Here is a 44,106-nt window from a genome sequence, read left to right as displayed (position 1 = left end):
AAATAAAATGGATTTCTTCATAGATGCCAAACTCCTTCGATGTATATTAATGATAATGATTATCAATATCATTAAATTTATATTACTTTATTATAAAGTATTTAGCAATACAATTTTCTATTTAATTTTCCAAAACATAAAGACCCAATATCGCTAATCTGTTAGCGTTATTGAGTCTTTATGAAAAATTATTTTTTATTAACTTTATCGATGATTTTATTTAATTCATCAATTTGTTTTACTGTAGTTGTTGAAGAACCTGAAGCGAAGTACCATAATTTTGGATCTAATTCATATACTTCGTTATCTTTAATTGCATTAACATTTTTAATAACGTTATTTCCTAAGACTTGTTTAGCTGTAGATTTACCGCCTACAACTGAACCACGGTCCATCGCTAAAATAACATCTGGATTTTGTTTAGTGATGTATTCATTGTTAACATTTTGACCATGAGAACTATTGCTTACATTTTTATCAGCTGGTTTAAATCCTAGTGTATTAAATACCAACTCACCAAAACGTCCATTTGGACCGTAAGTAGATAATTCACCTTCATTTACTAATAAATACATTACTTTTTTATCAAAATCTTTAGTTTTGTCTTTCATTTCAGAGATTTTCTCATCTAAATCTTCATTAATTTCTTTTGCTTTATCTTCTTTATCGTAGATTTTTCCTAAGTTCTCTGTATTTTTCTTCATATCATTAACTAAATTCTTGTCTTCTGTCCCTACATAGACAATTTTAGCTTTTGGCGCAGCCTTTTTAAATTCATCTAGATTTTTTTGATTAGCTGTTCTTCCTGAAATAAAGATAACTTCAGGTTTTGCCTCTGCAATTTTATCAAAATTAACTTCTTTTAAATTACCAGTATTTAGATATTTATCATCTTTAAATTCATCTAAAAACTTAGGTAACGATTGATTATTTTCACCTTTAGGTAAGCCTTTTACTTTATCAGCTACACCCATTTCTTTTAATACATCTAGCGCGCCATAATCTAATACGACAGCGTTTTTAGGGTTTTTAGGAACTTTAACAGTGTTAGATATCTTTTTCGCATCACTGCCGTCTTCTTCCTTACCACTTGCTTCAAAATTATTTTTAATTGTTACTGTTTCTTTTGAGTCATTACTCTCGCTTTTAGAATTGGAATCACTATTTTTTGATCCATTACTACAAGCAGATAAAACTAAAACTAATGATAATAATAAAAATAAGACAGTTTTTTTCATTTATACGACTCCTTAGTAAAATTTAACCTTTGTGCTGAGTTACATCTAGACTTCTCTCTAATTTACGTCTTCGATCGCATCACCCCTTTAAAGATTGAGGTTAAATTCTACTTATTAAATTGAGTCGAATGTGACTTCATCATAATAAAGACAAATACGTTGTCCTCGTATTTCCTCTATATGTACATCCATTTCATATAATTCTTTTAAAATATCAGATTGTATCACATTATCTTTAACATCTGCTTTAACAATTTCCCCATGTTTAAGCGCGATTATGTCATCTGAGTAACATGAAGCAAAGTTAATATCATGTAAGACAACTATAATGGTCTTATCTAATTCGCGACATAATGAGCGAAGTGTCTGCATGATTTGAACTGAATGTTTCATATCTAAATTATTTAACGGTTCATCAAGCAAGATATAATCCGTATCTTGAGCAATCGTCATAGCGATATAAGCACGTTGACGTTGTCCACCTGATAAGGTCTTGATATTTCTATCTCTAATTTCTTTAAGTTGTAATAGATCTAAAGCATATTCAACTTTTTCATAGTCTTCTTTTTTCATTCGACCTTTTGAATATGGAAAACGACCGAAATTAACTAATTGCTCAACCGTAATATTCATTTCAGTATGATTCGTTTGTTTTAAAATACTCAACTTTTTAGCTAAATCATCACTTTTATAATCTAAGACGGACTTACCTTCAATTGTAATAGTCCCTTTTTCATACTCAAATAAGCGACTTACGACAGATAATAACGTACTTTTTCCAGCACCATTAGGACCAATTAAAGAAGTAAGTCTTCCTTTTTTAATATCAACGTTAATATCTTTTAAAATAGGTTTGTTTAGTATTGATTTGTCTAGATTTTGAATTTGAATCAATTTGCACTTCTCCTTTTAACCAGTAAGTAAATGAAGTAACTACCACCTACTAAGTCCACAATTAAACTGAATTCTGTTGTAGCTTCGAAAAGATTTTCAACTACCCATTGCGCCATGAATAAACTAATCCAACTAAATAAAATCGTCGCTGGCAAAATATATTTATGTTCATATGTTTTCATATATTCATGCGCCAAATTAACTGTTAATAACCCAAGGAATGTTATAGGACCTATTAATGCAGTAGATATAGATACGAGTAAGGCCACCATAATGAGTAAGGTACGTGTCATCTTCTCATAAGAAACCCCTAAATTAATGGCTTGCGCTTTTCCTAATAAAAGTACGTCTAAATATGGGCGAAGTATAATAGTAATAATAATTAAAACAACGAGTAAGATCCCTGAAACTATAACTAAGTTAGAATTCGCTGCATCAAAACTAGCAAACATCGCACTTTGAACTGCTAGGAAAGAGTCTGGATTCATTATAAGCTGAAGGAAACTCGTAATACTTCGGAAAAATGTTCCTAATATAACACCTACTAATAAAATGAAATAAACTGAAAAGTTACCGAGCTTAAATATCCCTTGAAATAGTATTAATGAAAATAAAACCATCGCAATCAAGGTAATTAAAAAGTTCAAATAAACATTAGTAACAATAGTAGCTTGTTCACTGAATAAAACGACGGGTAGTACTTTAACGAATAAATAGACTGAATCAAGCCCCATAATAGAAGGTGTCAACAATCTGTTAGTAGTAATCGCTTGGAAAATGACCACTGATGTACCTATAGCCCCACCGACTAACAAGATTAAGATAAATTTTCTCAAACGACTTTGGAACTGATATTCAAATATATCAAAATCTAAACCTACTAATAAGTAAAAAATTGCCATACAAATTGCTATAACAGTTAATATGACTATTTTTTTGTTAGAACTAATTTGCATAATTTTTCCTACCTTTCATAAGTAAAATTAGGAAAATAATTGTGCCAAATACACCTATCGTTAAACCGATATTAATTTCATAAGGATAAACAATTAATCTTCCAATAATATCAGCTATTAATACAAAAATCGCACCTAACATAAGCGTATGTGGCAATGAGTTTTTCAAATGATCACCTCTATAAATAGAGATAATGTTTGGTACAATCAATCCTAAAAATGGTAAAGTCCCTACTGTTACAACAACTAAAGCTGTTAACGTTGCAGTAATAAATAAAGCGATATTAATGATTTTTTCATAACTTACACCTAAGTTATGGCTAAAGTCTTTCCCCATCCCCGCAATAGTAAAATGATTTGCGAAAATAAAAGCTAAAATAAGTAAAGGCACTGTTAAATATAGAACCTCATAACGACCACTTGTTATAATCGCAAAGTTACCAGTTAGCCAGTTTCCGATACTTTGTAATGCATTGGTTCTCAAAGCTATAAATGTAGTAAAACTTGATACAATGCCGCCAACCATGATACCTAAAAGAGGAACAAAAATGACTTCTTTAACACGAATAAAATTAATTAATCGAACAAATAAAAATGTTTCAATTAAACTTAAAGCAACTGCAAATAACAATTTAATTAAAATGTTTCCATTTGGGAAAAAGATGAGTGAAATTAAAATACCTAATTTCGCCCATTCCATCGTTCCGGCTGTGGTAGGACTTACAAATTTGTTTTGCATCATCTGTTGCATAATTAAACCTGCTAAAGCAAGTGAGCTTCCTGAAAGGAGGATACTAACTGTACGAGGAATTCGACTTGAAACCAAGATATTCCTTTGTTCGTCATTTAAGTGGAAAATATCTGAAAGAGAGAGCTGACTCACTCCTACAAATAAGGAGACAATAGTTAAAACCACTAATAAAATAAGTAAAACATATCCCTTAAATAAAAATTTCATTAGCTATTCTCCTTGCTAAATATGTATGAAAATCTTTTATAATCATTTACTGATAATGATTATCATTACTATCAATATTAAAGATTGGGAGAATTAATTTCAATAGCTTTTTTAATTTTTACTTTTAGCTAGAGGAAAATTTATACATTATATTGAATTCGGTCACTAATATTTTCTTTCATTTAAAAAATTTCGTGCACAAAAAAAGCGATTTCGATATATTAAAATCGAAATCGCTTCATATTATTCTTATTAATTATCAAAAATAAAATCTTCATCTTGTAACGCTTCTACATTTAACGCTAATGTGTAGCCATCACCTTTAACTGAGAAGAAGTCATGGTTTTTAGTAGATGTATCTAAGGCATTTTCAATAATTGGGTTAAATTCTTTTTCTTCAAAATAAGGATCAAAGCCAAGATTAGATAAAGCTTTATTACCATTATATTGAACATAGTTAAGCACATCTTCACTTAAACCGATATCATCATATAGCATGTGTGTATAAGATACTTCATTATTGTATAACTCCTCTAACAGTTTATACATTTCTTTATCGGCTTTTTGTTTTTCATTCTCAGAAAGTTCATTACGTAAACTTTGAGCATCTAATCCAGTGAAAACACCGTGAATAGATTCATCTAATAAAATCTTTCTGATAATCTCACCAGAAGTAGTCATTTTACCTTGTCCAGCAAGATATAAAGGATAATAGAAACCAGAGTAGAATAAGAATGTTTCTAAGAACACACTTGAAACCCTTGCAATATATTGATCATAAATAGAGGCTTCTTTACCCCATAATTTATGATAATTCTCGATAATTTTGTCAGATTTATATTTTAAATGAGGCTCTTCAATTACCCAAGTATCTAATAAATAGTTTGTTTCGCTTGATGGAAGTAATGTTGTAAAGATATGTGAATAACTTTTAGCGTGAATTTGTTCCATCATTGCCATGAATGAATATACAGCTTTTTTACGTAAGTCTGTTGTGTGTAACATGATTAATGGCATACCATCATCTGCTTGGTGTGTATCTAAGCCTGTTAATCCTGCTAATGCACGTTTAAATGTATTTTTCTCATCTTCTGTTAATGTCTTCCAACTTGCAATATCCTTTGATACTTTAAATTCAGTTTCCACCCACATTTGTGAGATATTTTGACGCCAAAACATGTTTGTCATATCTTCTTGAGTATTCCAATTGACGGCCTTCATTTAATAAATCCTCCTCTTTTATATCACATAGCTAAATTACATTTTTAAGAGGAAAAGGTACAAATTTTCTAGAAAATGAGCTACTTATACCTTCTCCTCTTTATCTATATTATCGGTATCTAGTTATTAATCTGTTGATTAAATAGCACAACTTGTACATTCTTCTACACTTAATAATTTATTACGAGTGTAGTATAGAGATTTAAGCCCTTTATGATGTGCGTAAACATATAATCTAGATAATTCACGAGTTGAAATTTCAGAATTAACATATAAGATAGTTGAAATTCCTTGGTCTACGTGTGTTTGAATCGTCGCGATTAAATCGATTAATTTCATTTGGTCAGTATTAAATGCTGATTTGTAGTACCACATTGTTTCTGGTGATAAGAATGGCATTGGATAGAACGTTTCAGCGTTACCATAAGTACGACGTTCAATTTGGTCTACGATTGGCATTACTGAACTTGTAGCATTTTGAACATATGAAATACTTTGTGTTGGTGCAATAGCAAGTCTATATGCATGATATAAACCGTATTGTTGTACTTGTTCTTTTAATGCTTCCCAGTCTGATGCAGTAGGAATTTCTAAACCTTCAAATAAACGTTTTACTTTCTCAAATTTAGGTGTGATGTCTTCTTTAGTATAGAAATCAAAGTATTTACCACTTGCATAATCTGATTTATCGAAATCTTGATATGATTCTCCACGTTCTTTAGCAATTTCCATTGAACGTTCAATAGAATAATAATTCATCATCATAAAGAAGACGTTGGCGAAATCTTTTGCTTCTTCAGATTCATAACCAATTTTATTTTTAGCTAAATAACCATGTAAATTCATAACACCTAAACCAACTGAATGTAATTCACTGTTGGCTTTTCTTACGCCTGGCGCGTTTTGAATATTTGCTTCATCACTAACTACTGTTAATGCATCCATACCAGTGTGTACAGAATCTCTAAATTTACCAGTTTCCATTACATTCACTATATTTAATGAACCTAAGTTACAAGAAATATCACGTTTGATTTCATCTTCAATACCATAATCATTGATTACTGAAGTTTCTTGTAATTGGAAGATTTCTGTACATAAATTACTCATTTTAATTTGACCAATGTTTGAGTTAGCATGCACTTTATTAGCATTGTCTTTAAACATTAAATAAGGGTAACCTGATTGTAATTGCGTTTGAGCAATCATATTTAACATTTCACGTGCATCTTTTTTCTTTTTAACGATATTAGGATTAGCTACCATTTCATCGTAATATTTTTCTAAATCAATATCGTCAAGTGTCACACCGTATTCTTGTTTTACAGTATGTGGTGCGAACATATAGAAGTCTTTACCTTCTTTAGCAAGATCAAAGAATTTAGATGGCACAATTAATCCAGTAGAAATTGTAGATAAACGTAAATCTTCATCCGCATTTACTTTTTTAGTATCTAAGAATTCTTCCACGTCGTAATGGAAGATGTTTAAGTAAACTGCGCCTGCACCAGGACGTTGACCTAATTGGTCAGCATAGCTAAAGCCACCTTCTAAAGCTTTAGCAACTGGTAATACGCCTTTAGCGACACCTTTAATACCTTTAATCGCTTCGCCGCGTGCACGTAATTTAGATAAGTTAATTGCTACACCGCCACCAATTTTACTTAATTGTTTAGCAGTTGAATCAATGAAGTTAATTGAGTTTAAACTATCATCGACTTCTAATAAGAAACATGAAACTAATTCACCACGACGAGCACGACCTGCATTTAAGAAAGTAGGTGTAGCAGGTTGATAACGCTGTTCGATCATCGCTAAAATGAATTGTTTGGCTTGTTGTTTGTTACCTGCAGCTAAATATAAAGCAACAATAGCAACATGTTGATTATAATCTTCTAAGAATTGAGATTTATCATTTGTTTTAAGCGCATAGTCTTTATAGAATTTGCTTGCTGACATATAACTAGCAAACTCGAAATTAATTGACTTAGCAAATTCTGTGATTTCTACTAAATCTTCTTCGCTATATTGTTTAAAGACATTAAAATAAAAATTATTGTCTACTAAATAATGCAAGCGCTCAATCTCACTATCGAAGTATATTGTTTTATCGTGAATTTCTTCTAAATATACTTTTAATGCTTCTTGATCTTTTTCTAAATCAAAGAAACCATTATCTTTACGTTTTGTTACTTCATTATTTAGCTCAATATGATTGTACTTTTTCTCGTCCATAATTTTCATTGAAATGCCCCACCTTATCTTTAAATTCAATAACATCTTTGTTCGTGCCTTGTACTTCAAATTTCATTATCAGAGGTACTTCGTACGATTCTGAAATCGTGTGTCCTGCTTTGGCGAAGTTCTGTCCCCAATTACGATTACCACTGGCTGCAACGGCACGTAAATAGTGATGATTTACTTCTAAAAATGACTGTACTTCTTGAGGTACTTCCCCAAATCCAATTGTTCCGGTAACTAAAATGTAAGGCTCTTCAATACTGTCCTTACAATTCTCTTTAGTTATTTCCATTACATCTGTGAGTTCACTACGTTTAATAAATCGTCGTACATTTCCAGAAAAGGAGAAATAAACTACTTTCATTGGAACGCCCTCTTTCGTCAATCTATATAATGAATTAAAAAGAAGTTCTCTTAAATATATAAGAAAACTTCAGACTGTAGATAAATTCTTTCAGTCTTTCCATTCTATCTCACTAAGTCGATAAGCTCAAAATTTCTTGAATGTATAAGAAAACTTATCTTAAACAACAATAAAAAATATTTTACGAGTTCAACTTTTACTTTAAGTTAATGATTTAGTAGCCAAATCTGACTTTCATTGTTTAATCACTACATATTGTGTTTAAACTCAATCATCTTTATAATGATTTTATTTCGCTCGTACGTATTAATAGTATGATTTTTCAAGAAAAAGCACATAAATCAGTGTGATATTTCTATTAAAATGAATAATTCACATATTGCTTTTATTTCCTCCAAACACAACATGTTGTGTTTGATTTTTAAAATCAATACTATATTCTGTGTTTCATTATACCGAATTGCATTACCAATTAAAAGACAAGATTTAGTGACAAAAGTTCGGGAAAACGTTTAAAAGTGCATTACACCAAACTTAAATTCAGTAAAATTTTTTATTTTCATTTTCTGAGGGGTTTCACTTGCTTTTTTATCGATAACATTAAACATTGAATTATCAATGTTCTTGAGAGCAAATCTTTTATGTATACAACAAATTTTGTGCAATACAACACAAATTCTCAACCATTATTGATAAAAACACGAATGAAACATATAAATTTAGTGCAGAATGATATCTTATTTCTACGGTTAAGAACGTACGTTCGCGTTTTATTATATTATGCGCTTGTATCGTTTGCAAGTGCTTATGCAATTCTAAATGAATTATGCTACTATATATACGTTAATTTTTTAATAAATGAGGCGATAAACCTTGAATCCGAAAGTTAAAGGAATTATTGCTATTTTAATTTCTGCAGTCGGTTTTAGTTTCATGTCAGTATTTTTTAGACTGGCAGGAGACTTACCTGTTTTCCAAAAATCTTTAGCTAGAAATTTTGTAGCAATGTTTATTCCATTATTTTTTATCTTTAAATATAAACAGCCAATGTTCGGTAAGTTAAGTAGTCAACCTCTCTTGATGTTACGTTCTACTTTAGGACTGATTGGCGTTTTATTAAATATCTTTGCTATTGATCACATGGTGTTAAGTGATGCTGATACGTTGATGAAATTGAACCCCTTTTGGACAATATTATTAAGTTTAATTTTTCTAAATGAAAAGGTTCGTAAATATCAAATCATCGCAATGATTGTAGCTATTTTTGGTATGTTATTTATAGTCAAACCAGAATTTTCATCTACAATGCTTACATCATTAGCTGGACTGTTTTCAGGTATTTTCGCAGCATCTGCATACACTTGTGTTCGTGCATTGAGTACGAGAGAAGCACCATATACTATCGTATTTTATTTTTCACTATTTTCAGTAGTTGTATTAATTCCATTTTCAATTGCAACATTCGAACCTATGACAAATCTACAAATGGTTTACCTTTTAGGTGCTGGCCTTTCTGCAGCAGTTGGTCAAATCGGAATTACATTAGCGTATAGTTTCGCTCCTGCAAAGGATATTTCAATTTTCACTTATGCTTCTATTATCTTTACAGCAATATTCGGTTTTATTCTTTTTGGAGAAACACCAGACTTTTACGCTGTTATTGGATATGTCATTATTATCGGTGCTAGCTACTATATGTTTGAAAAGGCACGACGCCAAAAGGTTTTACCAGAGCAACAAACTAATACTAAGGAGTGAGTCAGTTGACTAAAGGACGTCAAAAAGACGAGTTACAAGACATTACATTATTAGGTAATCAAAATAATAAATATGAATTTGACTATACACCAGAAGTGCTTGAAACATTTGATAACAAACATCAAGGACGCGATTATTTCGTAAAATTCAATTGTCCAGAATTCACGTCATTATGTCCTATTACTGGACAACCAGATTTTGCTACAATTTACATCTCATATATTCCAAATGTAAAAATGGTAGAATCTAAATCATTAAAATTATATTTATTTAGTTTCAGAAATCACGGAGATTTCCACGAAGATTGTATGAATATTATTATGAATGATTTAATCGACTTAATGGACCCACATTATATTGAAGTATGGGGCAAATTCACACCACGTGGTGGTATTTCAATCGATCCATATACAAACTATGGTCGCCCTAATTCAAAATATGAAAAAATGGCAGAGCATCGTTTAATGAATCACGATATGTATCCTGAAAAAGTAGATAATCGTTAAAAATTGTATCTTTTCCACTAAATTGTTCGAAAATTTAGTGGAATTTTTTTATTTTCGCAACATTTTTCTTAAATTTACTATTGCCTATTAAAGAATTAAAGCGTATTTTATTAATATCATTTAAAATTCTATAAGAGTAAGACTATTCACATTGAGAAAACTTATTCTTAATATTTTATTTAGTATCAACTAATTGACTGAAAATTCTAAAAATTTTAATTTTTAAGAAATCCCTTTTCTTATACTATAAGTATTATTAGAAATGTTTTAGTCATTAAGGGAAAGAAAGGATTGGGATACTTATGGCAACAAACAATTCCCATGAACAAACTGTTCAAACAATACCTCAGAAAGGATTCTTCGGTCATCCTAGAGGTTTAGGCGTACTTTTCTTTGTAGAATTTTGGGAAAGATTTAGTTACTATGGCATGCGCGCAATGCTCATTTTCTACATGTATTTCGCACTTAAAGATGGCGGGTTAGGCATTGATCAAACGACTGCCATGTCTATTATGTCTGTTTACGGCGCACTTATTTATATGTCATCTATTCCAGGAGCATGGATTGCTGATAGACTTACAGGAACACGTGGTGCAACATTGATTGGCGCCGTGTTAATTATCATTGGACACATTTGTTTAAGCTTACCATTCGCAATGTTTGGCTTATTCTCTTCAATGTTCTTTATCATTATTGGTTCAGGTTTAATGAAACCAAATATTTCAAATATTGTTGGTCGTTTATACCCTGAGAACGACACACGTATGGATGCAGGTTTTGTAATCTTCTATATGTCAGTTAACTTAGGTGCATTAATTTCACCTATCGTACTTCAACATTTTATTGATATTAAAAACTTCCATGCTGGATTCTTAATTGCAGCTATTGGTATGGCATTAGGTTTAGTATGGTACATGCTTTTCAATAGAAAAAATTTAGGCACAGTGGGTATGAAACCAACTAACCCACTATCAGCTGAAGAAAAAAGAAAATATGGTTTAATCGTTGGTATCGTTGTAGCAATCATCGTCATCGTATTGGTAGTTACATACTTTACTCAAACATTAACATTCGATTTAATCAGTAATACAGTACTTGTACTTGGTATCGCATTACCAATCATCTACTTCACAACAATGATTCGCAGTAAAGACGTTACAGATGTAGAACGTTCTCGTGTTAAAGCGTTCATTCCATTATTTATCTTAGGTATGTTATTCTGGGCAATCCAAGAACAAGGATCTAACGTGTTAAATATATATGGTTTAGAACGTTCTGATATGCAAATGAACTTATTTGGATGGAAGACACAATTTGGTGAAGCTTGGTTCCAATCAATTAACCCACTCTTCATCTTATTATTTGCACCAGTCGTTTCAACAATTTGGTTGAAAATGGGTAAAAGACAACCAAGTCTACCAGTTAAATTTGGTATTGGTACATTATTAGCCGGTGCTTCATACATCTTAATGGGAGTTATTGGTATGAGCTATGGCAATACACACTTCTCAGTAAACTGGGTTATTCTTTCATATGTTGTATGTGTAGTCGGCGAATTATGCTTATCACCTACTGGTAATAGTGCAGCCGTTAAATTAGCACCTAAAGCGTTCAACGCTCAAATGATGAGTATTTGGTTATTAACAAATGCATCAGCACAAGCACTTAACGGTACATTAGTTAAATTAATTAAACCTTTAGGTCAAACAAACTACTTTATTTTCTTAGGTGCCGTAGCTATCGTGATTACAATTATTATTTTAGCCTTCACGCCTAAGATTTCTAAAGCGATGAAAGGTATTCATTAATTAAATGTATTAAATTGAACAGTAAATTACTTATTCGTGAGCCTGGGACATTTTTTAATGTAACAGGCTCCTTTTATGTAAATTACTTTTCTTCATTTTCAAAAGATGTAATTATCATATATATAATAAGGGTATTAGTATATAATTGAAGTTTTAAAACGAAAGTAGGCATTCATATGACTCAAAAATTTAATCATGGCGTACTATTCTACCATGAACATAGTGGCCTAAAAGACATTTACGAAGGTTTAGGTGCAGTAACTAAATCTCTAACTAAAATATGTAAACACTTATCTATCCAATTAAGTGAGAACGAAGGCGATATCATTAAATATTGCGAACAGATTAAAACACACGCTTACAGCGATGATGTTGATATCGTATTTATATTAGGTGGAGATGGTACGGTAAATGAACTGGTCAATGGTGTGATGGCTAACGACCTTAATATTCCAATTGGTGTTATCCCTGGCGGCACATTTAATGATTTCACTAAAACATTAAATCTAGACGGTGACCATGAAAAAGCGAGTGAACAATTAGTTGATGCTCATCTTGAAACATATGATGTCATGAAAGTGAATGGCACTTATGTATTGAACTTTGTCGGATTAGGCTTAATCGTGCAAAATGCCGAAAATGTTCAAGAAGGTCGTAAAGATATCTTTGGTAAATTAAGCTATATTGGTTCAACGGTTAAAACATTAATGGACCCTGAACACTTTGACTTTAAGTTAACAGTGGATGGAGAAGAACATACTGGCAACACTTCTATGCTTGTTATTGCCAATGGACCTAATATTGGAGGTGGACGTATTCCACTTACTGACCTTTCTCCTCAAGACGGGAAAGTAAATAGCTTCATTTTCGATAAACAAAGCTTTAGTATTCTAAATGATGTCTTTAAGAAAAGAGATAGTATGAATTGGAATGAAATAACGCAAGGTATCGACCATATCCCTGGCTCTCGTATCACTTTATCAACGGAGCCTGCGATGAAAGTCGATATCGATGGAGAAATTAACTTAGAAACACCTATTGAAATTGATGTATTGCCTCAAGCACTTCAAATTCTTACTTTCTCTGAAGAAGAAAATAAATAAATGATTTAAAAATGAAAAAGCGATTAAGATAAATGACAATGTAATGTTACGCATTGTTTCTTATCTTAATCGCTATTTTTTATTCTTCTCCTAGGAACATTGCTTCAACATCTTTCCAACCATTTACACGTTTAAAACGGTCTTCATTAACATTATGAGAAGCAGTAAAGATAATAGGTTCCCCTTCGAATATTTGTAGTTGTCGAGGGTTATCATCTATTAAATAATCTGTCTTCACTACATTCTTACGGCCACAGAATACAAACTGTTGTGGATCTAAGAATGGGAAGAATTCAAGTAACCACTCATATTTATCATGGAATGAAGTTGGCACATCCATTGCAGCAGTTGCAATATAAACATCATACTTCTCCGTCAATTTCTCAACGACTTCTTGCGCATGTGGCATCACTTGTAAATTTCTAAAGAAACCTGGCGCACGTAAAATATCACGTACTAAACCATCATGTTCAGGAATAACATGTTTCAATTTCTGACCATTTAACGATTCCACAGTAATGCCTAACTCTGTTTCAACATTAACCGCTTCAATAATCGCGCCTAATGTATCCGCCAATACCTCATCCATATCAATTGCTATAGATTTCCTAGACATGTAATCTCTCCCTTATTCATTACCTATATACCGTTAAAGTATAGCAAAAAACTTAAGGACAGAACAGAATTCACAATTTGAGCACTTCCGAGATATTGAACTCTACACATGATGAGCAAAATCTTTTAATACTCAAAGTGTTTCAATACTTCAATCATTTTATCGTTTTGTTCAGGGAAACCTATTGTAATACGTACGCCAGTTGGGAACGGACGCGTAATACATCCGACCTGTAATAACTCTTCATATAACTCCTGAGGTTTATCCGTTTTAACAAAGACAAAGTTAGTTTGACTTGGTAAGAAATGTTCACTTTGTGGAATATCATAGAATTTTTGACGTTCTACTGCGTTTTTAGCTGTCACTTCTTTCAAATACGCTTGATCCTCTAATGCTGCAATCGCTGCATATTCTGAAAGACGTGTCACATTAAATGGTGGACGGATGATGTTCCATTTTTCAATAGCTTCATTAGTCGCAACTACATATCCCACACGTAAGCCTGCTAATCCATAAGCCTTTGAAAATGTTCTAAGTAAAAATGCATTATCAAAACGTTCTTGTAACTTCAATGTGTCAGGATAATCTTCTGCCGTCACAAACTCAAAATAAGCTTCATCAATCAGTACAGGCACATGACTAGGCACACGTTCTAAGAAATGTTCTAACTCCTCATGATTGAAATATGTACCCGTAGGATTATTAGGGTTACATACCCACACTAACGCCGTGTCATCATCGACTTCTTTAAGAATTCCTTCTAAATCAAAGCCACCATTCTTTAACGGCACTTGCACGACTTCAGCCGATTCGACAATCGCATTGTGGTAGTATTGTCCAAATGTCGCTTCACTCGTCACAATTTTATCTCCTGGCGATAGCACTGCACGTGAAATCATTAATATCACTTCATCTAGCCCAGCGCCAAATAGAATTCTTGAAGCATCTACATTTAAATGCTCGCTAATCGCTTTTCGCAACGCAGGCGAGCCTGTTTCCGGATAATAGTATAATTCATCTAACTGTGCTTGAATGGCCTCTTTAACTTTAGGTGATGGCCCATACAAGTTCTCATTAGAGGCCAACTTATAAAGTTCACCCTCAATACCATGTTTTTCTTTAAGCGCTTGCGGTGACAAGCCCGGTTGATATGCTGATAGTTGATTCAATTGTTGTTTCATGTACAACCACTCCTTTGTCTTAAATATAAACATTTATTTAAATTATACACTATTTAATTCAGCCTGTAGACAAGGGTTTTCTGTCAGTTTTCATGGTTCAATTAACTTTATCACAAACTCATATTTCCTCTTTGGAAAATGGAGACCCAACACTTGTTATCCTTTTCAAAAATAAAAAATGATAAAACTACTTTATTTCACGTCACCCATGGCTTTCCTAACCATTGGTGAAATCACAATCAAAATAACGCCTATAATTAGCGTGAATAATCCAGAATATAAGAAGAATTCTTTCTCACTAATCATCTTAAATAACACGACGATTTGACTGTTAAGACTTTGGGCTGTCGCATTACTTAACATCCATAATGCCATCATTTGAGCTGAAAATTTCGCAGGTGCTAATTTCGACGTCACAGATAAACCAACCGGTGAAATACAAAGCTCACCAACAGAAATTAAGAAGAAACTTAGCGCAAGCCAAATTGGATTTATTAAATGCGCATGACTGCTTAGCGGAATAATCATTACTAAATATGAAATCCCCGCAAAGATAGCGCCAGCTGCAAATTTATAAACTGTACTTGGATTACGTTTACCTAATTTCGTCCATATATTCGCAAATACAGGTGCTAATATGATGATAAAAATTGGGTTAATAGATTGGAACCACGCTGCTGGAATATGAAAATCAATTAAACCATGCGTTAACTTACCTAAACTTAATTCTGTTTTTTGGTCAGCAAAGTTAGCTAAAATCGTTGAACCTTGCTCTTGAATCATCCAAAACGCAACAGAAGTAATAAATAATGGTATGTAACTATAAATTCTTGTACGTTCTTCTTTACGTGTTTTATTACTTGATAACATATATACAAAAATGCCAATTGGTAATAAAACACCGATTAATGTAACGATAATACTAAAACTTGATAAACTTAACTGTCCTACTAGTTGCAAGACGAGTAACACTATAGCGAATGCTACGACTGAAATTGCAGTAATAATAGATAATCTTTTGATTTCTTCCTTACGCAATGGGTTCGGTACACTTACCCCTGCAAGACCTAAGTTCTTTTTATTCGTGATTAAATAAATAACCAGACCTATGAACATTCCGATTGCAGCTACCGCAAAGCCGAAGTGGAAACCAAATCGAGTTTGTAAGTAACCTGTCGCAAATGGTGATAAAAAGCTACCTAGGTTGATACCCATGTAGAATATAGTGAACGCTGCATCTAAGCGTTTATCATTATGATCATACAACTCTCCCACTGTTGTAGAGATGTTTGGCTTCAACAATCCAGTACCGATAATTAATAGTAACAAAGCAATCATAACAACCGTTAGATTACCCGGAATCGTTAATAAAATATGACCAAACATGATTAATATACCGCCATAGAATAGCGCATGTCTTGTACCAATAATTCTATCGGCTATCCATCCCCCGATTGTTCCTGACATATAAATTAACGCCCCATAAAGAGAGACAATTTGTAAGGCTGTACCTTGTGGTAAGCCAAAGCCACCTTTACTTACAGAATAGTATAAATAATAAGCTAATATGGCTTTCATGCCATAATAACTAAAGCGCTCCCAAAATTCTGTAAAGAAAAGCGTACTTAGTCCTTTCGGATGCCCAAAAAATCCTTTTTGAGGCACACTATTAACAATTTCTTGTCTTGAATAGTTTTTTGTATTCAATTTTCCCCACCCCTTATAAATACATTTATATATTTTTGTATTTAAACTCTAGTGTAAAGAAGTTAGTCTAAGATTACAATTCAAGTTACACTTTTCTAGATATTTAAAAAGGAATGAAACAGTGAAATCAGTCGTTAAAAACCAATTATTGTTTCATTCCTCAATTAATTATTATTTAACTAAGCCTTCTTTTTGTAAGTATTGCTTAGCTACTTTATAAGGATCTTCGTTCTTCACAGTGACCTTATAATTCATTTCTTGCATTTCTTCATCTGAAATTTTACCTGCTAATTTATTTAGTGGTTTTTTAATTTCTGGATGATCTTTCAAGAATTTTTCTTTAAATAATGGTGCGCCTTGATATGGTGGGAAGACATGTTTATCATCTTTTAACACCACCATATTATATTGTTTTAACTCAGCATCTGTTGAGTACGCATCAATTAAGTTAATATCGCCTTTTTCAACGGCTGTGTAACGCAATTTAGGCTCCATTTTTTTAATATTAGATAAGTTTAAGTCGTATGCTTTGGCCACGGCTTTGTAACCATCGGGACGATCATTAAATTCCATCGTAAAGCCTGGTTTCAGTTGACCTTCAACTTTCTGTAAATCACCAATTGTTTTAATATTATGCTTCTCAGCGAAGTCTTTTTTCACTGCTAAAGCATACGTATTATTATATTTCATCGATTTTAACATAGTCATATCATATTTTTTCTCAAGACTTTGTTTCGCTTGTTTGTAAACTGCATTCTCTTTTTTAGATTTAAGGTCTTCTTTAGTTAATTCACCTAATACAGTTCCGGTAAATTCTAAATATCCATCAATGTCGTCTGATTTCAACGCATTGAATAAGAATGATGTTTTACCCATGCCATCTTTCACATCGACAGTATCGTCAGTTTCATCTTCAATCAGTATTTTATACATATTTGTAATAATAGACGGTTCAGATCCTAATTTACCTGCCAACGTAATATTATCGCCCTTTTTCCCGAAAAGTGGTACGACAATAGCTAGCAAGATGATTAATACGATAATACCAATCGTAATGAGCAATTTCTTATATGATAATTTCTCCATAAAGCGAAGGACTAAATCAAAGATAATCGCAAGTAAGGCTGCAGGAATGGCACCAATTAAAATAAGAGAGGTATTATTTCGATCGATACCTAATAAAATTAAATCCCCTAGACCACCAGCACCGATAAGCGCTGCAAGTGTCGCCGTACCGATGATTAATACCATTGCTGTACGAATGCCGGCCATAATCACAGGCATAGCGATAGGTAATTCTACTTTAGTTAAACGACGCATTGGTTTCATACCAATCCCTTTAGCCGCTTCTATAAGCGATGGATCTACTTCTTGAATACCAGTATATGTATTTCTCAAAATAGGTAATAAAGCGTAGACAACTAATGCAATAATAGCGGGTACTCTACCAATACCAAAGATAGGTATCATTAATCCTAATAAGGCTAGTGATGGAATCGTCTGTAACACGGCAGCGATATTCATAACAATTTCTGATAATCGTTTCGTCTTCGTTAAGGCAATACCAAGTGGCACCGCAATAAGGATAGCTATAAATAGCGCAATAAATGAAATTTGAATATGTTCAATAATCGTTCTAAGCAACTCGCCTTTACGATCGCTTAGTGTCGTGAATAATTCATTCATGCTTTAACCTCCTTATCATTTTCAGATAAATATTTGAAGATATCTTCACGTTTTAACAATGACTGAGTTGAGGTATCAGCATCTTCAACGATGACTGCTTCATGTTGAGCTAATGTGGAATAAATATCACGTAATTTTACGTTGCTATGAACGATTGGATAATCTTGTTGTACGCCGGTTTCAGTTAATGGCGCAGTCATATTTAAATCTTTTAGTGTTAATTCATCTTTATCTTGATTCAAGTGATGACCCATAAATTCTTCAACAAATTGATTTTTAGGATTAGCGCGGAAACCTTCTGGCGTATCAATTTGTTCAACACGACCGTTATTTAATAAGCAAATACGGTCGCCTAATTTCATTGCCTCTTCAATATCATGTGTGACAAAGACAATCGTTTTCTTAATTTGTGTTTGTAATTTAATTAAGTCATCTTGTAATTTCTCGCGACTAATAGGGTCTAATGCACTAAATGGTTCATCCATTAAAATAACAGGTGGATCTGCTGCTAATGCACGTATTACGCCCACCCTTTGACGTTGACCACCTGAAAGTTCATCTGGTTTACGGTCGCGATATTTTTCTGGTTCTAACCCAACCATGTTTAATAATTCATCAACGCGTTGGTTAATGTCACTTTCTTTCCATTTCTTCATTTGTGGTACTTGCGCAATATTTTCTTTTATTGACATATGCGGGAATAAGGCAATTTGTTGCAACACATAGCCTATGTCCCAACGCATTTCATACACAGGATAGTCACTAATAGGTTTATCTTTAAAATAAATATAACCTTCGCTTAGTGGAATAAGTCGATTAATCATTTTTAATGTCGTTGTTTTACCGCATCCTGAAGGACCAATAAGTACAAAGAATTCCCCTTCATTTATTTTAAAGCTCACATTATCTACAGCAATATTTCCCCCGTAACGTTTGGTTACGTCTTTAAATTCAATCATTTCGTCACCTTCATTTATACTGCCTAGACAGACTTTTTGCATTACTTATTCCCTATTAAAACATGTTTAATGCTAAATTCATATTTAATTGTTTTTTAATTTTCAAAAACTAACTTTATATACAAAAAATAAGGTTTGGCACTGTTTCAATGCTCAAACCTTATTTCATTTCTAGATACTTGTTTTATATGATTGAATCGTTTCTAAGAACTTAGGACAATAATGTTTTAGTTTATAACTACCTACGCCATCAATTGCAATCATTTCTTGCTTAGATTCTGGTTTACGTTTCGCAAATTCTTCTAACGTATAATCTGAAAAGATACTTACTGGAGCAATATCCAATTTTTCGCTTAATTGACGTCGTACTTCAACTAATTCTCCGTATAACGCGCGGTCTACGCCTTCAACCGTATTGATATATACTTTTTCTTTCGATTTTTGCTTAAACGGCGTTGTATAAACCTTTTTATCATTATTAAGCAATTGTTTAACACTTTCATCACACGTTAAAATCTCATCGTATTCATTTAAGAATCCTTTAAAACGTAGTTCATCAATTAAGTGACTTAATTCAGATGTTTTATAATCTTTCATTAAACCATGGGTTGTTAATTTGTCGTAGTCATTATATTTGATATAGTCCGTAATTTCTCCACGCAGTACTTGGATAATCACACTATAACTTTCTTGTTGGCGCATACGCGCGACGCAACTAATAATCATTTTAGCTTCTTGTGTCATATCATACGTTTTGTTTTGTTGAATACAACTACTACATTGTCCACATTCTTCTAACTTCTCGTTAGGTTCAAAATAGTGCACAATCGTAGCTTCTAAACATTTCTTCGTTTTAGTGTATTGAATCATTTTAGTAAGCTTTTCGCCCATTTTATCTTTATAATCATCATCGGCTTGAGAAACCGTAATAAAATATTCATGTAGCCCTTTATCACGTTCACTAAATAATAAAATACATTCACTTTCTAAGCCATCTCGTCCTGCACGCCCCGCTTCTTGATAATATGATTCAAGGTCGCCTGGCATATTATAATGAATGACATATCTAACATTAGATTTATCAATACCCATACCAAATGCGTTCGTTGCGATAACTACTTTCACACGGTCATATACGAAGTCATTTTGTGCTTCTTCTCGTTCTTTATTTGTTAGTCCTGCATGATAAATCGCTGAAGTCACTTTTACAGAATCTAGCGCTTCTTGTAATTCTTCTACCTGCTTACGTGTTGAACAGTAAATAATACCCGCTTGGTCTTTATGTTTTTGTACATAATCAATTACAAACTTCTGGCGTTGATAGGTTGGGTTAACTTTGAAGATCAGATTACGACGTTTCGTACTTGTCTTTACTTCGTCATATTTACCAATATTAAGTTTCTCCATAATATCCTGTTGTACTTCTGCAGTAGCTGTCGCTGTTAAAGCGACAATCGTGAAGTTTTGAGGAAGCGTAAACACTTTCTGGATTACACTTTGATAACTAGAACGAAAATCATGCCCCCATTTAGAAATACAGTGTGCTTCATCAAAAGCAATTAAATGAATATTAATTTTACTTAATAAGTTCAAGAAATAACCATTATCGAAACGTTCAGGTGCAACATATAAAAATTGAATATCACCTGTCATTAACTCAGTTTCAATCTCTTTTTGTTGTTTTTTACTTAAACTACTATTTAAATAGGCTGCTTTAATCCCCATCGCCTTTAATTGGTCCACTTGGTCTTTCATTAAAGAAATTAATGGGCTAATAACAATCGTAGTTCCCCCAAGCATTAGACCAGGTACTTGATAACAAATAGATTTACCTCCACCTGTAGGCAGTACACCTAAGACATTATGGTGATCCATTATTTTAGTAATAATTTCTTTTTGTCCCGGTCTAAATGTTTCGTACCCAAAATAATGCGATAACGTTGCTTCCATAAAAATTTTCCCCTTATTGCTCTTTTATTTCTTCAAGTTCACTCCATCTCGTGATGTCCATATCATACGTTTGTTCCAATTGTTCTTTTTCTTCGTTCAATTCTTTAATTTTAGCGTAATCTGCACTTGCTTCTATCATTTCTTCGTCGATTTGTTCTAAACGTTCTTCTGTCTGTTCAATGCGCTCCATCAACATTTCATATTCACGTTTTTCTTTATAAGATAAGCCTGTTTTCTTTCTTACATTCGTTTTAGGTTTAGGCTGTTGCGCTTGTTTTTCAAGTGCTTGCAGCTTATCTTGTTCTTTTTTATACGCTTCGTAATCTTCGAAGCTTCCAATAATTCGTTCCATTTTCCCGTCATGAATATACCAATATTCTTGTGCAACTTTATTAAGGAAATAGCGATCGTGACTTACTGTAATCACTGAACCGCCAAAGGTACTAATGTAGTCTTCGAGAATAGTTAATGTTTCTGTGTCTAAATCATTCGTAGGCTCATCAAGTAATAACACGTTAGGTTGATGTACTAACAATCTTAGTAAGTATAAACGCTTTTGTTCTCCACCAGATAATTTATAAATCTTTTTACCGTGTGTCGAACTAGGGAATAGAAATCGTTCTAATAATTGCGTTACAGAAATAGAAGTGCCATCCTTCTCCTTAGCAACTTCACTTTCTTCTCTTAAATAATCAATCATTCTGATATCTCTATCTAGCGTTTCTTCAGTTTGTTTAAAATAAGCGACTTTAACCGTTTGACCTATTTTCAACGTACCTGTATAGTCGACATCTTCTCCACTTAAAATATTCAATAATGTCGTTTTACCGGCACCGTTAGGACCTACGATTCCAATTCGTTGTCCACTTTGAATAATTTCAGTGATATCTTCAAATAGCGTTTTATCATTAATTTGCTTCGTTAAGTGCTCAAGTTCATACACTTGTTTACCTAATCTCGAATAGGCAAGATTTAATTGGCCTTTATCTTGAGTATGATGCGCTTGGACTTCTGACTCTAAATCATTAAAACGATTGATACGGGCTTGTTGTTTTGTCGTTCTTGCTTTAGCGCCTGCTCTCATCCAGGCTAACTCTTGTTTATACAATGATTTTTGCTTTTCTTGTTGCTTTTGTTCAATGAGTTCATTTTCCGCTCTCATTGCAATGTAATCCTCATAATTACCAGGATATGATTTTAACTTTCCTCTATCTAATTCAACAATTCTTGAGGCAATCTCATTTAAAAAGTAGCGATCATGCGTTACAAATAAAACTGTATGTGGATACTGCTTCACGTAATTAATTAACCAATTGATAGATTCAAAATCCAAATGGTTTGTCGGTTCATCTAATAATAATAAATCTGGTTGTTCAATCAGTGTTTTAGCTAACACCACGCGCTTTTGTTGGCCACCAGAAAGTTCTTTTACTTTTTTAGATGTATCGTTAATTCCTAATTTAGAAAGAATCGTCTTAATCTCAGCATTATAATCCCAAGCGCTATGTCGGTCCATCGCTTCTTGGGCTTCCATCATTTTTTGAAAATGACGATCATCTTGTTGTTGCGTATATGCATTTACAGCTTCTTCATACGTTTTAATAATACGTAATGTGGTTGTATCTGAGCTTAATACAGCTTGAAAAACTGTCAAATCTTCATCTAAATCGTGTTTCTGTGAAGAATAACGAATACGATATTGATTAGGATGCGTAATATCGGCAGTAAAATCTTCATCTAAACCGCCAATCACTTTAAGTAACGTGCTTTTCCCTGTACCGTTAATCCCTACTAATCCAATTCGTTCATGTTCAGAAATAGATAGATTCAAGTCATCAAATATCACTTTGTCTGCATATGACTTATTTAAATGCTCTATTTTATACGCTTCCATGCTTCTACTTCCTTTTGTATCGAAATATCGAAATTTCAAAATAATTTTGATAAGCTTAATTCAGTTCTATATATTATACACCTTTTTAAGTGTAAATGATACAAGGAGACAAGAGTTATGATAGACTTTTTTGAAAGTTTACCGCCCTATTTACAAGCATTAATAGCTGGTATTATTACTTGGTTATTAACCGCTTTAGGGGCAGCTGCGGTGTTTATATTTAAAACAGTAAATCATAAAGTTTTAACATCTATGCAAGGTTTCGCAGCCGGTATTATGATTGCTGCAAGTTTTTGGTCTTTATTGCAACCTTCTATAGAGTACGGTAAAGATAGTTCTTTACCTGCCTGGGTTCCAGCTGCTGTTGGATTTCTTTTAGGTGGTATATTTATTCGTGGGCTAGACTATGTCATTCCTCATATTCACCAAAAAGTTGGAGATAATAGCCAATATAGAGAAGGTGTTAAAACGTCGTTAAGTAAAAATGCGTTATTAGTTTTAGCGATTACTTTACATAATATTCCTGAAGGTTTATCTATCGGTGTGGCATTTGGAGGTATTGCTACAGGTAATGGCAAAGCAACCTTTTTCGGCGCTTTAGGTTTAGCAATTGGTATAGGGATTCAAAATATACCAGAAGGTGCAGCTTTATCAATGCCTATTAGAGCAGCGGGTGCTTCTCGTTGGAAAGCCTTTAATTATGGCCAAGCTTCCGCTATTGTCGAACCTATCTTCGCAACAATAGGCGCAGCGACCATTATATTTATTACTCCAGTACTACCTTATGCATTGGCATTTGCTGCAGGTGCCATGATATTTGTAGTCGTAGAAGAACTCATACCAGACTCTCAATCGGGTAATAATACCGATTTAGCCACATTGAGTTTAATGGTTGGTTTTACCATTATGATGATATTAGACGTCGCACTTGGCTAGTAGTTCATTAATTAAATATATGAAAAAAGCAGATTGAACGTTGCTTCGTTCAATCTGCTTTTTTGCATTATTTCTGGTTACCTTTTGGACCAGTTTTATATTCATATTTTGATGGATCTATTTTTTTGAAATCAGGGTTTTTATAGAATCTGAATAAGTCACCGTTTAACACGTTGTCACTCATTTCTAAATCTTTTTCAACCTGTTTCTTATTCTTTTCTAAATCTTTAGGTGGTGTCGTTAATAGTTCGTTATCTTTATTTGAGTAAACTTTACCGTTAACATATTTATAATCTTTAGTAATAAAGTCACCGTTACGGAATGGAATTACATCATTATGATCTTTAGATAACATATCTGTACCAAACATTAAGTAGTTTTTACTATCAATACCTACTAAATGTAAGATAGTTGGCATAACGTCCATTTGACCAGCATAAGTTTCATCTACGCCGCCTGATTTACCAGGAATCTTCAACCAGAAACCAGTACGGTTCAAGTCAGTAAATTTAGCTGGTGTAATTTTCTCACCTAATAATTTTTCCATTGCGTTATTATGGTTCTCAGAAATACCATAGTGGTCACCGTAAATCATAATAACTGAGTTATCATATAGACCTTTCTTCTTAAGGTCAGTGATGTACTCTTCTAGAGCTTGGTCAAGATAATGTGCAGTTTGGATATAACCATCAACAGTTGAGTCACCAGTATTTGGTTTATCAATATCTGCATCTTGAGGCTCTAACGTAAATGGATAATGGTTCGTTAATGTAATTAAGTGTGAATAAAACGGTTGTTTCATTTTAGCTTGATAATCTGCTGATGCTTTAAAGAATGGTTTATCTTTTAAACCTAAGTTAACGATATTTTCATCTGACATATCGTAGTAAGTTGCATCATAGAATTTATCGATACCAAAGTGTTTGTAAATTTGGTCACGGTTCCAGAACGTTTTATAGTCACCATGCATTACATTAGAAGTATAACCTTCTTTTTGGTCTAAAATAGCTGGTAAAGATTGATACGTATTATCGCCTTTTAATGAATAAGCAGAACCTTGTGGTAAACCGTAAAGACTGTTATCCATTGTAAATTCGGCATCTGATGTTTTACCTTGTCCAGTTTGGTGGAAGAAGTTTGGATAGTATCTGAAATCATCATTACCAGTTGATAATTTGTTTAAGAATGGTGTTACTTCTTTACCATTTACTTTTTTGTTAATAAGGAAAGTTTGGAAACTTTCTAAATGAATTTTAATGATATTTTTCTTTTTAGCCGCACCGAAATATTCTGGGTTAGGCTCTGTATTTTTTTGTTTCGTATAATTTAAAACTTTAGTTAAATCATCTTCAGATGCTAACGCTTTTTGTTGGTTATTCTGAATAGTTTTAACACCATCATATACAGTGAAGTTATATGGTCCTAAATATTTAACTAAGTATTTATGGTCAAACGTACGTGTTAATAATTCAGGACGATCTGTTTCAGCAAATGCAAGATTTAAGAAGAATAGCGCTACAGAAGCCGCCATTACTACTGGTACAAACTTTTTACTAAATACGCGTTTATCTAACCAACTACCTTTGAAGATAAGGATGAACAGATAAACAATAGTATCTAAGAAGTAAACAAAGTCATACCATTTAAATGAAGCACCTACTGCTCCTCCCATTGATTCAACATTACTTGCTTGGTTAAGCGTACTAAATGTTAAAAAGTCTGAGAAGAATCTAAAATACACTACGTTCGCATAAAGTAAGAACGTTAATAAAAAACCGCCGATAAAGATGAACCAATATGCCTTTTTGCCTTTAAAGAATAAGAACACACTTAAAATAAGCGCAATTAGACTATATGGATTCATCAGTAGTATTAAGTTTTGTACTAGTCCTTTAACACCCAAAGAAAAATCAACATAGTATGAAAAATACGTCTTTAAAGTCACTGTAAAAACAGTTAATAAGAAAAACGCAAAAAGACTTATTTTCTTTTTGTGTAAACTCATGAATGTTTCCTCCGTTTGTAGTTATTCAACTTTGAAGAAATGTTAAAGACTATTGAAAGACTTAAACACTCACTCAAATATGTCCGTAATGCAAGTACTCATAATTCGTTTCGCTTTTAAATTCATTTAAATCTTTATTGGAAGAAAGTGCGTAATATTAGTTTTTAGCTAAAGAGGTTTTAGCCTCAAGTTTATTTAGCTTAAATGAACCATCTTAATTTCAAAACATATTTGGCACTATTCTATTAATTGTTAATTATTTATTAAGGAACAATGAAGTTTGTAATATTACTGTAATAAAGCGTCATAGTTCAATATATAAATATATAGTATTTTTACTCATTTATCAAGAAAAAACACAATACCTTTATAAATAACTCACTTGCTTATTTTTTAAAACTGATTTATATATTATAACTTCTTGTCATGTTAATTTAATCAGACTACGGACCTACAAAGTGTAATTACACACTTCTAAAACTCATTATTTTTTCAATAAAACTGTAAAATTTACGTTATTTCATCATTTCCATTTGCATACGAAACTCAATGCCATGGAATAATTGATTCATCCAGTTACTAAACTTCACAACGTTCTTTTCAGCGGTTTCAATATCTATAAATTGAAATTTCAAACGAGCGCCTTGTGGCTTTTGAGCTAACTTAGTTAAATGATAGCTAGCAATTGTGCCAATTTGAGGATAACTTCCAATTGTGTAATGATCATTCAATAAAATAATTGGGGTACCATCACGCTTTACTTGTATTGTACCTTTTTTAACAGGTTGATGTGCTGGCATATCGTCGTAATAAGCTCTAATTTTTTTACCGTCAAGTAACATTCCCACACGGTTAGATTTGTTGGTCACTTTGTAATCTCCGTGTATGAAATTTGACTTTGTTTCCTCATCAAAATCTTCAGTTCCCTTATTGGCTACGACGTGGAAGACATCCGAAATATAATTAAATGATAAAGCATATCCATCGATGCCCCAATCTGTCGTATGCTTTTCCGCTAAATTTTCAAAAAGTTTATGATGACGATCAGTATATTGGCGTTTCATTTCAATTACATCACCGTTTTCAAGCGTACGACCATGGAAGCCTCCAATATTCACCTTTAAATCAGTTGATGTTGAACCTAACCATGAATCTAATTTGAAGCCGCCGCCTACCGCAAGATAAACGCGAGAGGTTTTATTCGTTTCTTTAAAAGATAAAACATCATCTTTTTCTACCAGATATAATTTATAAGGCTTAATTTTCATTTTTTGAGTGTACGCTTCAAAATTATTGCCTGTTAATGCAATTAAAGTAGGCTCAGTAAAACGAATTTTCGCCATCACGTGTGTCATTTCGAGTGTAGCCTCATTTTTATCATTCGCGACAAGACGATTCGCTATTTCGTGACCTAGTGAATCTAGAGCACCGCAAGGAATGACGCCTGCATGTTCATATCCATAACGTCCAAAATCTTGAAAGCTGCTAAATAATCCTGCTCTTTCTATTATGATTGACATGGTTTAAAATCTCCTAATTCTATTTCTTTACGTTCTTTAGGTTGAAAAGTGACACTATCTCCTAATTTCAATAAATTGAAATCTTCTTGATTAGGATTAAATAAATGTACCGGCGTGTATCCTATAACTAGCCAGTCATTATATGTATCAGTCGTTACAATGCCACACTTTTTACCTTCTATAATAACCGATCCAGCTCTAACTAATTTTTTCTCTTCACACGTGTGATTGACATATAATGCTTCATTCATCCCAGTTAAATATGGGAATCCTGGTAAATATCCCATCATCGAAACAAAATATTGATTTTCAGAATGTAACTTAATAAATTCTTCTTTTGTAATATTGTAATAACTTAACAAACCCTCTAAATCCGGACCGAATTCTTCTCCATAAATAATAGGAATATTATGAGAGGTACTATCCTCTTCATTTAAATTAAGTACTTTTATTTCTTCATGAATTGAGTGCACAAGATCTTTCATATATTGAAAAGGTGAAGTAATATGATGATGTTTAATCATATCTCTAGCGTCATAACAAATCATCATATCTGATTCAGTTGGAACAATTTCAGTAATAAATGGGAGATTTTTCTCTAATAAATGATGACGTACAGCTATTAAATCTCTTGTAACATTTTGCGAGACATCTTTTTCTATCGCAATAACAATTGCTTGATCTCCTTGGCTATAAATTTTCATAACTCCACCTCATACTTACTATATTTTAATATTGCCGTTCTATTTTAATGATGATAAAAAATATTTAAAAATTCAACGATATACGGAATAAGCGTTCTCATAAACAGGTAAACGCACAAGCATTGTAATAACACAACTATAGTTGCTACAAGACGTGCTTTGATTACAGCATTTCGTTGTAAATAACGATTTGCTTGCCATTTTCCCAAGATATTTAACACGACGATGATTACAAGCCATACAATTACCATAATCCGCTCCATTACTTCATTTGAATTTTTTATCATTTCTATTAGACAATCTTCCATTCACATTCTATATATAAATAGAAACCTCGGCAACCTCTCGCAAACTGTTTAAAAGATAGATTCGAACCTTATTTGCCTGTAGTTTTTCAATTAATTCATCTTTATTATAATCTTTAATCAATAATTTATGCGCATCAATTAAACTTTGGCGCATGCAACCTAATAGAAAGTCTTCCTCATAACTTGGTGTATAGTATTGGCCATTTTCTTCAATCATAATATTGCCAATATCAAATTCTAAGATTTTACCCGTCTCACTATACAGTAAGACTAAATCCGTGCGATGATTGTGGTCGAGATGTTGACGCTCCGTCGTTTTATTAATCACATATTCTTTTGCACAAGCAGCATCGCTTTCTTTAAATTCAGCCGTAAATTCATTTTTGGCCATTAATGGTTTGATAATATGTGATAATTGTCCTTCTTTATCTATTTCAATTTTTAATCGAAATATGCCCTCTGAATTTTGTGATTTTATTTTTTCTACATATTGTTCCCATTCTCTCTCTGAAAATGAAAACTCCAAACGTGCACATGATTGTTTTAATCGAGCGGTATGATATTGAAATCGTCGAATTTTGCCATTTTCAAGACGCATGGTTTCAAATAATTGCATTTATAACATCTCCAATATCTTCGTTTTATCACGAAACTCTTGCACTTCATTTTCTGGTACAGAGTCTATCGTAATCCCTGCACCTACTCCATAAACAGCCTTATCTTGTCGATATTCTAATGTGCGAATAGGAATGTTAAATATCATTTTATCATCCGGCATCATTAGCCCAATTGATCCACAATAAATAGAACGTGGTCCAATCTCTAATAATTTAATGTAAGACATAGTATTAAGTTTCGGCGCGCCAGTAATAGAACCACAAGGGAATAGTGCTTTTAAAATGTCGTGTAAAGATGTCTCATTAATTAAATGACCTGTGACCATACTCGTCATTTGATATACCGTTTTATACGTTTCAATGAAAAACGGCTTATAGACTTTAATTGTGCCAGTTTCAGAAATTCTTGAAATATCGTTGCGCAATAAATCAACAATCATCACATTTTCTGCACGGTCTTTAAGTGAATTTTGTAGCGTTTCGTAATTGAGCACATCTTCTTTTTTATCCGCGCTTCGAGGCATCGTTCCTTTCATCGGCTTGCTCACAATAACATCACTTTCTCCATTAAATTCTCCTTTTTGGAAAAAGAGTTCTGGTGAAATAGAAGCGACTTGGATGTCTTCCGTATCTAATAAAGCCGTATAACCACCATTATTTGTTTGGGTCAAATACGCATATAATTCCGAAATGGGATAATGAATATCACTCGTTAAACGCGTCGTGTAGTTTACTTGATACGTTTCACCTTCTACAATGGCCGCTTGCACTTGTTGTATTTTCAAGCGCATTTGTTCATCACTTTCTTGAAAAGTAAAATTGTGTTTTGGCACATAGCTAGACGCATTTTCCAATGAAGACGCTTGAGCATCTTTCACATTAAAACTATAAGCTACCGCATATAAATCATCATGTTCAAGGTGATACGTTGCCATTTTATTGTTGAAATAAGCTGCCGCTTCATAAGTTAAATAAACTGCCACGTAGCGCCCTAGTTTTTGTTCCTTTTCCGCAAATCGAACAACATTCCCGACATCATTTAATGAATAAGCTAGCGATTTATTCGCGTACGTGTCAAAGGATAATTGATGCGTTTCATAGTTATCAGGATTGATATAATAACGATAATTAAATGTGATATTCATTAACTAACCCTACTTTCGAGAAAAAATGACGTAATTGCTCATGTCCATATTCACTTAAAATAGACTCTGGATGATATTGGACTGCATAAATAGGCAATGATTTATGTTCTATTGCCATTGGAATATCTTCTTCATTGTACGCAGTTATCTGTAACTGAGAAGGCAGTGTCGCTTTATCAGCAATTAACGAATGATAACGCATGACTTCAAACTGTTGCGGTAAATCTTTAAATATCCCGGTACCTGAATGATTTAAGCGAGTCGTATGGCCATGTATTGGTTTCGTGCCATGAATAATACGGCCCCCATAATATTCAAATATAAATTGAAAGCCTAAACATACGCCTAAGATAGGAATTTCGCCTTCATAATGTTGCATGACTTCCTTTAAAATAGGATAATCACTTGGTTTACCTGGACCTGGTGAGATCACTATGGCATCGATTTGTAATTGGGACAACTTATCCATCGATACGTCATCTACTTCGTAAACTTGAAGTGGTAACGTCGTTTCAGTTTTTATGTAATCAATTAAATTATATGTAAATGAATCTTTATTATCTATTACTACTATCATTGAGATTACTCCAACTTTCCAACAAATATATTCTTCAATTTTATTATAAATTCTCTAACCACGAAAATGTAAGGGCTTACCTTACTCACATTTAGAAATATTACTTGATTTTACGGTTTGATTATATTAATCTAACTAGCGTACTAAAAATGAATCGACAGAGGTTCCTAGCTGAAACCCTCTATAAAAAACTAGACACTTAAAGAAATATTTCCTTTTAAACACAATAAGTAGCTATACTAACTTATTTTTAATATTTCAGAAGTCTATCTTTTTTATAGAGATAGGCTTTTTTCTTTGCCTTAAAAAAGATGGCTAGGTTATTTATCGGCAATCCACTATTAATCATCTTTTCAAAAGGAGAATAATTATGACGCAACAAACCTTAAATAAGGACAAAGCAATTGTAGTATTTAGCGGAGGTCAAGATAGCACAACGTGTTTATTTTACGCTAAAAAGCATTTCAAAGATGTAGAATTAGTAACGTTTAATTACGGGCAACGTCACGATACGGAAATAGAAGTCGCAAAACAAATCGCAAAGGAACAAGGGTTAAAACATCATGTTCTTGATATGTCATTATTGTCTCAATTAACTCCAAATGCTTTAACACAACATGATATGGACATTGAAACTGGCGAAGATGGTATTCCAAATACTTTCGTGCCTGCACGTAATTTATTATTCTTATCATTCGCTGGCGCGCTTGCATATCAACTTAATGCCAAACACATTATCACTGGCGTATGTGAAACTGATTTCTCCGGCTATCCTGACTGCCGTGATAGCTTCATTAAATCTATGAATGTAACATTAAGTCTTTCAATGGATAAAGATTTCGTTATTCACACACCATTAATGTGGTTAGACAAAGCACAAACATGGGAACTTAGCGACGAATTAGGCGTATTAGATTACGTTCGCTATAATACATTAACTTGTTATAACGGCATTGTTGGCGACGGCTGTGGAGAATGCCCAGCATGCAAACTACGTCAACGTGGTCTTGAACAATATTTAGAAACTAAAGGAGCGAAATAATATGTTTCAACAAATCTATCCACAAGTAAATCATCCTTACAGTTTTGAATTAAACAAAGACTTTAACTTTTCAGCTGCGCATTTCATTCCAAGTGAAGATGCTGGCAAATGTATGAGAACCCATGGCCATACTTACTTTGTTAATTTAACAATTGCTGGCGATACGTTAGATCATAACGGCTTTTTAATTAATTTTAGTGATTTAAAAAAACTGATTCACGACCAATTTGATCATTATTTATTAAATGATTTACCTCAGTTTAAAGGTAAAAGTCCTTCAACTGAAATCGTAGCACAAACGATTTATGACATTGTCGAATCACATTTACAAACTTACGATAATCAACCGCACTGCGTTCAAGTGTATTTGCGTGAAACGCCGTCTAGTTATGTAGTTTATCGTCCTAAGGAGTTTAAATAATGGCAGCTAAAATTCCGGTATTAGAGATATTCGGCCCTACTATCCAAGGTGAGGGTCGTGTCATTGGACGTAAAACAATGTTCGTGCGCACAGCAGGATGTGATTATCGTTGTAGCTGGTGTGATTCAGCCTTTACGTGGGATGGTAGTGCTAAAGAAGACATTCAATTGATGACTGCTGAAGAAATCTATGATCAATTGCGTGAAGTTGGGGGCGACCATTTCGATCATGTCACTATTTCAGGTGGTAACCCAGCTTTAATTAAAGGCATTCAAGATTTAGTTGATTTATTTGAAGAGAAAAATATTTATACTGCTTTAGAAACACAAGGCAGTAAGTTCCAACCGTGGATGACTCAAATTGATGATTTAACGATTAGTCCTAAACCACCTAGTTCTACTATGACGCCAAATCTAGACATTTTAGATAGCGTGATTGAACAATGTGTCCATGAGTCGTTAAATTTAAAAGTTGTCATTTTCGATGATAAAGATTACGAGTTCGCGAAGATGATTCATCATCGCTACCCTACTATTCCTTTCTATTTACAAGTAGGCAACCCTTATTTAGATGATGATGTCGCAAATCATACTGAAAAATTATTAGAACGTTATGAAGCATTAGTTGATACAGTCATGCAAAGTAACGATATGAACCATGTATATGTTTTACCACAACTACACACGTTATTATGGAGTAATAAAAAAGGCGTTTAATATAATATTATAGTAAGTAAATATTTATTGAGTGTTTTGAAATGATTAAGTTTGTTTAAATTGCTATAATATTCTAATGAACTAAGTGTGATAGGAGTACAACATGATTATTTATGTATTAATTAACATTGCCATTGTGCTTGGCATTTTCGGTTTCGACTTATATCGACATCGTTTTAAACAGCTTAAGTTTAGCTCCGTATTAATTGCTATTACTATTAACGCTTTTATTAATATTATTGTCATTGAAAAGTTTAATTTTATAACGTTATGTTCAATTGTGTTTTTCTTATGTTGGTTAGGACTCCAATATTATTTAAAAATTAAAGGCTATACTTTTATCATTAAAGAATATAAATCTATTGCACTTATATTCGCAATTATTATTAGTTGTTCTTTATTTATAACATTTGGAACAAGTGATCATTCTGTGTATATGTCAGTTCCTTATCTTGCACCAACTATTTTTATTATCGGGGCTGTAATTATTTTCTCAGCTACTTTTAATACAAATGAGCTTCAACGTATTAAATTACTTAGAAAAATTAAACATCCATTTATGACTGGTCACGTCATTATCATTATTTCGATTGTATTGCTTACACTTTTAACACCATTTTGGTACGTATTTGTAATTATTTACTTGTTATTTGGTGTTTATATTCTATGGCAGTTGAAATCAATACAATCGCAACGCAATATATCTAAACAAATGTAAAAATGCTTGAAGACTCCTCAATGTGTTCTTCAAGCATTTTTATATTTACTATTTAACGTTAATGAACGTTTTCTTTTTCGCGCTCTTGATGTTGTGTGACGCCATCATTTTCAAAAGTTGGTTCCAAATTGGAAGCTTGAACGATATATTTAGGTCGTTGTTTCACTTCATAATAAATACGACCAATGTATTCGCCCACAATTCCTATTGAAATCAATTGAATGCCACCTAACAATAATACTGCAGCAATCGTTGTGAAGTATCCAGGGTTATTGATTCCATTCACCATAATCCCAATTAATAAATAAAGAATATATACAATACTTAAACCAAATACAAACATCCCAAGATAAATCATTGCTCTTAAAGGTTTGTTATTGAAAGAGATTAAACCGTCGATACCATAATTCAATAATTTAGTGAACGTCCATTTCGATTGTCCCGCTTCACGTTCTACATTTTTATAAGTGAAGATTTTAGTATTATAGCCTATCCATTCAAATAATCCTTTTGAAAAGCGATTATACTCTTTTAAAGAAGCGATTGATTTTACAGCACGTTGACTTAATAATCTAAAGTCACCGACACCATCGATAAATTTAATATCCTCTACAAAGCTATTAATCAATTTATAGTATAGTTTCGTCATTGATTTTCTCGCAAAATTCTCTCCCGTACGGTCACGTTGCGCTATTACTTGGTCATAACCTTCTAAATAGCCATCGATCATTTTGGGAATAAACTCTGGAGGATGTTGTAAATCTCCATCGATCATTACTACAGCATCAAAATCTACACTATGCTGAAAACCAGCAATCATTGCTGATTCTTTTCCAAAATTTCGACTGAAAGAAATATACTTAACGTGCTTATCTGTGGCTGCTAAGTTTTGGATGTGATCAATGGTATCATCTTTACTTCCATCATCAATAAATAATAGGTCATAGCTATAATCTTTAACCACACTATCTTCCATCAAAATTTCAGTCAATTTGTCGTAGGTCTTCGCTACGACTTCACCTTCGTTAAAGCAAGGCACAATGACTCTGATTTTCATTCAATTACATCCTTTTCTACATTCTTAATATTATTTTATCAATAAAATTAATAAATATTCTACCTAAAACTATGTAATTAACAAATAAAAAATAATAATTGTATTAAATCAACAAAAATGTATTTTTAACTCACAAATTTAAATGGAAAAGACTATTTTAAATCCCCAATATTAACGTCATCAGGGTCCTTACCTTGGCGTGCATTTTTATTTAAGCTATCTATTTCAGCTATCTCAGTCAATTCTAAATTAAAATCAAAGATATCGTGATTTTCACGAATACGTGAAGGCGTCTTAGATTTCGGAATCACGATACGATTATGAGCTAAATGCCATCTCAATATAATTTGCGCAGGCGTTTTATCATATTGTTCTGCTAATTTAGTAATAACTGGATCGTCGAATAAACCTCTATTACGCATTAGTGGCATCCAAGCTGTGACTACAATATCATGTTTATCACAGTAGTCTTGAAGCTCTTGTTGATTAAAAAAAGGATGTACTTCAATTTGATTAATATGAGGCACAATATCAGTAGCAGCCATTAATTTTTCTAAATGATGTTCTTTAAAGTTACAAACACCAATTGCCTTTACCTTACCTTCTTCATATAGCTTTTCTAGCGCTTTATATGATTCAATATATAAATCATCTTTTTCACAAGGCCAATGAATTAAATATAAATCTAAGTAATCAACGCCTAAGTTCTCTAATGACTTATTAAAATAATCTAATGTACTTTCATAACCTTGATAATCATTCCATAATTTAGATGTAATAAATAAATCCTCGCGTGGAACGCCACTATTTTTAAGTGCTTTACCTAACGCTTGTTCATTTCCATAGAAATAAGCTGTATCAAATGCACGATAACCATCTTCTATCGCAGCTTGAATCGCTGTTTCCATTTCATCTTCAGTAACTTTATAAACACCTAAACCTACTTTAGGCATAGGATAACCATTGTCTAATAATTGTGTATCGTTAACCATGATTTACTCTCCTCTATTTTCTTCTTAAAATTATTATAACTTTATACGGGATATGTATAAAAATAAAGACACTTAGGTTTTAGTACCCAAGTGTCAGATAGTTTATTCATCAGCATCTTGTTTATGCTTATGTTTATGGTCTTGATTATCTTCATCGTCTTCATCATCAATCGTTGATCTAGTTTCAAGAAATTGATATTTTAGAATAACCCAAACTAATTGATGATTGTCCATTTCAGAAATAATCCAACGATCATATTCGGTATCAATATGATCATCCACTTGTAAATTAGTGTTGTGAGCTTGTAACCAACCACCAATTGTATCGATATCTTCTGAATCTTCAAATTCAATACCAAACTGTTCGTTTAAATCATCTAAAAGGACACGTCCATTGATTTGGTACGTATCGTCTTCAAGTTTAACGATATCGTTTACTTCGTCATCGTCAAACTCATCTCTGATTTCACCAACAATTTCTTCAAGAATATCTTCCATCGTTAAGATACCAGCAGTACCACCATATTCATCGATAATTAAACTAATATGAACATGTTCACGTTGCATTCTCACTAAAGCATCGCTGATACGCGTTGTTTCCGAAATCATTGGTAACTCATGAATATAATTAGCAATCTTAATTGTCTTACCTGATGCATATTCAGTTAAGAATTCTTTCACGTTAATAAACCCTTTAATATGGTCTTTATCGCCATCTTCTGTAATTGGATAACGTGTAAATTGATGCTCTTTAATTGTTTGTAATAATTCATCCACGTTAAATGGCTCATTTAATGTCACTAATTGTGTACGAGGTACCATGATATCTTTCGCATGTCTTTCATCGAATGAAAAGATATTTTGCATATAGTTAAGCTCTGTTTGGTTAATTTCCCCACCATTATAACTATTGTTAATAATAATTTTTATTTCTTCTTCTGACATCGCATCAGTTTGAGCATCTGGATCTACACCTAACATTCTAATAATGACGCGAGCAGAACCATTCATTAACCAGATTAATGGTTTCATGATATTTCCGAAATAATATAAAGGTCTAGCATATGTTAATGCTAATTTCTCTGTATGTTGAATTGCTAAAGATTTAGGTGCTAATTCACCTAAAACAACATGTAAATATGTTACAACAATGAATGAGATAACAAATGAAATTGTTGTTGTTAATGCATCAGGTAAATGAAGTAAATCGAATAACGGATGCATCAATTTCTCAAACGTTGGTTCACCTAACCAACCTAATCCTAAAGATGTAACTGTAATACCTAATTGACATGCTGATAAATAATAGTCTAAATTGGCAATCATTTTTTTAACAATCTTTGCACTACCGTTACCTTCATCAGCTAATTGTTCAATTCGAGTTGAACGTACCTTTACTAAAGCAAACTCTGAACCTACAAATACTGTAGTAAGTGCAATTAATAGAAAAAATACTACTAAGTTAATTATGGTCGCTGTTTCCAATTAATTCCCTATTTCTAGGGATTCACCTCCAAATATTATGTGTCCCATATGAGTAACACGGATTTATTGCGTTCTGCCTAATTACAATATATTCACATGTTAAGACCTTCCCATTGCGACACCCCCGAAAAAATGTATTACTTTTATTTTATCATATATTAATTATAAATAGTTGAATGTAACTCTTTTAATTGAAAAGTTACAACTTATCATTTAAAACTAAGATTGCATAATAGTCAAGGAAGGTCTAGACAAAAACATTTAGGATTTCCCAGAGCATAAGTTCTTTATAGCTAAACCTTTTTCCTTCTATTCTATACTCTCATATGTCTACCCATTTTTGCATGTTTTAACATCCATTTTAAATAAAAATCTCTTGCCCTATTTTTCAAGAGCAAGAGATCGATTAATCTACTATATTATTCATCCATAGATTCAGATGCTTTAATTTCATCATGTGTTAATTTAGGTTTTAAGATACCGTACATAAACGCTGAAACTAAAGTACCTACGACTAAAGCGATTAATGTTTGTACGATGTGGCTAAAGTCTGTAGCTGCGATAACGATGATACCACCGTGTGGCGCGTTAATTCTTGAACCTAGTGCTAATGCGATAGCGCCACCAACACCTGAACCTACCATCATTGATGGAATTACACGTAATGGGTCAGCTGCTGCGAATGGAATTGCACCTTCTGTGATGAATGAAAGTCCCATTACATAGTTTGGTACGATTGAACCACGTTGTTCTTTAGTAAATTTACGTTTGAAAATGACCATTGCTGTCGCAATTGCTAATGGTGGAATCATACCACCAACCATAGCTGCTGTAATTGGTGCTGCGTTACCTTCAGTTAAAGCAGCTGTTGCGAATACGTATGCAGCTTTGTTGAATGGACCACCCATATCGATAGCCATCATTGCACCGATAACTAAACCAAGTAACATAATGTTTGAACCTGATAAGCTGTTTAAGCCATTTAATAATAAGTTATTTAACCATGCTGCTGGAGGGTTAAATACATAAATCATTAATAAACCAGTGATTGTCACACTTAATAACGGATAAATTAATGTTGGTTTTAAACCTTCTAAAGCTTGTGGTAAACCACGAGTAATATATTTAATACCTTGAGTTAAGTAACCTGCTAAGAAACCTGCAATAATACCACCGATAAATCCTGAACCACCTGAAATAGCTAACATACCGCCAACTAAACCAGCTGCGAAACCTGGTTTATCTGCAATACTACGTGCAATGAAACCAGCTAAAATTGGAATGATTAACGCGAAGGCACTCTTATTACCGATGTTCCATAATTGTTCAGCAAATGCATTATGTTCAGCACTCTTAGGATCGAATGAGTTAGCTCCGAATAAGAATACAATTGCCATTAAGATACCACCAGCGATAACAAGTGGTAACATATTTGAAACACCATTCATTAAGTGTTTATAAAATGCTTTACCGAAACTTTGCTTTTCGTTACTTTCACCAGCTTTAGATTTTGAACTTTCTCCACGAGCTACGAAAGGTTTACGACTTGTATCAAGTGCAGTATTAATCAATTCTTCTGGACGTTTAATACCATCGGCAACTGGTACTTCAACAACGTTTTTATCATCGAAACGATCTGTTTCAACATGTACGTCAGCTGCAACGATTACACCTGTTGCTCTTTCAATGTCTTGTTGTGTTAAATGGTTTTTAATACCACCAGAACCATTTGTTTCAACTTTAATTTTAACTCCCATTTTATCAGCTTGTTTTTTCAAAGCGTCACGAGCCATATAAGTATGAGCGATACCTGTAGGACAAGCTGTTACTGCAAGTACATATGGTTCGTTTGAATCTTGAGTTGTAGCGCCTGTAGTTGCCGCGCCAGCTGTAGCAGCTTCTTGTTCTTGCGCCTCTTTTTCTTCTTCTTTAGTCGCTTCATCATCTGCATTATCAATGATTTGAAGTACTTCTTCTGGAGAATTAGCATGTAATAAGTTTTCTCTTACTTTGTCATCCATTAAAATACCTGATAACTTAGCTAATGCATCTAAGTGTGTTTGTGCGCCACCTTCTGGAGCAGCAATCATGAAGAATAAGTGTGCAGGTTGTCCGTCTAAACTTTGATAATCAACGCCAGCTTTAGATTTACCAAAAGCGATTGCTGGAGATTTTACGGCAGCCACTTTAGCATGTGGAATGGCAATACCTTCACCAATACCAGTTGTACTTTGTGATTCACGATTGTGAATAGCTTCTTTAAATTGCGCAATATCACTTAATTTGCCAGCTTTATCTAATTGATTAACTAATTCATCGATAACGCCATTTTTATCTGTAGCTGATAAATCCATCGCAATCGTTGATTTAGTTAGTAATTCTGTAATTCTCATCTATTTCACTCCCCATCAAGTACTGTAACAGTAACTTGTGATTTAATATTTTCTATATCCTCAATAGTCGCTAAATCTTCTGTAAATGCTGTAGCTGTCCCAGAAGCTACTGCTTGTTGAAAAGCTTCTTCTAGTGATAAACCATATTCTAGACCAGCTACCATACCAGCAACTGTACTGTCTCCAGAACCCACAGTATTCACGACTTGTCCTTTAGGATTTTGTGCTTTAATACTGCGTTTATCATCAATATAGATAGCCCCATCGCCACCTAAAGAAATAATGACAGATTGAGCACCCTCTTTTAAAATTTCTCTACCATATTTCACAACATCTTCGTCACTAGTAACTGTCATATTAAACATTTCTTCCAACTCATCTTTATTTGGTTTAATAAACAATGGTTGATATTTCAATACTGTATTAACTAAGTCTTTTTCAGCATCGACTACTAATTTAGCGCCTGTTTGTTGCGTAATGCTAGCTATTTGAGCGTAAGCATCACTTGGAATACTTTTCGGAACGCTACCAGCTACGATAACTGTATCTTCTGAAGTTGTTTGTTTAATTTGAGTTAACAATGCCTGGAATTGTTCATCCGTCACATTAGGACCTGGGGCATTAATTTCTGTTTCATCGCCAGATTTCAATTTAACGTTAATACGTGTATCATCATCTACTTTGATGAAATCTGTTTTAATATCACTTTGTTGTAGAGTATTAGCGATAAAATCTCCTGGAAAGCCTCCAGCAAAGCCTAAAGCAGTCGATTGAACACCTAGTGTCTTTAACACACGTGATACATTGATGCCTTTGCCCCCAGCAAATTTATACGTTGCTTTGGCTCTATTTAAACCTTTAAGTTCAAAACCATCCGTAAACATAATGTAATCAATGGATGGATTAAACGTTACTGTGTAAATCATGACTCTCCTCCTAAAAATTGATATTTATCTCTATATTTAGCGTAGTGCTTATGCAGCTTTACTTGTTTAGATACGATTAATTCAACTTTGTGATTGCCTATTGGAACATGCGCAAAATAAACTTCATCTAGTTTTGATTGATCAAGTAAAATATAAGATTGTGTTGCTTGTTCAATCGCCTTTTCCTTAATCAATGCTTCTTTTTCATCTGGCGTAGTAAAACCATATTTTAGATCAATACCATTCATTCCTAAAAATGCCTTATCGAAACAATAACGACCTAAAGTATGTAATGCACTTGCTCCTACTGTTGCAAGTGTAGTGGCTTTGACTTCCCCACCTATCATTAATGTTTTAATACCTTGATTCAAAAGTTTTTCCACATGCGTAAGACCATTAGTTACCACTACAATATTTTTCGCTTTTATAAAAGGAATCATTTCAATTGTAGAAGAACCGGCATCCATAAAAATACAATCATTATCTTGAATTAATTGTGCAGCTACTTTCCCAATTTCTCGTTTTTCTTTTAAATTCAACGATAATTTTTCAGAAAGTACTGGTTCACTATTTCTCTTGCTATTAAGCATCGCTCCTCCGTGAACACGTTGAAGACGGCCTAATTGTTGTAACTTTGATAAATCTCTTCTTACCGTTGAAGCACTACAACCTGTGCGTTCAATCAATTCTTGAAGGGTCAAAAAGTTAGTTTTCTTCAGTTCTTGTAGTATAATGTCATGTCGTTTTTCCGAAATCATTACCTCACCCCTCTTCACCTCAAATTATAATGTGTGCGCTTACATTTTTCAATCAAAAATTATCAAAAACATTCAAAAACATTCAAAATATCTAAAAAAAATGACAGATATTGCCTTCTTAACTCGTATTTAAGCAATATCTGTTAATACATTTCATTATTTTTGAAGGATATTGGCTGTTTGTGCATGAGTAATGTCAATTAAATCATTAACGTTGACCACGATTTGAATACCACGTTGGCCTCCACTCACATGTATTTTTTCTCTATCTAATGCCGATTGATCAATAGTAGTCTTAAATAGATGTTTCATTCCTACTGGTGAACAGCCACCACGAATATAACCTGTCACTTGTTTTAAATTCTCCATTGGCATTAAAGTAAGTTTCTTCTCATTAACTACATGCGCCGCTTCTTTTAAATCTAATGTTTCATTTACAGGTATCACAAAGACAAAGTGATCATGGTTTGCATTTTCTAACACTAATGTCTTATAAACATCTTCCATATTAGCCCCGACAATATGAGCAATCGCTTTACCATCCATATGACCATCGCCCACTTCGTAAGTTCTCACTTCATAATCAATCTTCGCTCTATCTAACATACGCATAGCATTTGTTTTCTTATGCTTCATTTTATCACCTCGTTAATACTCGACTTTATTCTACTACTATTTTGTTTAAATAGAAAAAAAGCGCACTTTCCTACTCATAGAAAAGGCGCTATCACTTATTAGTTGCTGTTATTGGTTCAATTTTACCCATCTTATTAATTGCGATTTCGTTTTGTTGCTTGCTGTTGTCAGATTGAAGCGTAAATGTCACATCTTGATTGTTTTCATCTGTTTGATTCAGTTGCATTGCTTTCCCGTAATGTTGCTTTGAATAATTCTCAGCAATAATTTTGCATTCTTCAGCTGAATACGTATGTGTCGGCTCAGTATTGTTTTGTTGTAGTTGATTATAACGAATTTCCGCTTTTTGTTCTGCTGCATTCTTTTCGGATGCTTTTGCCGTATGGTTGCTACTAATATTTAATATATCTTTGGCTGCTGATACTTTTCCCATTTTTGAAAATGAAGAAATCGTGTGATGTACTTTAGCTAAGGCATCTTGATTTGTTGCGATAAACAGTAAAAAAGCTAAGCAAATTGATAAAATAATAGCTACCATACCTAATAGTATGTTTTTAAAGTTCATCTCCTTACCCACATTTCTCTCTAAATTTTTTCTTATCTTAACATAGAAATGGGCAAAAATAATTATGTAGACTGCAATTTAAAATAACTGTAATCTTTGTAACAGTTATATTACCTAACGACTTGATATTGTTACATATTAACAACTTAAATGTAAAAAACAATAACCTCTCTAGTTAATATTTTCATATTAACTAGAGAGGTTTAGTGTAGGTTTATTTAGATGTATTGTGAGCACGGCGTTTCGTTTGCAATGCCTTTTCAATAAAAATAATAAGAATGCCAAGTAACATGACGATGATAGACATATATAATGGAAATTCTAAATTTATATCGAATAGTGCGCCTGCTACGAGTGGGCCTATGAAGTTACCCATGCTAGTAAATGTAGAGTTCAAACCTCCGGCAAAACCTTGACGATTGCCTGCAATATTTGAGTAATAGTTTGTAAGTGCTGGACGAATTAAATCGAAGCCAATAAAGACAATGAAACTAATAATCATAATTGTCCAGTAACTATTGGATAATATAAGTAATCCTAGCACAATAGCTGAGTATAATAATGACCACACAATAAATGTTAATTCCGTCATATATTTCATAAATTTATCGAAAAAGAAGACTTGGAAAACAGCTCCTGCGATACCACCGCCAACGATAGCGATTGAGATATCTCCTGGTGTATAGCCAGCTTTTTCAGATGTATATAATGAGAATAACGTTTCAAAGGCTGATAATCCGAATGCTAAGACCAGTGTCAAAATAATTGGTGTAATAAAGACTTTCCAATTAATTTTAGTAAGGACTTCTGGTTCAAAGCTATGGAATGTCTCGTTCGATTCATGTCGTGGATTATGAATTAATATTATAGACATAATAAATGCTAAAACGCCGAGTGTACCCGCGAAGTAAAATGGCGCTCGATGTGAGAATTCAGCTAGAAAGCCACCTATTCCTGGTCCAAGGATAAATCCTGAATTAATAATGGCAGACATATAACCAAAGTTCTTAGCTTTGTCTTTGGCTGGCGAAATATCCGCAATCATACCGGTTACCCCTGGCATGACCATACCTGCGCTAAACCCACCTAAAACTCTCGAAACAATTAATGTTGAAAAATGATGACCTACTGCAAATAAATATTCTGAAATAGCGAATAAAATAAGACCGATACAAATAATTAATTTTTTACCTAATTTATCTGCTAAGGTGCCTCCAAAAGGTGAAATAATCATTTGGGATAGCGCAAAGGCTGCGACTAATATACCAAGATCGCTCCCTTTTAACCCTAAATCTTTTAAGTACACCGGTAGAACTGGAATCACTAATCCTATACCTACAAAGATTAAGAAAATATTGAAATATAATGTAAATAATTGTTTTTTCATGCTGTCACCTCTTTTCAAAGAATATATCTCTGTAAAATTTTATTAATATTTTTAGTTAAAAATTACATAATATTGAAACATTGTATACTATTCTCTTCCTATATTACAATAGGAAATTATAAATTCTAAATAATTCAACTTATAGCGCGTCTCAACGT

Annotated in this window: 39 protein-coding genes; 9 read left to right on the top strand and 30 right to left on the bottom strand. The window is 33.0% G+C overall.

Annotated elements, in window-relative coordinates; genetic code table 11:
- Window positions 1–188: 188 nt before the first annotated feature.
- The 7 genes from CD127_RS09655 to nrdI form a co-directional block, all read right to left on the bottom strand.
- Window positions 189–1,238 carry a ferrated catecholamine ABC transporter substrate-binding lipoprotein SstD gene (locus CD127_RS09655; RefSeq protein ID WP_103366552.1) on the bottom strand — a complete coding sequence of 350 codons (1,050 nt, stop codon included), beginning with the start codon at window positions 1,236–1,238 and terminating at the stop codon, window positions 189–191.
- Window positions 1,239–1,352: 114 nt separating this feature from the next.
- Entirely contained in the window at window positions 1,353–2,132 is a 780-nt protein-coding gene (locus tag CD127_RS09650; protein ID WP_103366551.1) for an iron ABC transporter ATP-binding protein, read from the bottom strand.
- The gene (locus CD127_RS09645) at window positions 2,129–3,088 is read right to left on the bottom strand and encodes an iron chelate uptake ABC transporter family permease subunit (protein WP_103297207.1); all 960 of its coding nucleotides are present in this window, start codon (window positions 3,086–3,088) and stop codon (window positions 2,129–2,131) included. Before CD127_RS09645 ends, CD127_RS09650 begins: the two co-directional genes overlap by 4 nt.
- Entirely contained in the window at window positions 3,078–4,046 is a 969-nt protein-coding gene (locus tag CD127_RS09640) for an ABC transporter permease (protein ID WP_103366550.1), read from the bottom strand. Before CD127_RS09640 ends, CD127_RS09645 begins: the two co-directional genes overlap by 11 nt.
- 252 nt (window positions 4,047–4,298) lie before the next feature.
- Complete coding sequence (gene nrdF / locus CD127_RS09635; protein WP_103297209.1) at window positions 4,299–5,267, bottom strand: class 1b ribonucleoside-diphosphate reductase subunit beta; 969 nt, start codon at window positions 5,265–5,267, stop codon at window positions 4,299–4,301.
- A 138-nt stretch (window positions 5,268–5,405) separates the two neighbouring features.
- Complete coding sequence (gene nrdE / locus CD127_RS09630) at window positions 5,406–7,511, bottom strand: class 1b ribonucleoside-diphosphate reductase subunit alpha (protein ID WP_103366549.1); 2,106 nt, start codon at window positions 7,509–7,511, stop codon at window positions 5,406–5,408.
- Window positions 7,474–7,872 carry a class Ib ribonucleoside-diphosphate reductase assembly flavoprotein NrdI gene (gene nrdI, locus CD127_RS09625; protein WP_103366548.1) on the bottom strand — a complete coding sequence of 133 codons (399 nt, stop codon included), beginning with the start codon at window positions 7,870–7,872 and terminating at the stop codon, window positions 7,474–7,476. Before nrdI ends, nrdE begins: the two co-directional genes overlap by 38 nt.
- An 873-nt stretch (window positions 7,873–8,745) precedes the next feature.
- On the opposite strand from nrdI, the gene CD127_RS09620 reads away from it, so the two are divergent.
- The 4 genes from CD127_RS09620 (at window position 8,746) to CD127_RS09605 (ending at window position 13,047) form a co-directional block, all read left to right on the top strand.
- Window positions 8,746–9,630 carry a DMT family transporter gene (locus tag CD127_RS09620; protein WP_103297212.1) on the top strand — a complete coding sequence of 295 codons (885 nt, stop codon included), beginning with the start codon at window positions 8,746–8,748 and terminating at the stop codon, window positions 9,628–9,630.
- A gap of 5 nt (window positions 9,631–9,635) precedes the next feature.
- Window positions 9,636–10,136, top strand: a complete 501-nt coding sequence (gene queF, locus CD127_RS09615) for a preQ(1) synthase (RefSeq protein ID WP_103297213.1) — start codon at window positions 9,636–9,638, stop codon at window positions 10,134–10,136.
- Window positions 10,137–10,438: 302 nt separating this feature from the next.
- Window positions 10,439–11,944: an S-Cys-Gly-3M3SH uptake peptide MFS transporter gene (locus tag CD127_RS09610; protein WP_103366547.1), complete on the top strand. Its 1,506-nt coding sequence runs from the start codon at window positions 10,439–10,441 to the stop codon at window positions 11,942–11,944.
- Between the two features lie 176 nt (window positions 11,945–12,120).
- Complete coding sequence (locus CD127_RS09605) at window positions 12,121–13,047, top strand: diacylglycerol/lipid kinase family protein (protein ID WP_103366546.1); 927 nt, start codon at window positions 12,121–12,123, stop codon at window positions 13,045–13,047.
- A gap of 79 nt (window positions 13,048–13,126) precedes the next feature.
- On the opposite strand, the gene CD127_RS09600 is transcribed toward CD127_RS09605, so the two are convergent.
- From CD127_RS09600 to CD127_RS09570, 7 genes are all read right to left on the bottom strand, one after another.
- Window positions 13,127–13,663: a 5' nucleotidase, NT5C type gene (locus CD127_RS09600; RefSeq protein ID WP_103366545.1), complete on the bottom strand. Its 537-nt coding sequence runs from the start codon at window positions 13,661–13,663 to the stop codon at window positions 13,127–13,129.
- A gap of 125 nt (window positions 13,664–13,788) precedes the next feature.
- Window positions 13,789–14,844, bottom strand: a complete 1,056-nt coding sequence (hisC, locus tag CD127_RS09595) for a histidinol-phosphate transaminase (RefSeq protein WP_103366544.1) — start codon at window positions 14,842–14,844, stop codon at window positions 13,789–13,791.
- A gap of 192 nt (window positions 14,845–15,036) precedes the next feature.
- Window positions 15,037–16,551, bottom strand: coding sequence for a peptide MFS transporter (locus CD127_RS09590; RefSeq protein ID WP_103366543.1), 1,515 nt, complete (start codon window positions 16,549–16,551; stop codon window positions 15,037–15,039).
- A gap of 171 nt (window positions 16,552–16,722) precedes the next feature.
- Window positions 16,723–18,237, bottom strand: coding sequence for an ABC transporter permease/substrate-binding protein (locus CD127_RS09585; RefSeq protein WP_103366542.1), 1,515 nt, complete (start codon window positions 18,235–18,237; stop codon window positions 16,723–16,725).
- Entirely contained in the window at window positions 18,234–19,196 is a 963-nt protein-coding gene (locus tag CD127_RS09580) for an ABC transporter ATP-binding protein (protein WP_103366554.1), read from the bottom strand. Before CD127_RS09580 ends, CD127_RS09585 begins: the two co-directional genes overlap by 4 nt.
- Before the next feature lie 171 nt (window positions 19,197–19,367).
- The gene (gene recQ / locus CD127_RS09575; protein ID WP_103366541.1) at window positions 19,368–21,146 is read right to left on the bottom strand and encodes a DNA helicase RecQ; all 1,779 of its coding nucleotides are present in this window, start codon (window positions 21,144–21,146) and stop codon (window positions 19,368–19,370) included.
- A 13-nt stretch (window positions 21,147–21,159) separates the two neighbouring features.
- Window positions 21,160–23,040 (bottom strand): ABC-F family ATP-binding cassette domain-containing protein, encoded by a 1,881-nt coding sequence (locus CD127_RS09570; protein WP_103366540.1) that lies wholly within the window; start codon window positions 23,038–23,040, stop codon window positions 21,160–21,162.
- Window positions 23,041–23,157: 117 nt separating this feature from the next.
- Between CD127_RS09570 and CD127_RS09565 the strand changes: the two genes are divergently transcribed.
- Window positions 23,158–23,976 (top strand): ZIP family metal transporter, encoded by an 819-nt coding sequence (locus CD127_RS09565; RefSeq protein WP_103297223.1) that lies wholly within the window; start codon window positions 23,158–23,160, stop codon window positions 23,974–23,976.
- A gap of 67 nt (window positions 23,977–24,043) precedes the next feature.
- Here the strand turns inward: CD127_RS09565 and ltaS are convergent, their stop codons facing one another.
- From ltaS to CD127_RS09530, 7 genes are all read right to left on the bottom strand, one after another.
- The gene (gene ltaS / locus CD127_RS09560; protein ID WP_103366539.1) at window positions 24,044–25,981 is read right to left on the bottom strand and encodes a polyglycerol-phosphate lipoteichoic acid synthase LtaS; all 1,938 of its coding nucleotides are present in this window, start codon (window positions 25,979–25,981) and stop codon (window positions 24,044–24,046) included.
- Between the two features lie 515 nt (window positions 25,982–26,496).
- Complete coding sequence (locus tag CD127_RS09555) at window positions 26,497–27,501, bottom strand: 5-oxoprolinase subunit C family protein (protein WP_103366538.1); 1,005 nt, start codon at window positions 27,499–27,501, stop codon at window positions 26,497–26,499.
- Complete coding sequence (locus CD127_RS09550; protein ID WP_103366537.1) at window positions 27,489–28,205, bottom strand: 5-oxoprolinase subunit B family protein; 717 nt, start codon at window positions 28,203–28,205, stop codon at window positions 27,489–27,491. The genes CD127_RS09555 and CD127_RS09550 overlap by 13 nt, the downstream gene beginning before the upstream one ends.
- Window positions 28,206–28,249: 44 nt before the next feature.
- Window positions 28,250–28,456 (bottom strand): hypothetical protein, encoded by a 207-nt coding sequence (locus CD127_RS09545; protein ID WP_103366553.1) that lies wholly within the window; start codon window positions 28,454–28,456, stop codon window positions 28,250–28,252.
- Window positions 28,457–28,520: 64 nt separating this feature from the next.
- The gene (locus CD127_RS09540; protein WP_103366536.1) at window positions 28,521–29,129 is read right to left on the bottom strand and encodes an aminotransferase class IV; all 609 of its coding nucleotides are present in this window, start codon (window positions 29,127–29,129) and stop codon (window positions 28,521–28,523) included.
- A complete protein-coding gene (locus tag CD127_RS09535; protein ID WP_103366535.1) occupies window positions 29,130–30,275 on the bottom strand; it encodes a chorismate-binding protein in 1,146 nt (381 codons plus the stop codon).
- The gene (locus CD127_RS09530; RefSeq protein ID WP_103366534.1) at window positions 30,259–30,852 is read right to left on the bottom strand and encodes an anthranilate synthase component II; all 594 of its coding nucleotides are present in this window, start codon (window positions 30,850–30,852) and stop codon (window positions 30,259–30,261) included. The genes CD127_RS09535 and CD127_RS09530 overlap by 17 nt, the downstream gene beginning before the upstream one ends.
- 370 nt (window positions 30,853–31,222) lie before the next feature.
- Here CD127_RS09530 and queC point away from each other — a divergent pair, with 370 nt between their 5' ends.
- From queC to CD127_RS09510, 4 genes are all read left to right on the top strand, one after another.
- Window positions 31,223–31,894, top strand: coding sequence for a 7-cyano-7-deazaguanine synthase QueC (gene queC / locus CD127_RS09525; RefSeq protein ID WP_103297230.1), 672 nt, complete (start codon window positions 31,223–31,225; stop codon window positions 31,892–31,894).
- Between the two features lies 1 nt (window position 31,895).
- Window positions 31,896–32,315 (top strand): 6-carboxytetrahydropterin synthase QueD, encoded by a 420-nt coding sequence (gene queD, locus CD127_RS09520; protein WP_103297231.1) that lies wholly within the window; start codon window positions 31,896–31,898, stop codon window positions 32,313–32,315.
- Window positions 32,315–33,031, top strand: a complete 717-nt coding sequence (gene queE, locus CD127_RS09515) for a 7-carboxy-7-deazaguanine synthase QueE (protein ID WP_103366533.1) — start codon at window positions 32,315–32,317, stop codon at window positions 33,029–33,031. The genes queD and queE overlap by 1 nt, the downstream gene beginning before the upstream one ends.
- A 103-nt stretch (window positions 33,032–33,134) precedes the next feature.
- The gene (locus CD127_RS09510) at window positions 33,135–33,749 is read left to right on the top strand and encodes a hypothetical protein (RefSeq protein ID WP_103366532.1); all 615 of its coding nucleotides are present in this window, start codon (window positions 33,135–33,137) and stop codon (window positions 33,747–33,749) included.
- Window positions 33,750–33,807: 58 nt separating this feature from the next.
- Here the strand turns inward: CD127_RS09510 and CD127_RS09505 are convergent, their stop codons facing one another.
- The 9 genes from CD127_RS09505 to norA all read right to left on the bottom strand — a co-directional run bounded on the left by CD127_RS09505 (window position 33,808) and on the right by norA (window position 43,948).
- Window positions 33,808–34,806 carry a glycosyltransferase family 2 protein gene (locus CD127_RS09505; RefSeq protein WP_103297234.1) on the bottom strand — a complete coding sequence of 333 codons (999 nt, stop codon included), beginning with the start codon at window positions 34,804–34,806 and terminating at the stop codon, window positions 33,808–33,810.
- 152 nt (window positions 34,807–34,958) lie between these two features.
- Window positions 34,959–35,798: an aldo/keto reductase gene (locus CD127_RS09500; protein ID WP_103366531.1), complete on the bottom strand. Its 840-nt coding sequence runs from the start codon at window positions 35,796–35,798 to the stop codon at window positions 34,959–34,961.
- Window positions 35,799–35,900: 102 nt separating this feature from the next.
- The gene (locus tag CD127_RS09495; RefSeq protein WP_103366530.1) at window positions 35,901–37,283 is read right to left on the bottom strand and encodes a hemolysin family protein; all 1,383 of its coding nucleotides are present in this window, start codon (window positions 37,281–37,283) and stop codon (window positions 35,901–35,903) included.
- Between the two features lie 419 nt (window positions 37,284–37,702).
- The gene (locus CD127_RS09490) at window positions 37,703–39,676 is read right to left on the bottom strand and encodes a PTS fructose transporter subunit IIABC (RefSeq protein ID WP_103366529.1); all 1,974 of its coding nucleotides are present in this window, start codon (window positions 39,674–39,676) and stop codon (window positions 37,703–37,705) included.
- A gap of 5 nt (window positions 39,677–39,681) precedes the next feature.
- Window positions 39,682–40,602, bottom strand: a complete 921-nt coding sequence (pfkB, locus tag CD127_RS09485; RefSeq protein ID WP_103366528.1) for a 1-phosphofructokinase — start codon at window positions 40,600–40,602, stop codon at window positions 39,682–39,684.
- Window positions 40,599–41,360: a DeoR/GlpR family DNA-binding transcription regulator gene (locus CD127_RS09480; protein ID WP_103298349.1), complete on the bottom strand. Its 762-nt coding sequence runs from the start codon at window positions 41,358–41,360 to the stop codon at window positions 40,599–40,601. Before CD127_RS09480 ends, pfkB begins: the two co-directional genes overlap by 4 nt.
- Before the next feature lie 156 nt (window positions 41,361–41,516).
- The gene (gene ybaK / locus CD127_RS09475; RefSeq protein ID WP_103366527.1) at window positions 41,517–41,996 is read right to left on the bottom strand and encodes a Cys-tRNA(Pro) deacylase; all 480 of its coding nucleotides are present in this window, start codon (window positions 41,994–41,996) and stop codon (window positions 41,517–41,519) included.
- Between the two features lie 91 nt (window positions 41,997–42,087).
- Window positions 42,088–42,561 (bottom strand): hypothetical protein, encoded by a 474-nt coding sequence (locus CD127_RS09470; RefSeq protein ID WP_103366526.1) that lies wholly within the window; start codon window positions 42,559–42,561, stop codon window positions 42,088–42,090.
- Between the two features lie 214 nt (window positions 42,562–42,775).
- On the bottom strand, window positions 42,776–43,948 hold the full coding sequence (gene norA, locus CD127_RS09465) for a multidrug efflux MFS transporter NorA (RefSeq protein WP_103366525.1): 1,173 nt from the start codon (window positions 43,946–43,948) through the stop codon (window positions 42,776–42,778).
- Between the last annotated feature and the right edge of the window lie 158 nt (window positions 43,949–44,106).

The sequence above is a fragment of the Staphylococcus petrasii genome (assembly GCF_002902565.1).
GTDB lineage: Bacteria > Bacillota > Bacilli > Staphylococcales > Staphylococcaceae > Staphylococcus > Staphylococcus petrasii.
This window is presented reverse-complemented; position numbering and strand designations above follow the sequence as displayed.

What these genes read in the sequence shown, in the direction of transcription:
- ybaK (WP_103366527.1), bottom strand. Translation starts at nt 41,996, where the DNA reads ATGAAGCATAAGAAAACAAATGCTATGCGTATGTTAGATAGAGCGAAG.
- CD127_RS09545 (WP_103366553.1), bottom strand. Translation starts at nt 28,456, where the DNA reads ATGGTAATTGTATGGCTTGTAATCATCGTCGTGTTAAATATCTTGGGA.
- CD127_RS09540 (WP_103366536.1), bottom strand. Translation starts at nt 29,129, where the DNA reads ATGCAATTATTTGAAACCATGCGTCTTGAAAATGGCAAAATTCGACGA.
- nrdE (WP_103366549.1), bottom strand. Translation starts at nt 7,511, where the DNA reads ATGAAAATTATGGACGAGAAAAAGTACAATCATATTGAGCTAAATAAT.
- CD127_RS09505 (WP_103297234.1), bottom strand. Translation starts at nt 34,806, where the DNA reads ATGAAAATCAGAGTCATTGTGCCTTGCTTTAACGAAGGTGAAGTCGTA.
- CD127_RS09570 (WP_103366540.1), bottom strand. Translation starts at nt 23,040, where the DNA reads ATGGAAGCGTATAAAATAGAGCATTTAAATAAGTCATATGCAGACAAA.
- pfkB (WP_103366528.1), bottom strand. Translation starts at nt 40,602, where the DNA reads ATGATTTACACAGTAACGTTTAATCCATCCATTGATTACATTATGTTT.
- norA (WP_103366525.1), bottom strand. Translation starts at nt 43,948, where the DNA reads ATGAAAAAACAATTATTTACATTATATTTCAATATTTTCTTAATCTTT.
- CD127_RS09530 (WP_103366534.1), bottom strand. Translation starts at nt 30,852, where the DNA reads ATGATAGTAGTAATAGATAATAAAGATTCATTTACATATAATTTAATT.
- recQ (WP_103366541.1), bottom strand. Translation starts at nt 21,146, where the DNA reads ATGGAAGCAACGTTATCGCATTATTTTGGGTACGAAACATTTAGACCG.
- queE (WP_103366533.1), top strand. Translation starts at nt 32,315, where the DNA reads ATGGCAGCTAAAATTCCGGTATTAGAGATATTCGGCCCTACTATCCAA.
- CD127_RS09490 (WP_103366529.1), bottom strand. Translation starts at nt 39,676, where the DNA reads ATGAGAATTACAGAATTACTAACTAAATCAACGATTGCGATGGATTTA.
- CD127_RS09550 (WP_103366537.1), bottom strand. Translation starts at nt 28,205, where the DNA reads ATGAAAATTTATAGCCAAGGAGATCAAGCAATTGTTATTGCGATAGAA.
- CD127_RS09555 (WP_103366538.1), bottom strand. Translation starts at nt 27,501, where the DNA reads ATGTCAATCATAATAGAAAGAGCAGGATTATTTAGCAGCTTTCAAGAT.
- CD127_RS09535 (WP_103366535.1), bottom strand. Translation starts at nt 30,275, where the DNA reads ATGAATATCACATTTAATTATCGTTATTATATCAATCCTGATAACTAT.
- CD127_RS09610 (WP_103366547.1), top strand. Translation starts at nt 10,439, where the DNA reads ATGGCAACAAACAATTCCCATGAACAAACTGTTCAAACAATACCTCAG.
- CD127_RS09470 (WP_103366526.1), bottom strand. Translation starts at nt 42,561, where the DNA reads ATGAACTTTAAAAACATACTATTAGGTATGGTAGCTATTATTTTATCA.
- CD127_RS09510 (WP_103366532.1), top strand. Translation starts at nt 33,135, where the DNA reads ATGATTATTTATGTATTAATTAACATTGCCATTGTGCTTGGCATTTTC.
- CD127_RS09605 (WP_103366546.1), top strand. Translation starts at nt 12,121, where the DNA reads ATGACTCAAAAATTTAATCATGGCGTACTATTCTACCATGAACATAGT.
- CD127_RS09480 (WP_103298349.1), bottom strand. Translation starts at nt 41,360, where the DNA reads ATGATTTCGGAAAAACGACATGACATTATACTACAAGAACTGAAGAAA.
- nrdI (WP_103366548.1), bottom strand. Translation starts at nt 7,872, where the DNA reads ATGAAAGTAGTTTATTTCTCCTTTTCTGGAAATGTACGACGATTTATT.
- CD127_RS09645 (WP_103297207.1), bottom strand. Translation starts at nt 3,088, where the DNA reads ATGCAAATTAGTTCTAACAAAAAAATAGTCATATTAACTGTTATAGCA.
- ltaS (WP_103366539.1), bottom strand. Translation starts at nt 25,981, where the DNA reads ATGAGTTTACACAAAAAGAAAATAAGTCTTTTTGCGTTTTTCTTATTA.
- CD127_RS09500 (WP_103366531.1), bottom strand. Translation starts at nt 35,798, where the DNA reads ATGGTTAACGATACACAATTATTAGACAATGGTTATCCTATGCCTAAA.
- CD127_RS09640 (WP_103366550.1), bottom strand. Translation starts at nt 4,046, where the DNA reads ATGAAATTTTTATTTAAGGGATATGTTTTACTTATTTTATTAGTGGTT.
- queD (WP_103297231.1), top strand. Translation starts at nt 31,896, where the DNA reads ATGTTTCAACAAATCTATCCACAAGTAAATCATCCTTACAGTTTTGAA.
- CD127_RS09585 (WP_103366542.1), bottom strand. Translation starts at nt 18,237, where the DNA reads ATGAATGAATTATTCACGACACTAAGCGATCGTAAAGGCGAGTTGCTT.
- hisC (WP_103366544.1), bottom strand. Translation starts at nt 14,844, where the DNA reads ATGAAACAACAATTGAATCAACTATCAGCATATCAACCGGGCTTGTCA.
- queC (WP_103297230.1), top strand. Translation starts at nt 31,223, where the DNA reads ATGACGCAACAAACCTTAAATAAGGACAAAGCAATTGTAGTATTTAGC.
- CD127_RS09600 (WP_103366545.1), bottom strand. Translation starts at nt 13,663, where the DNA reads ATGTCTAGGAAATCTATAGCAATTGATATGGATGAGGTATTGGCGGAT.
- CD127_RS09655 (WP_103366552.1), bottom strand. Translation starts at nt 1,238, where the DNA reads ATGAAAAAAACTGTCTTATTTTTATTATTATCATTAGTTTTAGTTTTA.
- CD127_RS09580 (WP_103366554.1), bottom strand. Translation starts at nt 19,196, where the DNA reads ATGATTGAATTTAAAGACGTAACCAAACGTTACGGGGGAAATATTGCT.
- CD127_RS09565 (WP_103297223.1), top strand. Translation starts at nt 23,158, where the DNA reads ATGATAGACTTTTTTGAAAGTTTACCGCCCTATTTACAAGCATTAATA.
- nrdF (WP_103297209.1), bottom strand. Translation starts at nt 5,267, where the DNA reads ATGAAGGCCGTCAATTGGAATACTCAAGAAGATATGACAAACATGTTT.